We start from the raw sequence: 56,401 nt of genomic DNA on the forward strand, positions 1-56,401 counted from the left end.
GAGCGTCACGGCCGGTACCACCCGAGACGCAGCAACGCTCGTGCCGCCTACGGTCCGCACAAGACCACAGAGCAGCACGCGAAGCCGCCTCAGCCCAGGACGGGGACCGAGGCGCAGCAGCTGCGGGCAGCCGGCGGATGGATCCGCGGCCTGGCCCGCCTGGCCGCAGTCGCGCCGTTGCATGCAGTGGTTGGAGGACGCGGCGCGAAGCCGCAGGGGGCGCGCCTCTAAAGATCAGATAGGAGCAACGCGCTGACCTGCGAAAACGCGGACGATGCATGCACCCAGGGTGCATAGATCCTGGTCGCGGACGGCGAGATGCATGCACGTAGGTGAATAGATCGTTCCTGTCCAGAGACACGCCCGCCGCATGCATGGATCTTGGGGCGCAGCGCGGAGGCGTCACGGCTGGCCCCCGCGCCCCCGCCCTCAGATGCCGTCAACGGCATGGAGTCGGCGCGGGATCTGCTGAAGCGGTTCAAGAAGCTCGCCCAAAAGGGCGGCACCTTCAGCACGAACCCCGAGGTCAAGCCGTACGTCTTCTACGGCACCCAGCACCTGAGCATGGCCCAGATCATCGAGGACAACCTCTGGAAGTTCGACCTCACCACGATGTCCCGCAACGTCCTGGACCACCTGAAGACCCACCACGATGATCAGGCGCTGGTAGAGCTGACCCAGAGCGGCCTCGCCGCCAAGTTCGGGTGCTCGCAGTCGAAGGTGTCGCGCGCGATCGGCCAGCTGCGGGACAAGGGCATCCTCAGCGAGCGGCAGCGCAAGGGCACCGTGCTCATCCACCCGCTCCTGGCCGGCTATGAGTCGTTCTCCCACATGGTCAACCACCTCAAGGACCCCGACACGTTCGTGTGGCCGCTGAACTTCCCCACCGGCGACGTCCGCCCCCCACGAGCCCGAGACGCCCGCACCGGCACCGACTTCGACCCCGACCCGGACGGTGGCGAAGACGCCCCGGCCCCCGAGGCCCGGCCCGCCCTCCGGCTGGCCGGCTGAACTACCGCCCCACTACAGCGCCCTCTGCCAGGAGGGCGCTGTAGTCGTTTCCGTCAGGGAGCAGATGAGTTGGGCAGCAGGCTCATCGGCGGGGCTCGGGCTGGCCACCTGCTGCGAGCGACGCTGCTGTCAGTGAGCGTTTTCGGCGTGGCCATTGATCGGGTGGCGCCGGTAAGGCTGAGGTGGGGGCCCGCAACGGACAAGGCTCCCGTGCCGTTGGTGGAGGTGTCGAAGTCTCACCCCACCGACACAGGAGCCCTGGCTGGCCGCGTACGGCGTCGTGCGCGTCGACGGCACCACCCGCCCGCAGGTTCTGGAGGGGGACGGGGCGCCGGTCGTGGGCGCCGTGCTGGACGGGCTGTCGGCGCCGGTCCGTCCGGCGGTGCTCCTCAACACCTCGTTCAACGGGCGCGGCGAACCGCTCGTGAACACGTCGTACGACGCGCTGCGCGCCTTCCGGGAGATGGACTTGGATTTCCTGGTCCTGGGCGACGTGCTCTACGAGAAGCGGACGATAGCCGGGTGTGTGGCGCAACGAGAACCGGCGGCGGTCTGTGGTTCGCCCCCTTCGGTCAGGGCCCGTCGCCGGTGGGCGCCTCAGCTCTCGGTCGGCTCCGTGGCGTAGGCGGCGAGGAACGTGCGGACGCCGGTGGTGGCGTAGTGGTCGAGCTCGGCCTCGGTGTGCTGGAGACCGCCGTGGAACATGGCCTTGTTCATCGGGACCCACAGCAGCAGGCCGGCGAAGTGGTCCGCTGCCAGGGTGGGGTCGTCCGTCCTGAGCAGTCCGTGGTCGGCGAGCCTCCGGAAGGTGGCCGCCAGAGTGGTGAGGCCCCGCTCGAAGCCTTGCTCGTACCAGGCGGCGCCCAGCGCGGGGAACACGTCGGCGTTGGCGATGATCAGGCGGCGTAGCTGAAGTACCCGGGGCTGGGTGAGCCCGGTCAGGAATCGGCGGGCCAGGCGGGTCAGGTTCTCCTCCAGGGTGGAGGCGTCGGCCGGGAAGTCGGCCACCAGGCCGGCGCTTCCGTCGATCCGGTCGTTGGTGGCCAGGACGATCTCGTGAAACAGCGTCTCCTTGTCGGAGAAGTGCTTGTAGACGGTCTGCTTGGACACCGCGGCCAGTTTCGCGATGTCGTCCATGCTCGCGCCGGCGTAGCCCTTGTCCAGGAACACCTGGGTCGCGGCTTCCATGATCGCGTGGCGCTTCCGTGCCGACCTGCCTTGCTCGTTCGCTTCCATGGCGTCCCCTCTCGATGGCAGTACTGGACAGTCTAGTACCCTCATGGGTACTGTACCGTCCAGTTCCGGACGAGCCGGGACGCTGCAAGGACGGGGACATCATGAGGAAGATCGTCGCGGGTCTGTTCGTCTCACTGGACGGCGTCGTCGAAGCTCCGGAGAAGTGGGGCATGCCCTACAACACCGGCGAGGCGGCCGAGGCCGTGATGAAGCTCTACGACGACGCCGACACCGCCCTGATGGGGCGCAGCACCTACCAGATGTGGAGCTCGTTCTTCCCGAACGTCACCAGCGAGCAGGTGCCCACCGCCGACTGGTTGAACGCCGCCCCCAAGTACGTCGTCTCCACCACGCTCACCACCGCCGAGGAGTGGCACGACAGCCGTCTGATCACCGGCGACGACATCCGCGGCCAGATCCAGGCGCTCAAGCGGCAGCCCGGCGGCAACATCAACGTCGGCGGCAGCATCACCCTCGTCCAGTGGCTCCTGTCCAACGGTCTGCTGGACGACCTCTACCTGCACATCGCGCCCGTCATCGCCGGTGCGGGCCGGACCCTCGCCGGCGGCGAGCGGATTCCCATGGGCCTGGTGTCCACGCGCAGCTTCGCCAACGGCGTCGTCGAGTCCCACTACACGGGACCGACCGTGTGAGGTTGCGAAGTCTGTCCAGGACTGCCAGGAGGGCACGGCAGGAGGTGCGGGTGGGGTGGCGGGGTGGCGAGCATCGGCTCTCGGGTCCACCGGCCCGACGATCGCCACACCTCTGGAGGAGAGGCCATGAAGACCGGACGTCTCGGCATCTACCTGACCGCCGCCGCCACCGTTCTCGGTGTCGCCCTGATCCCGCAGCCCTCGGCCGCCGCCACGACGGACTGCTCGTACACGAAGAGTGGGCAGGTGCCGCTGAACGACCTGGGCACGGGCACGTACAACGGTCTGACCGGCGGTCTGTACCCGGGCGGCAGCAACGTCCGCCCGACGGCGCACACGAACGCCGGCGTGGACATCGCGCAGAACCAGGTGCTGCCACGCAACGCCTCCGGGCAGGTGGACCTGGTGAACGGCAAGGTGGTGCTGATCTCGATCGGCATGTCCAACACCACGCAGGAGTTCCAGAAGTTCATCGCGACGACGCAGGCGTACGCGAACCTCAACGACAAGCTCGTGATCGTCGACGGCGCGCAGGGCGGCAAGGACGCCAGCACCTGGGCGAACCCGGCGGACGCCACCTGGTCCGTGCTCGCCTCCCGGCTGTCGAGCGCCGGGGTGACTCCGGCTCAGGTGCAGGCGATGTGGCTCAAGGAGCAGTACCTCGGGGACAACCTGGGTGCGTTCCCGCAGGGTGCGCAGAACCTGCGTGACTCCCTCGCCGCGATCTCGCGCAACGCGCGCGCGAAGTACCCGAACCTGGCGCTCGGCTATGTCGCGAGCCGCATCTACACCTACGACCCGGCGCGCAGCGCGGGTGCCTACCAGCAGGGCTGGGCGGTGAAGAAGCTGATCCAGGACCAGATCAACGGCGCCTCGGACCTGACGTACGGTGCGGGCGGCGTCGCGCCGTGGCTGTCGTGGGGCCCGTACATGTGGGCCGACGGTCTGGGCGCGGACGGTGTGGCCGGTGGCACGCCGGGACGCAGCGACGGTCTGGAGTGGGCGTGCTCGGACCTGGAGTCCGACAGGGTGCACCCGTCCGCGAGCGGTGAGCAGAAGGTCGCGAACATGGTTCTGAACCAGCTGTCGACGGACCCGACGTCGACTCCCTGGTTCAACAAGTAGGCCGGGGGAACGGGACATGCCGCACATCGCCGTACCCGCGCCGGTGCCGGGGATCCGGGGGCTGATGGCCGCGAAGCCGGCCTCGGGGCGCAGGCTCAGCGAGCTCGCCGAGCAGCTGCTGCGGGCCGCCTCGCCGCTGAGCGTGGCCGAGCGGGAGCTGATCGCCGCGTACGTGTCGTACCGCAATGGCACCCGTTACTGCACGGGGTCGCACACGGCCGCCGCCGCGCACGCGTTCGGTGGTGACTACGCGCTGGTCGAGGCCGTGCAGCGGGATCCGGCGACGGCGCCGGTGAGCGAGCGGATGCGGGCTCTGCTGGCGATCGCGGGAAAGGTGCGGGGCGACGCCCGTGACGTGACGGAGCAGGACGTCGCGGCCGCTCGGGCGGCGGGGGCGGACGACGAGGCCGTGCACGACACGGTGCTGATCGCGGCCGCGTTCTGCATGTTCAACCGGTACGTCGACGGGCTCGCGGCGATCACGCCCGAGGATCCCGAGGTGTACGACGGGATCGGGGCGACGCTGGTGGCCGACGGATACCTGCCGCAGGGTGGCCCCGCGTCCTCTTGACGTGGCTAAGTCGTGGCGAGGGCCGGGTGGAAGCCCGGTCCTCGCCACACTCGCGTGCACTCTTGGTGTAGTCGGCCTCCGGCCGGCGCGGACGATTCGGGAAGCAAGTAGCACATGTCCTTTCAGGCGTACCTGGACAACATCGAGGACAAGACGGGCCTGACGCCGCGGCAGTTCATCGAGCTGGCGAAGGAGCGCGGGTTCGAGGGGCCGACGCTGAAGGCGGGCCCGGTCCTGGAGTGGCTCAAGGAGGACTACGGTCTGGGCCGCGGCCACGGCATGGCACTCGTGCACGTCTTCAAGAACGGCGCGAAGATCTCCGACAAGCACGTCGGCTCGGGCGGTACGCACCAGGACGACTCCGACACGCTGTGGCTCGAGGGGAAGAACAACCGCCCCTGAGCACGGTGTTCGCCCGAAAGACAACGTCGGCTCCCCTCCGTCCCGGAGGGGAGCCGACGTTCTCCTTCGTGTTCAGGCGGCCAGGACCTGCTCGGGTGCGGGGGCTTCGGTGGGCCGCGCGGTCCGGGACAGCAGGGACGCCGGGATCGACATGAGGACGGCGGTCATCACGCCGGCGATGAACCAGCCGGAGGCGTGGCGCTCCGCGGCGAAGGCGGCGAAGGCGGGAGCGACGCCGCCGAGGACGGCGCTGGTGACGGCGTTGGGCATGCCCACGCCCAGGGCCCGGACCTCGGTCGGGAAGATCTCGGTGAGGAGCTTGGGCAGTACGGTCGTCGCGCAGACCAGGTAGACGACGCCGGAGCCGTAGGTGAACAGCAGGCTGGCGAAGGTGCCGGTCATGGTGAGGTACGAGACGGAACCGGCGACGGCGAACAGGGCGCTGGCCGCGACGAGGAGGCGGGCGGCGCCGATCCTGTCGGCGAGCAGGCCGATCGGCACGTTCAGCGTCATCATCAGCGCGGTGGCGGTCACGACGACCCAGAACATCGTTCCGGGAGGCGCGAGGCGGCCTCCGAGTGCGGGAACGACGGCGGTCCAGGTGCCGCCGACGGCGCCGGTTCCGGCGACGAACAGGACGGCCAGCAGGACGTTGCGGCGGTGGGTGCCGAGGACCTGGCGGAGCGAGCCGCGCTCGCGGCGCTCCTGGGACTGGCGCCGGAAGACCTCGGTCTCGGCGAGCCGGGTGCGCAGCACCAGCAGGACCAGGCCGAGGACGCCGCCGACGAGGAACGGCACGCGCCAGCCCCAGTCGGCCATGGCGGCGGGCCCGAGGGCGGCGGTGAGAGCGCCGCCGAGGAGGGAGGCGGTGAACGCGCCGGCGCAGGTGGTGAGGGAGAACAGGCTGCCGTAGGTGGCCTTGCGCTTCTCGGGGGCGACTTCCATCAGGTACGCGGCCGCGGCGGGCCATTCGCCGCCGTGGGAGACGCCCTGGGCCATGCGGGCCAGGAGCAGCAGCACGGGGGCGAGCAGGCCGATGTGCGCGTAGGAGGGGGTGGCGCTGATGAGGAGCGAGCCGCCGGCCATGAGGGAGACGGCCAGCATGAGGGCGGGGCGGCGGCCGCGGCGGTCGGCGTAGCGGCCGAGGAGGATTCCGCCGAGGGGGCGCATGAGGACACCGACGCCGAGGACCGCGAAGGCGCCCAGAATGGAGGTGAGGGAGTTCCCGGAGGGGAAGAACTGGGCGGCGAACAGCGGCGCGAAGAGACCGTAGCCGAGCCAGTCGAAGGATTCGATGAAGTTGCCGACGACGGTGGCGGTGACCGCTCTGCGGTGGGCCTTCTTCGGGGAGTGCGCAGACATGATGGGCCGCTTCCCCTTCAGACGGCGGCGACGTAGCCGTGGGTGGTGATCCGTCGGCCCGCCTCCTCGTAGTAGCCGGGCGCGGTGGGCAGTGCGGTGGCCAGGCCGCTGACGTAGCGGTTGTACATGCAGAAGGCGGCCGCGATGAGCACGGTGTCGTGGATGTGGGTGTCGGTGGCGCCCTCGGCGCGGGCGGCGGCGACGGTCTCGTCGCGGACGGGGGCGGCCTGTGCCTGGACCTCGGCGGCGATCCGCAGGAGGGCCCGCAGCAGCGGGGTGAGCGGGGCGCTGTCCGCGTCGTGCTGGACGGCCTTGACCAGGTCGAGACCGCCGTCGAGCTGGGCGGCGGCGGCCGCGCCGTGGGTGTCGGCGCAGAAGCGGGTGGCGTTGAGCTCCGACACGTACGCGGCGATCAGTTCGCGTTCACCGCGGGTCAGGGGCGACTCGCCGCGCAGCAGGGCGTCGGCGAGGGCGTTGAGCGGGGCTGCCGTGTCGGGACGGTCGGTCATCAGTCCCCTGATGCCCGGGAGATCGTTGGCGATCCTGATGTGCGGCACGGTTCGCGTCCTTCGGTCGGAGGTGTCGGCTCCTCATCGTCGGCACCGGTGGCGCGGTCGGCCAACTTCCGGTGTGCGGACCTGTGTTGTTGTTCAACGGCGGCCGTTGCGGCGGGCCTGCTTGCTGACGGCCTTCCACTGGCGGCGCATGTCCGCCATCTCGGCGGGGTCCTCGCGGCGCCGCCGGTAGGCGATCTCGCCCTGGAGCTTGCGCCAGGTGGCGAGGCGGTCCGGGGACAACGCGCCGGTGAGGAGGCCCTCGGTGACGGCGCATCCGCCGTCGCCGTCGTGACCGCAGTCGGCGTAGCGGCAGTGGTCGGCGAGGGCGGCGATGTCGGTGAAGACGTCGTCGACGGCCTCGCGGCCGGCGGCGACCTCCAGGGAGCGGATGCCGGGGATGTCGAGGAGGACTCCGCCCGAGGCGAGGAGGTGGAGGCGACGGGTGGTGGTGGTGTGCCGGCCGCCGGCGCGGCCGACTTCGGCGACCGCTTCGGTGGTGCCTTCGAGGGCGTTGAGCAGGGAGGTCTTGCCGGCGCCGGAGGGGCCGAGCATGACCGCGGTCGTGCCGGGCCCGAGGTGGGAGCGCAGGGTGTCCAGGCCGTCGCCGGTGCGGACGCTGACGGGGATGACGGGGACGCCGGGGCTGAGGAGTTCGGCGGTGTCGGTGTCCCGGGCCCCCGCGTCGTCGGTGGTGTCGCTCTTGGACAGGACGAGGACGGGCTGGGCGCCGCTGTCCCAGGCCATGACGGACAGGCGCTCGACCATCGCGGCGTTGAGGCCGCCGGCGAGCGGGACGACGACGAGGACGGTGTCGATGTTCGCGGCGAGGATCTGTCGGCCGTGGCCGTGGCCGCCGGAGCGGGTGAGGACGGCGCGGCGGGGGGCGACGGTGTGGATGCGGCCGTCGGCGCCGAGCTCCACCCAGTCGCCGGCGACCGGGGTGACGGGCAGGGCGGGGGTGGTGGGGGCGGTGTGCGCGGTGAGCGTGCCGTCGGCGGAAGGGAGCAGGACGTCACAGACCGTGCCGTGCTGGACGACGACGCGGGCCGGGGTGGTGGTTGCTTCCACGTGCCGGGCGTCGGCGTCGGTCCAGCCGAGGCGGGTGAGGGCGTCCGGGGTGGCGGTGAGCGTGTCGGTCATGGGGTGTCCTCGGTGATGAAGCCGGTCCAGGTGCGGCGCAGACGGTCGCCGGCGGTCGCGTCGACGCGCTGGACGGCGTGCATGGTGTGGGCGCGGAAGACGACCAGGCGGTTGGGGCGCGGCAGGACGAGCGTGGGGTGGGTGGCGCTGTGGACGAGGGCGGTGCCGTCGGCGGCGTCGGCGCGGGACTCCTCGTCGACGAGGGCGAGGCCGCCGCCCCAGTCGGTGCTCCAGGTGCGGTGGGTGAAGTAGACGTACGCGCCGATGCGGCCGGCGCCGGCGTCGTTGTGCCAGGACAGGCGGGAGCCGGCGGGGTAGCCCCAGGCGCTGAGGGTGAGGGAGAGGTTCTCCTCACGGCCGGGGGCGGCCAGCAGGTCGAGGTGGGCGGCGACCTGTTCCTTCACGGCGCGCTGCCAGCGGGGTGCGTCGTCGTCGGTGTGCGTCAGGCGCTGCTTGTCCTCGCCGCCGCGGTGGGCGAAGCCGTCGTAGACCGGGTCGATGGTGCTGAGGACGGGCTTGAGGCGGATCCGGGTGAACGCCTCGGTGGTGTCCTCGAAGTCGGCCCGGGGCAGCAGGTCGTCGATGACGACGTAGCGGTCGCCGCGGGAGTGGACGCGGGCGTCGGGGTTCGTCGCCGGTGTGGCGAGGAGGGCTGCGAGGGTCATGCGGTCGTTTTCCTTCCGTTTCCGGCGAGGCGGGCGGCGGGGAGGCACAGGAGGACGAGCAGGACGCTGATGCCGAGGAAGACGGTGTCGTAGTGGTCGGCGAACAGGCCGCCGAGGAGCATGCCGGCGGGGACGCCCGCGGAGTTGACGAAGTTGTCGACGGAGCCGAGGCGGGACAGGTACCGCTCGGGGATCTCGCTCTGGTAGGCGGTGTCCCACACGATGCCGCAGGCGGCGGTCGTCAGGGCGCACAGGGCGAAGGCGGCGCCGATGACGGCCGTGGGGAGTTCCTCGCGCAGGGCCAGCGCGGTGAACTGCAGGACGGCGCCGAGGGTGACGACGACGGCGGCGGCCTTCCACGGGTGCTGTTTCGTCGTCGTCATGACGGCCAGGGAGCCGAGGAGGGAGCCGACGGCGATGCAGGTCGCGAGGACGGACCAGGCGCCGGTGCCGCCGAGGGACTCGACGGCGACGACGGGTCCGGCGACGGCGGTCAGGCCGATGCCGAGGGAGACGACGAACCACAGGGCCATGCCGAAGGAGAACCACGGGTAGCGGGCCATGATGGCGAATCCGGCACGGAAGCGGTGGTCGGTGTCGGCGGCCGGGGCGGTGCCGTCCGGGGCCGGGGCGGGGGCGGCGGCCGGGGCGGTGCGGCGGAGGGGGGTGTGCAGGCGGACCAGGCGCACCAGGCAGACGAGGTTGACGGCGAAGGACGCCACGTCGAGCCAGAGGACCCAGGAGAAGCCGGCCGTGCTCATGAGGACGCCGGCGAGGACGGGGCCCAGGAGGAAGCTCACGTCGGCGACGAGGGAGAGCAGGCCGTTGGCCCGCTGGAGTCGGTCCTCGTCGACGAGTTCGGGGGTCAGGCCGATCTGTGCGGGGTTGTACAGGGCGGTGCCCGCGCCGTACAGGGCGGCGGACAGGCACAGGTGCCAGCTCTGCACCGGCAGCGGGCTCACCACCACGACGGCGAGAGCGCCCTGGGCGGTCAGGCGCAGCACGTCGGCGCCGATCATCACCTTCACCCGGTCGTACCGGTCGGCGAGCCGGCCGCCGGTGGCGACGAGGAAGAAGCGGGCCCCCCACAGCGACAGCAGGACCCAGGTGAGAGCGGCCGCGGAGTGCGAGATCTGGTACGCGGCGAGGGCGAACGCGACGGGGACGGGAGCGTCACCGAGCTTGGAGACGACGTGGCCCGTGAAGAACGTCGCGAAGCGGCGTTCGCGGAACATCGCGGCCTGGTCCCTGAGGGTGGCGGTGAGCACGGGGCGGGTCATCCTTCGCAGATCAGGAAGTCGTTGCGGGCGCCGAAGGCGACCAGGGCGCGCAGGTCGGCGTCGGGCAGGTCGCTGTCGGCGGCCAGCTCGTCGTAGGTCAGGGCGCCGCCCCGGGTGAGGAGGGTGACGGTGTGCTCCAGGCGGCGGTCGAGGCGGATGCGCCGGCCCATGGTGGTGACCGTCAGGTGTTCGTCGCCGGTGGTGACGTGCGGGGGGAAGCGGCTGGCCCATCGGATCCGGGTGTCGGGGCCGACCTCGCCGGTCAGGACGCTGCGCAGGGAGGCGCCGGCGCGGCGGTCGGGGCGCAGGGCCAGGCGGGTGGTGAGCCACTCGGGGTCGGGGTCCGGTGCGGTGCGGCCGACGAGTTCGTGGGCGGCGCGGGTCTCCTCGCGGACGTCGGCGAACGGCTCGTATCCGACGGTGAGGTGGACGGTGAGTTCGCCGGTGCCGGAGACGCGGTGGGCGGTGTCGCGCGGCACGGACAGGCACGTGCCGGGGGTGAGGACGCGGTCGAGGCTGCCCGGGGCCAGGTCGCGGGAGCGGGCGCCGACGCGGGAGTCGACCTCCCAGTGCTTGCGGCCGAGGAGTTGCAGGATGAGGGCGTCGTGGTCGTCGCTGTGGACGTCGAAGGCGGACGTCTCTCCGGCGGTGACGTAGCAGTTGACCCAGGCGCGGGCGCGCAGCAGGTATTCGAGGGCCTCGCACAGCAGCATGACCCGCTCGTCGAGGGCTTCGAGGTGGCTGATGACGAGGGTCGCGCCGCGTTCGACGGCGCTGTGGAGGTAGGCGGGGACGAGGGCGGTGTGCAGGACCTCTCCGTCGCCGACGCGGGAGCGCATCCAGCGGCTGCGGTCGATCTGGCGGCCGGACTCGACGAGCCGGAAGTTGGTGGCGAGCGCGCCGGGCCGGGCGAGGGCGGACCATACGCCGGCGAGGAGGGCCTCGTGGGCGGCGGTCTCGCCGCCCGGGGCGGGCTCGTGGAGGCGGACGCCGCCGGCGGGTGGCTCCTGGTCGCCGAGGCCGGCGAGGAGCGCCTGGGCGTGGGCGAAGGCGTCGAAGCGGGTCATGGGGCGATCACCGCCCCCACGTGGTAGAGGCTGAGCGCGATCTCCTCGCGGCGTTCCGGCGCGAGGCCCGCGGGCAGGACGGCGGTGAGCTCTTCGAGGGTGAAGGGGGTGTCCGAGGCGGTCGCCTTCTCCAGGCCGGTGAAGTCGGCGGGGGCGGGGCCGGGGACGATGAGGGTGCGGCCGCGGGCGACGAGGGTGGTGCCGCCGCGGTGGAGGGTGGCGGCGACCGCGCCGGGCCGGGACCAGCGCAGCGGGGTGCCGGGGGCGGCGGCCGTGCGGGGCAGGGCGGCCTGGTGGGGACGGCCGAGGTAGCCGTTGGTGCGCAGGCGGAGCTGGCCGAGGGCGATCTCGTGGGCGACGCGGTCGGCGAGCGGGGTGCCGGGGGCGTCGTCGGCGGCGAGGAGCGCGCGGGCGCGGTCGGTGACCTCGTCGGCGGCCGGGTAGGCGGCGAGGGCTTCGGCCGGGCGGGCGGCGCGCCACAGGGCCTCGGTGATCAGGGGCCGGGTCCTGACCGGGTAGAGGGTCAGTCCGAGGAACGCGGAGGGGCCGAGGTTGCGGAACACGTGGTACGTGTCCTGGGGGATGCAGAGGAAGTCGCCGGGCTGGAGCAGGTGGCGCTCGGCGGAGGCGAGGTGTTCCTCGATGTCGAAGGCGATGCGGCCGAACGACGGGCTGGGCGTGATGCCGGAGGCGTCGAACGGGTTGTCCTGCCAGACCCAGACCTCCTTGGGGGACGGTCCGAGGTGGAAGATGAGCGAGGGCTCGGAGTCCTTGTGGATGCCGAACGGGGTCCAGCCGGAGTGGGCGACGAAGGTGTACACGTCGGTGCCGGAGGGCAGTTCGTGGGTGCCGTCGGTGACGAGTTCCCCGACGAGCCGGGCGACTTCCTCGGCCAGGTCGAGGTTCCAGGACCCGATGTCGTTGACGGCCAGGCACTCCTCGTCGCTGTCGGCCGTGCGGGCCAGCCAGTCGACGGCGCTCTCCTCGTCGGCGAGGGGGGTGTCCACGAAGCGTTTGGTCAGCCGGTAGTCGAAGGCGCCCGGGCGGAAGGCGCGCAGGCGCAGGTCGCCGGGTGCGTGGCGGGTCGCCGTGCGCAGGCCGTCGTCGATCAGCCGGGCGAGGTGTCCGGGGTCGGCGACCAGGCCGGGGAGGAACACGGTGCGGGTGAAGTCCGGGGCGTGCTCCGCCGCGAACGACTTCCAGGTCTGCGTGTCGATGCTCATCCAACTCACCACTCGTTCGGGGAAAACGGCCGACGCGGCCGGCTGTCCTCGGGGACGACCGGCCGCGTTACGGTGCGGGCCTCAGTGGCCGACGTCCTGACGCGGGCTGAACTCGGCCTCGAAGTCGTAGTTGTCGTCCTCGAGGATCTCCATGACGAGGTTCTTCTCGTTCTCCATGACGGGTTTTCCTTTCCGATTGATTCATGAATTTCTCCCGCTGGGGCGGCGGGAATGATGCTGGAGCATTCAGTTGGAATCGAGCGGCCCGTCCGGCTGGGTGGGATTCGGTGTGCTTTCCGGTCCGTTCTGGAAATTACTCTGACACGGCTTCACAAGCGGTGTCAGCATTTTTCCGTGGCACAGAATGGCCTTGGCATCGTTGTGTCAGACGAGGCCGCTGCGGGCGGCCTGGAGGCCGAGTTGGAATCGGCTGTGGGCGCCGAAGCGTTCGGAGAGGCCGGAGATCATGCGGCGCTCGCTGCGCAGGGAGATGCCGAGTTTGCGGGCCGCCGCCTCGTCGGTGAGTCCTTCGGCCAGGAATCGCAGCAGTGCGCGTTCCTGCGGCGAGTACGCGGCCGTTTCGCCGGTTTCGCCGTCCACGTCCGCGTCCACGTCCGGGAGGGGTTCCGCCTGGTCCCACAGATGGGTGAACAGGGCGCGCAGGCCGGTCAGGGCTCCGGGTTCGCGCAGGAGGACGGCCCCCTGGTCGGGGTCGTCCGGGTCCAGGGGGAGGGCGGCGCCCGCGCCGTCGACGATCCGCAGCTGGAGGGGGAGGGAGGGCAGGGTGCGGATCTCCGCGCCGGCCTGCGTCAGCCGGCGGACCGCTCTCCGGCGCTCGGGGGTGCCGTCGGTGCTGTCGAGGTGGAGGACGCGGACCCGCACGCCCCGGGCGAGCAGGTCGAGCTGGAGGGGGACGTCGATCTCCCAGGGGCCGCCGCTGGGCACCGCGGTGGGGGCGAGGGCGAGGAGTTCGCCGCGGGCCTGGCCGGTGAGGTCGGTCTGGAGCCGCCGGACGGACTCGGCGCCCGTGAAGCGTTCCACGACGCCGCCCTGGGGGTCCCGGCCGAGCGCCGTGTAGTCGGTGAGGAGGTCGGCGACCGCCGCGCGGCTCGCGTCGATCTCCAGCTGGGTGCGGGCGAGTTCGTTCTGCCGGCGGTCGAGCAGCGCGCCGAGTCCGGCCCGGGGCGGCACGAGCCGCAGGCCGCCGGAGGAGTCGGCGGTGGCCGTCGGGCGCAGCAGCGCGAGGTCGGCCAGTGTGTCCAGTGCCCGGGCGACGGTGGGGCGGTCGGTGTCCAGCTCCTCCGCCAGGCGGTCCACGCCCCAGGAAGGGTGTTCCAGCATCAGCCGGTAGACGGCCTCCGTGCTGAAGTCGAGTCCCAGTACGCGCAGCATCAGCGTCCCCCCGCGGTCGTCTGTGGGCGCCGGGGCACATGCGTGCCACGGCATGTTCGTGGCCTCGCCTGGTCTGGGGCGGGGCCGGTGGCGTGCGGCACACTCGGTGTGTGCACCTCGTCGAGTTCGCCTTCGCCAAGCCACCGGAAGCGCCGGACCTGTCCTCCGACGCTCTGCTGGCCGAACTGTGGGCGGTGTGCGGGCCGGGTGACGGCGTGGAGCACGTACGGGTCCACGCGAGCCGGGCCGGTGCCCGGGGTGTCGCCTTCCTGCTGGCTCCCGACGAGGCGAGCGCCGTACGGCGGTGCCGCGCCGTGTGCCGGCGTGCTCTGGCGCTGTCGCCCGCGCTGGGCGGCTGGCGGCTCGCCGGACCCGTGGAGGCATGACGCCGGGCGGCGGGACGTGCCCGTACCGGCACGACCACCTGCCCAAGTCTCCGCGTACCGCGGGATGCTCCTTGCCACGTCCTCATTCTTGGACTAGCGGGCGGCTCGACGCTTCTCTCTGCGTGCGGAGCCGGTGGCGGCCGTCAGGCCCTAGGTCCGCACGCTGGGAGTTGGCCGGCCGGTCCGCGGGTCCCGACGATGAGCTCGTCCGTACCCCACGCGAAGACGAGGACGCGCCGGTGCCCCACATCGAGATCACCCATGATCTTCCCGGCATCAGCGGGCTGTTCGCCCAGCGCCCGGACACCGCGGGCGTGCTGTCGGAGCTCGCCGAGACCCTGCTGCGCAGTGGTCCGTCGCCGCTGATCCGGGGCGAGCGCGAACTGATCGCCGCCTATGTGTCGCACCTGAACCGCACCGCCTTCTGCGCCGGTTCGCACAGCGCGTTCGCGGCCGCGCAGCTGGAGGGCGGCGCCGAGCTGGTGGCGTCCGTGCTCGCCGACCCCGGCACGGCGGCGATCACCCCGCTGCTCCGGTCGCTGCTGAAGGTGGCCGCCGAGGTGCAGGCGAAGGCGGCTCCCGTCTCCGACGGGGCGATCGCCGCGGCCCGCGCCGAGGGCGCGACGGACGGCCACATCCACGACACGGTCCTGATCGCGGCCTCGTTCGCGATGTTCAACCGGTATGTGAACGGTCTGGCCACGGACGTTCCGTCCGACCCGGCCTTCTACGGCGTGACGGCCGAGCTCATCGTCCAGCACGGCTACGGCGCCGCGCACTGACGTCCGCGCCCGTCGGCGCCGTCTTCCCCAGGAGGGTGACATGACCTGGTCCCATGCACACGTTCCCGACCAGAGCGGCAGGATCGCGCTGGTCACCGGCGCCTCCGGCGGCATCGGGCTGGAGATCGCCCGCGTGCTCGCGGACCGCGGGGCGCACGTCCTCCTCGCGAGCCGCGGCATGGAACGGGGCCGGGCCTCCGCCCTCGTCGGCGGCAGCACCGAGGTCGTCCGGCTGGACCTGACGTCGCTCGACTCGGTGCGGGAGGCGGCGGCGTGGGTGCGCGGCCGGTACGGGCGCCTGGACCTGCTGGTCAACAACGCCGGGGTGATGTTCCCTTCGTACCGGCGTACGCAGGACGGCTTCGAGGCGCACTTCGGCGTCAACCATCTCGGACACTTCGCGCTGACCGGACTGTTGCTCGACCTGATGACCCCGGTGCCCGGCTCCCGGGTCGTGACGGTCGCCAGCCTCGCGCACCGGGCGGGCCTCGGGGCCCTGGACGAGGAAGCGGCCCGGTCGTCGACCGGGCGGCGGTCGCTGACGGCGTACGGGCGTTCCAAGCTCGCCAACCTGCTGTTCGCTCGGGAGCTGGACCGCCGGCTCGCCTCGGCGGGTGCGGCCACGGCCTCGCTCGCCGCGCATCCCGGCCTGTCCCCGACCGGTCTGTGGCAGGGCGACGCGCCCCGGTTGCTGCGGCCGGTGGCCGCGGCGGGACTGCGGTGGCTGGCCCAGCCCGCGGACCGGGCGGCGCTGCCGGCGCTGCGCGCGGCCACCGACCCGCACGTGCCGGGCGGTGCTCACCTCGGCCCCTCGGAGCTCTTCGAGAGCCGGGGCGCGCCCGCTCCGGCCCGCTCCAGCCGGGCCTCCCGGGACGGGGCGGCGCAGGATCGCCTGTGGAAGCTGTCCGAGGTGCTGACGGGCGTGCGCTACACGTTCCCGCCGGCGCTCGCGGTGCCGGAGCCCGCGGAGCGGGAGCTCGCCGAAGCGGTGTGCCCGGTGACGGGCGCGCGGGGGTGAGCGCCGTGCCGGAGGGGAGCATCGCGGCCGGTGTGGGTACGGGGATGGACCGGCAGGGAAGGTTCCGGCCGGTCGCGGCCTGGGCGTGGATGTGGCGGAACTTCGACACGGTGCTGCCGGACGTGACGGGCGCCGCCTGGCAGACGGATGCCGCGGGCCCTCCCGCGCGGGCGGCGGAGGCGGAGGGGTACGCCCGCTTCACGGCCCACGGGCCCTGGTGAGGAGCGACCTCATGAAGTGGACGCGGGGCGTTCTTCCCGCGTGCTGAACACGCCGTCGGCGCCCCCGGTGGAGCGTCGGCGCGCCTAGCGTGTCGCCGCGTGTCCCCCACCCCCACGACAGAAGGCGGCATGCCATGGCGCAGACGGCACAGCGGCCCGCTCCCGTCCGTTCGCGGCCGGAACGGTCCGCGGTCACCGGACGTCCCGTCCCTTCCTTCTTCTTCAACGGTCATGTTCCTCGCCGCCGTGCGCGGGTCATCGCGGTCAGCGCGCTGTTCGGCTTCGCCCTGACGGTGGTGTGGTCGGCGGAGTTCGTCGACCGGACCATCGGTGACACGGTCGCGGACACGCTGCTGGGTCACACCGCCAAGGGCACCCCGATCCCCGGCGCCCTGGCCGGTGTCCTCTTCGCCCTGGTCACGGGCATCGCCGGCACGTTCACCGCGTGCAACATCGCCGTGTTCGGCGCGCTCGCGCCGCTGACCGGCGGACGTTCCGTCTCGCGCCGGGGCCGGATGGCCGCCGCGCTGCGTCCGCTGGGACAGCTCGCGGCCGGAGCGGTCACCGTGTCCGCCGTGTACGGCATGCTGGCCGCGATGTCCGGGACGGGCATGCCCCAGTTCGAGCAGAGCCAGGGCGGCGGCCTCTCGGGGCGGCTGATCCAGGCGATGGTGGTCTACGGGCTGATCGGCCTGGTCATGACGTACCTCGGCCTGGCGGCGCTGGGCGTCGTTCGCGACCCGCTGGCGAAGCTGTCGGAGGAGTACCCGAGCGCGCCGATGCTGTTCATGGGCGGTCTGATCGGGGCGTTCCTCATCGGCCGTCCCTTCCCGCTGTTCCGCCAGCTGTTCCGCGACACGGCCCTGAGTCACAACGTGCTGTACGGGTCGGTGGCCTTCGGCCTGCAGACCCTGGGCAACATCCTCGTGATGTCGGTGCTGTTCCTCCTGGTGACCGGCCTCTTCGGGGACCGGCTGCACCGGTGGCTGACGAAGCGGCCGAGCCGTTCCGCGGCGCTGATGGCGGCGGGGTTCATCGCGGCGGGCGTCTTCCTGGTCCTGTACTGGGACCTGCGGATCCTGGCCCGCCTGGACCTGATCTGGTACCCGATGGCTCCTTGGGTGGCCTGAGCCCGCCCCGTACGCGCGTGCGGCCCGGCCGGAGGTTCTCCGGCCGGGCCGCGCGCGTCGAGAGGGTCAGGCCGCCACGGCGGCAGCGGCGGTGGAGGCCACGGCGCCGACGAGCTCGCCCGCCGCGTCGACGATGTCGAGGTCGGCGAGCTGGGGGTCGTCCAGGACGGGAACGAGGTCGGCGAGGACCTGGGCGAAGCGGCCGTCGTTCTCGTAGGTCATCGCGATGTTCCCCTCCCACAGGGCCGCGCGGACGCGGCCGGGGGTGAGCATGCCGTCTCCGGCGGTCGAGGCGAGGAGCAGCTCGGCGACGCGGCCTTCGAGCCGGGTCGGGTGCCAGGCGCCGCTGAGGAAGTCGGCCATGGTCTCCTCGACGCTGCGGCGGGCCCGCTCGGTGGCGACGGGCTCCGGGAAGAGGCTGGTCTCGGACGGGGCGGTGATCGTGGACACGGTGATTCCTCTCGGAGGTGCGGACGGGACTAGTCGAGGCCGGCCGCGGCGCGCAGGGCGGCGGCGCGGTCGGTGCGTTCCCAGGTGAAGTCCGGGAGTTCGCGGCCGAAGTGGCCGTAGGCGGCGGTCTGGGAGTAGATCGGGCGGAGCAGGTCGAGGTCGCGGATGATGGCGGCCGGGCGGAGGTCGAAGACCTCGCCGATGGCGTTCTCGATGAGGTGGAGGGGGATCTCCTCGGTGCCGAAGGTCTCGACGAAGAGACCGACGGGCTCGGCCTTGCCGATCGCGTAGGCGACCTGGACCTCGCAGCGCGAGGCGAGGCCCGCGGCGACCACGTTCTTCGCGACCCACCGCATGGCGTAGGCGGCCGAACGGTCGACCTTGGACGGGTCCTTGCCGGAGAACGCGCCGCCGCCGTGGCGGGCCATGCCGCCGTACGTGTCGATGATGATCTTGCGGCCGGTCAGGCCGGCGTCGCCCATCGGGCCGCCGATCTCGAAGCGGCCGGTCGGGTTCACCAGCAGGCGGTAGCCCTCGGTGTCGAGCTTGATGCCGTCCTCGACGAGCTGCTTGAGCACGTGCTCGACGACGAACTCGCGGATGTCGGGAGCGAGCAGCGACTCCAGGTCGATGTCCGAGGCGTGCTGCGAGGAGACCACGACCGTGTCGAGGCGGACGGCCTTGTCGCCGTCGTACTCGATGGTGACCTGGGTCTTGCCGTCGGGACGCAGGTACGGGATGGTCCCGTTCTTGCGGACCTCGGTCAGCCGGCGGGAGAGCCGGTGCGCGAGGTGGATCGGCAGCGGCATCAGCTCGGGGGTCTCGTCCGACGCGTAGCCGAACATCAGGCCCTGGTCGCCGGCGCCCTGGGACGCGAGTTCGTCCTCGGCGCCCTCGACGCGGGCCTCGTGCGCGGTGTCCACGCCCTGCGCGATGTCCGGGGACTGGGCGCCGATGGACACCGACACGCCGCAGGAGGCGCCGTCGAAGCCCTTCCTGGAGGAGTCGTAGCCGATCTCCAGGATCTTGTCCCGCACCAGCTGGGCGATGGGGGCGTACGCGGATGTGGTGACCTCGCCCGCGACGTGGACCTGACCGGTGGTGATCAGTGTCTCCACGGCCACGCGGGCCGCCGGGTCCTTGTCCAGCAGCGCGTCGAGGATGGTGTCGCTGATCTGGTCGGCGATCTTGTCGGGGTGGCCCTCGGTCACCGACTCCGAGGTGAACAGCCGTTTCGTCATGGGGCGCATCAGATCCGCGGCCGCTCCCGCCCGGCAAGCGGACTTGGCCGAGTCACGGAAGGTGCCGCGGATCCGGTGCTGCTTGGTCACCTCACGCCACCGGGACGCGGGCCTTCTCGGCCTCGCGGACGGCACGCTCGCCGAGCAGGGACCGGTAGAGGAGGATCGCGGCGAGCCCGGCCGTCCCGTACAGCAGCCCCATGGCGAGGGAGGGGACGAACGCGCCCAGGGTGACGCACAGGGCGGCGACGAGCAGGCCGATCCGGGCGTTGAGCGCGTACGCCGCCATGTACTTGGTGCGGGCCTCGGCGTCGATCAGGTCGGCCAGGAGTGCCTGCCGCACCGGGACACTGGCGATCTCGCCGAAGGTGAGCAGGACCGCGGCGGCGATGAGGATCCAGCCCACGTCGCTCACGGCCCAGACCATGTAGCCGAGGGTGAAGACCGCGATGCCGCCGTACAGCCTGACGCGCTCGGACACGCGCGCCAGCAGCGTCTTGGCGACGAGGATGAGGGCGACGACCAGGGCCGCGTTGACGGCCCGCAGGACTCCGAGGATCGCGACGCCGTCGACGTCGACGGTCCAGTCGCCCACCGCCAGGAGCGTCTGCTCCGGGAACTCACGGGCGAGGCGGACGGCGATGTAGTAGCCGATCTGCATCTCGACGGCCGCGATCAGCGCGGCCGCGACCAGCTGGCGGAGGAAGACCCGGTCCCGGGCGACGGCGAGGTAGCCGCGCAGCATCGCGGCGGGCCCGGTCGCGGCCGCCTTCCCGCCGGTCGGGGCGGTCTCGCTGATCCAGCGCCACATCACCGCCGTGGTCAGCAGGCACAGCGCGGCCGCGCCGGTCAGCAGCTGGAGGAAGTGGCCGTCGTAGAGGAAGCCGCCGATGAGCGCGCCCGCGGTGAAGGCGAGGTTGATCGACCAGTAGTTGATCGTGTAGACGAGCGGCCGGTTCTCGGGGGTGGAGACGTCGACCATCATCGCGTCGGCGGCCGGGGTGGCCAGCTGCGAGCAGCAGGTGTTGAGCAGGAACAGGGCGAAGGTGGCGACGCCGGACGTCCACCAGGGCGAGTTCGCCAGGGCGAGCAGGCCGAAGGTGAGGGTGGCGCCCAGCTCGCCCGCCACCAAGACGGGGCGGCGGCCGTACACGTCGGCGAAGTGTCCGCCGAGGAAGTTGGAGGCGATGCCGGCCGCCGCGACGCAGACGGTCAGGACGCCGGCGACGGCGGGGCCGTACAGGTTCGCCAGGTGGATGACGAGGAGCGGCATGAGCATGACGGACAGCAGTCGCTGGACGAAACCGACGGCGATCCGCAGCCTGATGTTCGGGTGCAGGGAGCCCAGTGTCATCGCAGGCCCCGCGGGGAGCGGGGTTCGTCGACGAGGCGACCGCCCTTGCCCCAGTGGTCCGGGGCCACGTCACGGACGATGACGGTGACGGCGTCGTCCGGGCATCCGGAGACCCGTGTGACGACATCGGTGATGCCCGCCACCAGCTCCTTCCGGGCTTCTCTGTCATTGCCCTGCCACCAGTTGACGGTGATCACCGGCATGTCGGCGGTCCTTTTCTGCAGATGACGGTTCAAGGGCGCGAGCGCGGCTGTCCGAGAATCCCCGGAACGCCGGAGGGCAGGCAAGCCGGGGCTTCGGAAGAAGCGCGACTTGAACAAGTCGAACAGTCTCCGGTTGCTTTTCCTCACGCACCGGGAGCGAGTTGGTGAAGTCGCTTCGCAATTCCGCGTCCTGTTGCCGTCGATTTCCGGCCCGTGATGTGATCGGCGCCGTCCTGCCCGGCCGGTCCCGTCCGACCGCCGGGTTCTACTCCCGTGCCGGGACGGCGTATCGCGCCCGATGCCCGCGCGGCCATCCCAGCACGGGAGCACAGGTCTCCTGACAGGTTCGGAAGGAATGCCGGTGTCCCTCTTCGACATACGCAGGATCGGCGGAAAGATCGGCGCGGAGGTGACGGGCATCGACCTTTCCACCGAGTTGTCGGATTCCGTCTTCGGGCAGATCCACGCCGCGTTCCTGGAGCACAAGGTCCTGTTCTTCCGGGACCAGGACATCAGCGACGAGCACCAGCTCGCCTTCGCCGCGCGGTTCGGCCCGCTCACCCAGACGCACCCGATGATGCGGACGGTCGACGGCGCTCCCCAGGTCATCCCGGTCGACGGCGAGGACCAGCGTGCCGACCACTGGCACACCGACATCAGCTTCACCACCGCCCCGTCGCTGGGCACGACCCTGCGCAGCGTGGTGCTGCCGCCGTACGGCGGGGACACGATGGTCGCGAACGCGGCCGCCGGCTACAAGGACCTGCCGGCCGAGCTGCGCGAGATAGCCGACCGGCTCTGGGCCGTGCACACCAACCACGCGGAGCAGCCGCGGCTGGGGACCGACCGTGGGGACGAGGTCCGCGCGGCGTTCCTGGCCCGCCGGTTCGAGGCCGCCCACCCCGTGGTGCGGGTGCACCCGGAGTCCGGCGAGCCGAGCCTGTTCCTCGGCGGTTTCGCGCAGTGGCTCGTGGGCCTGGAGCCGCGCGAGTCCCGGCCGATCATCGACGTGCTCCAGTCGTACGTGCGGCGGCCGGAGAACACCGCGCGCTGGACCTGGCGGCCCGGCGACGTCCTCATCTTCGACAACCGCAGCACGCAGCACTACGCGGTCAACGACTACGGGCGGCACCAGCGGGTGCTGCACCGGGTGTCCATCACCGGCGACGTGCCCGTGGGCCTCGACGGCAAGCAGAGCTACGCGCTGAAGACGGGCGAGTGAGCATGGAGACCTCCCCGTCCCACGGCCCGGACGCCTTCGCCGCGCGGCTGCGCGGCCGTGAGCGCCTGATCGGCTACTGGATCGCCCTGGACAACCCGGCCGGGACCGAGCGGATCGCCGGACTCGGCTACGACTACATCGGAGTGGACGGTCAGCACGGCGTGCTGCACCAGCCCGGGTGGCAGGCGGCGATGCTGGCGGTGGACGCCCGCGGCCGCTCCGCCGGGGTCATCCGGGTGCCGTCGCCGGACCCGGTCGCGATCGGGATCGCGCTCGACACCGGAGCGCGCGGCGTCGTGGTCCCGATGGTCGAGAGCGCCGAACAGGCGCGGGCCATGGTGCGGGCCTGCCGGCACCACCCGGCGGGAACGCGCAGCCTCGGCGGGCCCGTCCGGGCCGAGATCCGCGTGGGCTCCGTGCCCGCCGAGATCGACGAGCGGGTGGCGTGCATCGTGATGATCGAGACGGCGGCCGCGCTGGACGACCTGGAGGCCATCTGCGCGACGGAGGGCCTCGACGCGGTGTACGTCGGACCCGCCGACCTGTCGGCCGCGCTCGGCGCGCGGTGGTTCGGCGACCCGGCCGCCGCCGACGCCCTGGAGGCCGCGCTGGTCCGGATCACGGAGGCCGCCCGCCGGCACGGCATCGCCTGCGGCATCCACGTCCTGGACGGGGAGAGCGCCGCGAAGCGGCTCGCCGAGGGGTTCACCTTCGCCACCGTCTCCAGCGACATCACCCACCTGCAGCAGGTCGCCGCCGAGCATCTGTCGGCGGCCCGGGGCTCCGGCCCGGCCTGAGCGGGCACCGGACGAGGAGGGGAACCGTGACGACAGACGTGAGCACCCTGCCCGGGGGCGCCGCCGTGGCGCCGCCGGCCCGGTCGCTGGAGGACCTGGTCGGGCGTACGCCGCTGCTGGAGGTCCCGCTGCCGGGGCTGCCCGGCTCGGTGCGGCTGCTCGCCAAGGTGGAGATGGCCAATCCGCTCTCCAGCGTGAAGGACCGGGCCGCGCTGTTCATGGTGCGGGCCGCGGAGGAGGCGGGGCTGCTCCCGCCGACCGGGGGCACGGTCATCGAGTGCTCCTCCGGCAGCACCGGCATCTCGCTGGCCGCGCTGTGCGCCCGCCGCGGTCACCGGTGCGTCATCGTGATGCCGGACAACGCCACCGAGGAACGCCGTCTGATCCTCCGGGAGCTGGGCGCCGAGGTGCATCTCGTACCGGCCCAGGACGGTCTCATGGCCGCGTGGGCGTACGCGGAGGAGCTCCAGCGCACCCTGCCCGGCTCGTGGGTGCCGCACCAGGACCGCAACCCGGCCAACGTACGGGCGCACTACGAGACCACGGGCCCGGAGATCTGGGAGGCCACGCGGGGCCGCGTCGACGTCCTGGTGTGCGGGGTCGGCACCGGCGGCACGCTGACGGGCACGGCCCGCTATCTGAAGGAACGCACCACCCTGCACGTGGTCGCCGTCGAACCGGCCCGCAGCGCCGTGATGTCCGGGGGCGATCCCGGCCCGCACGGCATTCCCGGCATCGGCGCCGGCTATGTCTCGGACATCACCGACCTCTCCCTCGTGGACGAGGTCGTCGCGGTCCCGGACGAGGCCGCGGCCGTCACCTCCCGGGAGATCACCCGGGCCACCGGCCTCACCGTCGGCGTCTCCTCGGGAGCCGCCGCCTGGGCGAGCCGCGCCGTGGTCTCCGACCCGCGTTGGGCGGGCGCCACGGTCGTCACCGTCTTCCCCGACAGCGGGGAGCGCTATCTGTCGACGGCCCGCTGATCCGTCGCCTCCTCACGAAAGACAGGCAGCCATGTGCCGGATCTTCGGCTACTTCAACACGGTGGCGACGCCGCACGAGATGCGGACCGTCGCCGCCCTCCAGCGGCACGGGGGCCCGGACGCCACGGGCATGTCCCAGGCACCCGAATGGGGTCTGGGCAACAACAGGCTCGCGGTCGTCGACCTGGACGGCGGCGAGCAGCCGTACGGCCGGGGCGGGCCGGTGCAGGTCGTGTTCAACGGGGAGATCTACAACCACGAGGAGCTGCGCCGTCGGCTGGAGGCGCGGGGGCACTCGCTTCCCGACCGCTGCGACGGCTCGGTCCTGCCCGCCCTCTACCTGGAGTACGGCGAGGAGTTCACCGAGCACCTCGACGGCATGTACGCGCTGGCGCTCCTCGACACGCGCGGCGAGGTTCCCCGTCTGCTGCTGGCCACCGACCACATCGGGATGAAGCCGCTGTACTACCGGTGGGACGCGGCGGACCGTTCCCTGCGGTTCTCCTCCGAGCTGCCGGCGCTGCTCGGGTTCGGCGGGATCGGCGGCCGGGTGCGGGAGTCCGCCCTGGACGCGTACCTGTCGACCCGTACCCCGTTCGGCACGCGGACCATGTACGAGGACGTGGAGGTGCTGGAGCCGGGCACGACGTGGGTGTGCGAGCTGGGCGGCACCCCGCGCGTGCGGCGGCGGGCGGCGGACGTGTCCGGCGCACCGGCCGGTGACGGATTCTCCGCGGCCCGGCGGGTGCGGCACACGCTGCGGTCCGAGGTGGGCCGGCTGCTCGTGGCGGACGTTCCGGTGGCCCTGATCACCTCCGGCGGCCTGGACTCCAGTCTGGTCACGGCGCTCGCGGCCGAACGCGGGCCGGTGCACACGTTCAACATCGCCTACCGGGGTGCCTGGCCGTTCGACGAACGGCACTTCGCCCGCGAGGTCGCCGAGCGCGCCGGGGCGACGCACCATCAGGTGGAGATCGACCCGGCCGCCTTCCCCGCGCTCCTCGAGGACACGGTGTGGCACCTGGGGCAGCCGAACGCCGACCCGATCGCGCTCAGCACGTTCGCCCTGTTCCGGGCGGTCCGTGACGCGGGCTTCACGGTCGCCCTCACGGGCGACGCCGCCGACGAGGTGTTCGGCGGGTACGAGCGGATGCGGGTCGCGGCCGAGCGGGACGCCGCGGGCGCGGACTGGTCGCAGGGCTACCTGGACGCCCTGTCCGCGGCACCCGCGGCCGTGCGGAACGGGCTGTACACCGAGGCCTACCGGGCCCATGTCGCCACGGATCCGGCGCTGCCCGCGGCGGCCCGGGACGATCTGCTCCACGGCCCCGGTACGGTCCTCGACCGCATCACCCGGTTCGAGCTGGACTACCGTCTGCCCGCCTACCACCTCCGGCGCGTCGACCATCTGAGCATGGCCTCCTCGGTGGAGGCCCGGGTGCCGTTCTGCCAGCGGTCGGTCGTGGCCCTGGGTCGGGCGCTCACCGACCATCAGCGGATCCATGGCGGTCAGGTCAAGCGGACCCTCTACGCCGCGGCGGCCGGACTGCTGCCGGACCGGGTGCTGTCCCGTCCCAAGCAGCCGTTCACCCTGCCGGTGACGGCGATGCTGCGGCCCGGCACCTCCTTGTGGGAGTACGCCCGGGACCTGCTGGCGCCGGGCCGGATCTCGGCCGCCGGGCGGCTGGACGGACGAGCCGTCGACGCCCTGTTCGCCGCGCAGGCCGACCGGCCCGACGACACCGCGTCGCTGGCCCTGTGGGCGCTGCTCGTGCACGAGGTGTGGGAGGAGCAGTTCCGGCGTTCCGTGCGGCGCCTCGGCGCGGCCGGGGTTCCGCCGGGCGCGACGAGGCCGCTGGCGGTGGCGGCGTGATCGGGCACCTCGCGTACGCGTCGGGCAGCCCCTGCCCGACGTTCGTGCTGGACGCCACGCGGCTCCCGCGTGACGAGGAGGCGCTGCTCGCGCACCTCGCGGAGGCCCGCCGCTATCTGGTCGACGCGGGCGGGGCCCATGTACTGAAGATCGCTCTGGTCGAACCGTCCGCGCATCCGATGTTCGACCTCGACTACCGCTTCGTCCAGGCGCTTCCGGGTGCTCCGGACCGGTTCGACCTGCGCGGCTCGTGCGGTCACTCGATCCTGTCGGCGGTGGTGGCCGCCTCGCGTTCGGGGACGCTGCCCCGTCTGGTGCCGGGTGCGCGGATCCGTGTGCAGGTCCTCAACAACGGGGACAGCGTGGTGTGCGAGGTCGACCGGGTCGAGCGGGACGGGGCCGGTTTCACCGTCACCTTCGTCCAGGCGTCCCCGGTTCCCTTCGGCGACCTGCTGCCCGCCGGCCGGCCCCGTACCACGCTGGAGGCCGACGGCGAGCGGGTGGACGTCTCGCTCGTCAACAGCGCCAACGCGTACGCGTTCGTGGACGCGCGCGCCCTCGGAGTGCCCGACCAGGCCGCCCTGTTCGCCGCGGGCGACGAGCTGCTCGGCCGGCTGGAGTCGATCCGGGGCGCCGCCGCCGACCGTCTCGGCTGGCCCCGCGGCGGGGCCTTTCCCAAGATCGCGGCCGTGCTGCCGTCCGAGGACGGCGGGATCGCGGCCCGTGCCGTGACCGTGCCGCGCTGGCATCCGTCGATCGCCCTGACCGGTGTCGTCTGCCTCGGCACCGCGGTGCGGATCCCCGGCACCGTGCCCTGGAGCATCGCCCGCGAGAACGGGGCCGACACCGGCCTGATCGACATCTCCACGCCCGGCGGACGGACGGCCGTCACCGCGGTGACCACGGTCCCCGGGAGCACCGGGGACGAGGGCGCCCTGCTGTGGGCGACCGTCGCGCGCAAGCACGTCACCTTCCAGGGGTCGTTCGTCCTGGCGCCCCTGAGCCATCTGCAATTCGAGGAGGTCGCCCAATGTCTGGCTCTGTCGGGGGCGGCATGAGGCCGCTGCTGACGGCCGGGCTGCGTGCCCGGCTGTCCGATTCCGCCGACAAGACCGATCATGCCGGCGAGCCGGACCGCGAGGTGCTGGCGGCGCTGCGCGCGAGCGGCCTGCTCGGTACGGCCGTTCCGGTCCGCCACGGTGGCTCGGGCGGGGACGCCGTGGCGGTCAACCGCGTCGTCGAGGAGATCGCCCAGGTCAACCCGTCGGTGGCGATCATCGCGTTCCAGCATTTCGCCGTGAGCGCCCGGATCTCCGAGTGGGGCACCGAGGAGCAGCGGGAGCGCTGGCTGCCGCGGCTGGCCGACGGCACGTGGCTCGCCGCCTCCGCGTGGAGCGAGACCGGCGCCGGGGCGGCCAAGCGGAACCTGGCCAGTGGCGGCGAGCGCCTCGCGGACGGCCGCTGGCGGCTGGACGGCTCGAAGACGTTCACGACCGGGGCCGGGGTCGCCGATCTCTATCTGGTCCTGGTGCAGACGGCGCGCCCGACCGACACCGGGACGGGATACGGGGCGGACGGTCAGACGTTCTTCCTGGTCGAGGCCGGCAATCCCGGGCTCGTACCGGATCTCGGTCTGGACCTCGCCGGCATGCGGGGCTCGGCGACCGGGTTGATCGCCCTGGACGGCTGTGTCGTCACGGACGCGGACCGGCTCGGTCCGGCCGGCGGGGCCGCGTCGGTCATCGCGGGGGTCCGGGAGTCGGGTGCCAGCCTCGGCGCGGTGTCCGTCGGCATCGCCCAGGCCGCGTTCGACCTGGCCGTCCGTCACGCGAAGGGGCACGGTCTGCTGGACCTGCCCGGCGTGCGGCACCGGCTGGTGGACCTGGCGACCCGGGTCGAGACGGCGCGGGCCGTCGTGGCCGGGGCCGGTGCGCGGACTTCGGCCGCTCCGGGCCTGACCACGCTGCACAGCAAGCTCCACGCGAGTGTGGCCGCCGAGGAGATCTGCCTCGACGTCGCACGGACGCTCGGCTCGGCCGGGTACCGCGAGGGCGCCCCGATCGGGCGGTTGCTCGCCGACGCGCGCGGCATCGCGTTCATGGGGCCGACCAACGACCTGTGCCGGGATCTGGTGGCGGCGACGTGGACCGGCTGACCCCCGCGCCCGACCTCGTGGTCAGCGGCCGCAGGCTGGTGACGCCGCACGGGGTGCGCCCGGGCCACGTGCTCGTCGCCGACGGGCGGATCACGGCCGTCACCGACACCGACACGGCGCCCGCCTCGGCGGAGCGGATCGATGCCGGCGACCACTACGTGCTGCCCGGGCTCGTCGACTCGCACGTGCACTTCCGCACGCCCGGTCTGACGTACAAGGAGGACTGGGAGCACGGCAGCCGGGCGGCGGTCCGCGGCGGTGTCACCACCGTCCTCGACATGCCGAACACGGTGCCCCCGACGCTGGATCCGGAGGCGGTGCTCGACAAGGCCCGTCTGGTGGAGGGGCGTTCGCTGGTGGACCTGCGGTTCCACATCGGTCTCGACCCGGCACGTCCCGAGCTCCTCGCGGATCTCGACCCCGCGGTGGCGACCAGCGCCAAGGTGTTCATGGCCGGCCACCACACGGCCCCCACCGTCGTCCGCGATCCGGCGGCGCTGGAGAAGGCGTTCGCCGCGGCGGCCGAGGGAGGGGTGCAGCTCGTCCTGCACGCCGAGGACGACGGGCTGTTCGCGCTCCTCGACGCCTGGTGGGGTGAGCCGGGCCACTATCTGGAGTACGAGCAGCGGCGCCCGCGCACCGGTGGCATCGTCGCGGTCGCCAAGGTGATCGAGCTGGTGCGGCGGTACGGCACGCGGGCGCACATCCTGCACCTGTCGAGCGCCGAGGAGGCCGATCTGGTGTGCGCGGCGCAGGCCGCCGGGTATCCGGTCACCTTCGAGGTCACCGGCCACCACCTGTCGTTCACCGACAAGGACACCTCCCGCCTGGGCGCCCGCACGCGGCTGTCGCCGTCGATCCGGGGGCAGGCGGATCAGGACCGGCTGTGGCGGGCCCTGGCGGAGGGTCAGCCCACCACGCTGGGCAGCGATCACGCGCCGCACACCGTCGCCGAGAAGACGCGCTCGGTCGCCGCCTCGCCGCCGGGGCTGCCCGGCGTGCAGGAGCTGGCCGTCGCCGTGTGGACCGGGATGCGCCGCAGGTGGCCCGAGGAGGATCCGGACACCGCCGCGGCCCGTCTGGTGCGGCACCTGTCGCAGGCGCCGGCCGAACTGTTCCGGCTTCCCGGCAAGGGGCGGATCGAGGCGGGCGCCGACGCCGACCTGGTCGTCTTCGCGCCCGACACGCCCTGGATGCTCTCGGCGCACGACGTGGAGAGCAAGTGCGGCTGGTCGGCCTACGAGGGCTGGACGTTCACCGGCCGTGTCGAGCGCACCCTGCGGGCCGGTCGCACGGTGTGGGACGCCGCCACGGGCGCCTTCGGCGCGTACGACGGCCGCCTGCTGAGGGCCGCGGCCGGAACCTCCGGGGACAGGACTTCCGCGGACGGTACACAGACGGCGGCGCTCGCCGCCCGGGAGGGATGACATGGCCAGAAGACGGTCCGTCGTGGTGGCGGGCGGCGGGATCGGCGGGCTCGCGGCTGCCGCGGGCATGGCCGCGCGCGGTCTCGACGTCACCGTCGTCGAACGAGCGAAGCGGATCAGCGCCGGCGGCTCCGGCCTCGTGCTCTATCCGAACGGGGTGCGGGCGGCCGACGCCCTGGGCGCGCGCATCGGCGCCCGGCTGCGGGCCGTCGGGCACGTCACCCGGCGCGACGAGGTGCGGGTGCTGATGGACGCGTCCGGCACCGTGCTCGCGGAGGAGCCGATCGGCGCCGCCGCCGACATCCTGGGCGAGCCCCAGATCCCCGTACTGCGCTCCGCCCTGTCCCGGCTGCTGCTCGACGAGGCGCTCAAGGCCGGGGCGGCCGTCCGCCTGGCGACCGCCGTCACGGACTACACCGGGCACCCCGGGCACGTCGCGGTGACGCTGTCCGACGGAGACGTCGTCGACTGCGACGCGCTGATCGGCGCCGACGGCATCCACTCGGCGGTCCGGGCCCGGATGCTGGGCGGCGAACCGCCGCTCTACCAGGGCTACACCTCGGTCCGCGGGCGGACCACCGGCTCCGTCCTCGGGCAGCACGGGTACGTCGTCAACGGGCGCGGCGTCCAGCTGTTCGTCGCCCCGGTCGGCGGGGACACCCTGTACTGGACCGCCAAGATCACCGCGCCGGCCGGGGAGTGGCCCGCCAAGGGGGCCGCCGGCGCCCGGCTGGCCCTGCTCGACGCCTTGGAGGGCTGGCACCCGCCCGTCGTCGACCTGGTGCGCGACGCGGATCCGGAGGACATCGTCGTCACCGACATCCACGACCGCGAGCCCACCTCGCGCTGGGTGGACGGCCGGGTGGCGCTCCTCGGCGACGCGGCGCACCCGATGGTCCCGGCCCTCGGCCAGGGCGCCAACATCGCGCTGGAGGACGCCGCCGTGCTCGTCGACGCGCTCGCCTCGGCGGCCGAGGTGCCCGACGCCCTCGCCGCCTACGCCCGCGAGCGCGTCGACCGGGCCGCGGCCGTGGTCCTCGCCTCGCGCCGTCAGGGCTCGCTCGACCAGGGGGCCGACCAAGAGGGCGAGGAGCGGCGCAACGCCCGCATCCGGTCCGCCGGGCGCAAGGACGCCGACGTCGTCGACGTCCTCGGCTGGCGCCCCCGGACACGGTCCCGTCACCTGGAGCGGGGCGCCGCGCCAACCCTGATGACCACCGTCCGTACGAAGAAGGAGACCACCACCATGGCACCGCATATCGTCCTGATCAGCGGCTCGCTGCGCATGGGGTCCACCTGCGACCAGGTGGCCGAATGGTGTGCCCAGCGGTGCGCCGAACAGGGCGCGTCCGCGCGTGTCTTCACCGGCGCGGAGATCGACTTCCCCGCGTACCGGCCCGGACTGGCCGGGTCGCACGCGGCCGTGGCCGGCTTCCTCGGCGAACTGCGCGCCGCCGACGGCGTGATCCTCGTGTCGCCGACGTACCACGCCACCGTGTCGGGGCTGCTGAAGAACGCCCTCGACTACGTCAACGACATCGGCGGGCCGGTGCCGTACCTGGAGGGACGCGCCATCGGCACGGTCGCGGTCGGCGCGGGCGCGCAGGGCGCGGTCTCGACGCTGACCACGCTGCGCACCATAGGCCACGCGCTGCGGGGCTGGCCGACGCCCGTGGGCGCCGCCGTCTCCCAGGTGCCGCCGCAGCCCTCCGTCGCCGACGAGCCCGGGCCCGACACGGCGCGGCTGATCGAGATGGTGACCCAGGTGGTCTGGCTGGGCGGTGCCCGCGACAGCGCCGTGGCGAATGCCCTGGGTGCCGTCGCCTGATCCGTCCGACACGGATTTCGTCATCGCAGGCAGAAAGTCGAACACACCGCGCGTGGACGCACGGTGGCAAGGAGTGGCTCTTATGTTCTCGTCCTCTGAATACCGTGTCATGCCCGTCCGGCTCGGGCCCGTGTGGCGTGACGCCAACGTCCGTTCCGGACCGTCCCTGGACAGTCCGGTCATCCGTCTGCTGATGCCGGACGCGTCCGTCACGTACCAGGCCGAGGGGTGGTCGCCGGGTGACGAGGTGGTGGAGGACCAGCACCGTGACGGTGTGATCACCAGCTCGGTGTGGTTCCGGCTGGCCATCGGCGGCTGGTCCAGCGCCGTCAACTTCGAGCCGGAGACGGTCGCCGAGGTCCTGGCCGTCGCCGCACCCGCCCCGCAGGGGGCCGACACCCCCTGAAGGGGGACCGGGTGCGGCGCTGCCGCCCGCCGGGTGACGTCGTCACCCGGCGGGCGGTCGGTCGTAGGACGCCGTCCGTCGACCCGTGGCGGGGCTCAGCCCACCTGACAGGGCCGCCCGTGAGGGCGTCCGCGGCGAGCGTGGGCGGGTCCGGCGGGCGAGGCCGCCGCGACCCACGCCGCCGACAGGACCACGGCGGCGGGCGCCGCGAGCACGGCGGGCGCGGCCAGGGCCATCCAGGCCCCGGAGGCGGCCGCCGGCGCGACAGGCGTGCTCGATTCCCTACGTGTCGTCATGCCGCCGCCGAGTCGGAGGCCCAGGCCCGGAGACGGACCCGGTCGTACTTGCCACTCCTCGTACGGGGGAGGGCGGCGAGGACACGGACGGTACGGGGGCGGGCGTGCGGGGGAAGGCTGCGGCATGCCTCGGCGACGCGGCCGGCCACGGCGGTCCGGTCGTTGTCGGAGCTCTCCACGAAGGCCCAGACGGTGTCGCCCCGGTCGCCGCGGCGGACGCCGACGACCGCGGCGTCGACGACTCCGTCCGCGGCCCGTACGGCGTCTTCCACGACCGTGGGGGCGACGGTCTCGCCGTGGACGACGAGGACCTCCTTGACCCGGCCGCCGACGGTGAGCCAGCCGTCGGCGGTGACCGCGCCGGTGTCACCGGTGCACAGCCAGCCGTCGGCGGTGAACGCCGTGCGGTCGAGGCCGCCGGTGACCGGGTCGAGGTAGCCGAGCATCAGGCTCGGGCTCGCGATCTGGATCTCGCGGCCCGGCCCGGCCGGACGGGCCCGTACGCCGTCCAGGAGGCGCCCGACGGTGCCGCGGCGCAGGTCGTCGGGGGCGTTGAGAGCGACGTTGGGTCCTGCCTCGCTGAGTCCGTAGCCGTCGTGCAGGGGTGTGCCGGTGGCCGCGAGGAAGTCGTCGTACAGGGCGGGGGTGAGGACGTCGCCGCCGCAGCCGCGGATCCGCAGGCCGGCGAGCAGCAGGGCGGTGGCGGGGTCCTTGGCGGCCTCGGCGGTGAGCATCCGGTACATGCTGGGCACGCCGTCGAGGGAGGTGATGCCCTCCGTCGCGATCCGGGCCAGGACACCGCGCAGGTGGAAGCCCGACTCGGCGTACAGGTGGGCGCCGGTCGCCCGCCACACCTGCAGCACGCTGTAGCCGTAGGCGTGGCGCAGCGGCAGCGGGAGCAGCAGCCGGTCATCGGCCGTGACCCGCATCCGGGCGGCGGTGGCGCGGGCCTGGTGGGCGAGGGCGGCGGCGGAGACGGCGACGGCCTTGGGGTCGCCGGAGCTGCCCGAGGTCCAGAAGACGGCGGCGGTCTCCTCGGGGACGCCGAGCGGGCTCGCGGCTGCCGCGGCGACGACGGGCTCTCCGGAACCGGTGGAGTGAACGACGGCCGCCGGGGCGATGTGGCGTGCGGGGGCCGCGCCGTCGAGCAGCAGGGGTGCGTCGGCGGCCTCGGCGGCGAGCGCGGCGACGACGGCGGTCAGCGGGTGGTCGGAGGCGAGGGCCGCGGCGCGTCCGGGTCCGGCGCCCGCCGCGGCGAGTTCCCTGGTGGTGCGGGTGACGAGTCGGGCCAGTCGGCCGGGCGGGACGTGTTCGCCGTCGACCGTCAGCAGCGGCTGTCGGGGGCTCATGCGGCGGCCTCGGCGTGCGGGGCGGTGTCGAAGACGCGGCGCACGCCCACGGGGACGTCGGTGTCGCGGACCGGCACCGTGATGACGGTGGTGCGGCCCTCGGCATGGGCCTTGGCCGCCTCGTCGAGGGCCGCGGCGAGTTCGGCGGCGGTGGTGCACCGCACGGTGTGACCGCCGAGCGCGCGGACGGCTGCGTCGGTGTGCGAGGGCGTGGTGAAGCGGGTGAGGGTATCGGGTGCCTGTTCCTCGGCGCGTACGAAGCGGGGCCAGCCGTAGCCGCGGTTGTCCAGGACCAGGACGGTCAGGCCGAGGTCCAGCTCGGCGGCGGTGGGCAGTGCGGCGAGACCCATCTCGAACGCGCCGTCGCCGCAGACGAGGACGGTGCGCCGGGACCGGTCGGCGAGCCCGGCGCCCACAGCCGCCGGGAGGCCGAAGCCCACCATGGTCTGCTCGCCGGGGGTGATCACCCGGGCCCGGTCACCGACGGACACCACGGGGTGGTGGTAGCCCCACATGTCGTGCAGCCCGTTCTCCTGGACGAGGGTGGCGTCACGGGTCACCGATTCCTGGAGCAGCCGCAGCGCCTCGGACACGGTCAGCTCCGGGCCGTCCGTCACGGCGGCGGTGTGGCGGGCGCGCGTTTCCTCGCGTACGGCGGTGACGGCGGCCCGGCGGATCGCGGCGGCCTCGGTCTTCGCCGGAGGGTCGGTCTCCAAGGCGTCGGCGAGCTGGCCGGCCACCACGGCGGCGTCGCCGAGCAGCGCGACTTCGGGTTCCAGGACGGTGAGGAAGACGGCCGGGTCGACGTCGACGTGGACGAGGGTCTTGTCCTCCAGGCTCTCCCATCCCATGCGGGCGGTCTCCTCCAGGCGGGAGCCGATCACGAGCACCACGTCGGCGTCGGCGAGCAGGCGGTCCGCCGGAGGCGTGGTGTAGAGGCCGACCAGGCCGCAGGCCAGCGGGTGTTCCTCGTCGAGGACGCCCCGGCCGGCGGCGGTGGTGAAGACGGGGGCGCCCAGCAGCTCCGCCAGGTGCCGTACGGCGGGCCCGGCGCCCGCGGGCTTGCAGCCGCCGCCCGCGACGACCACCGGCAGCCGGGCCGCCGCGAGCAGTGCGGCGGCCCGGCGCACCTCCTTGACGTCGGCGGCGAACCTCAGCCGCCGCACCGGTGGGGCGGGCCGCGGCTCGGGGGCGGGGGCCCGCAGCACCTCGTCGGCGATCTCCACCAGCACCACGCCGGGAGCGCCGTTGACCGCGAGGTGGACGGCACGGCGCAGCGCCCAGATCAGCTGGCGCGGGTCCTCCACGAGGAAGCTCCACTTGGTCAGCGGCGCGGCCATGGCTGCCTGGTCGGTGTGCTGGAAGCCGCCCCGGCCGATACCGAGGGCGGGGACACGGGTGGTGACGACGACGACCGGGGCACCCAGCGAGGAGGCCTCCAGGAGGCCGGTGAGGGCGTTGGCGAAGCTCGGTCCGGAGTTGACGGCGAGGACGGCGGGCCGCCCGGAGACGGCGGCGTGCCCGATCGCCGCGCATGCTCCCGCCCGCTGGTCCCGCACGCCGATGACGCGCAGGCCGGGCACGGTCTCCGCGGCGTCCATCAGACCGGGCTCGTCGGAGGGCAGCCCGATGACGACGTCGCATCCGGCGTCCGCAAGGGTCCCGGCGGCGACGTGCCAGGGATGGTTCTCGGTGGTCACGCTCACGACTGGTGCTCCTCGACGGGATCGTGGGAACGGGAAGGGGCGGATGCGCGCAGGACGGCGCTGTGGCGAGAGGTGACCGGGCCGAGGACGGCCTTCACGGCCGTGCCCGCATACCGGCCTCGGCGGACAGCAGCAGGGGGCGGCCGGCGACGGTACCGCCGCGGCGCACGCTGCCCGCCCGGGGCCCGTAGCCGCCGAACGGCCGGTTGCCGTCCTCCACGTCGAACGTGATGCGCTCCTCGCAGACCACGCTGGTCGCGATGCGCGTCGTGCCGACGAGGGCCGGCTCGCCGAAGACCGAGACGTACATGCCACGGGCGGTCTCCTCGGCGGAGTGCAGCCAGCGGACGACCTGTCGGGGGTCGTCGTACTCCATGGTGAGGACGACCGGGGAGAAGAACTCCGGGGGGTGGAACGCGTCCTGCCACGGCAGGTGGAGCAACGTGGGCTCGACGACGTGCCGCGCCACGTCCACCCGGCCGCCGCGGACCGTGAACTCGCGGTGCGCCGAGAGGAATCCGGCCGCGTCCTCCACCGCGTCGGGATAGACGAGCGGCGCGACCCGGGTGGCGGGGTCGCGGCGGTCGCCGACGCGGACCTCGGCGAGCGAGTCGGCGAGCCGGGGCACGATCTCGCGGACGAGCGAGCGGTGGACGAAGACGATGTCGGTGCACAGGCAGTCCTGGCCCGAGTTGTACAGCCGGGCGTCGAGCACGGTGCGGCAGACGGCGTCGGGGTCGGCCTCGGGGCCGACCACCACCGGGTTGGGCCCGGACCCGAAGGTGAGCAGCAGGGCGTCGCCGGGCAGGCGGGCGGCGACCGCTTCGCCGTTGTCCGGCCGGCCGGTGAAGACGACGGCGTCGGAGCGGACGCAGTCGGCGAGGAAATCGCGCTGCGAGACAGGAGCCATGACGATCCGTCCGCCGCCCAGATCGCGCAGGTGCGGCCCGAGGATCTCGTGCACGGCCATGGCGGCGGGCGCGACCCGGGCCGACGGCCGGATGCGGACCTCGTCGCTGTAGAGCGACGGGATCACACCGAACAGGATGTAGGAGTACAGCAGATTGTTGGACGGCAGGAAGGTCGCGAGCCGGCCGAGCCGTCGCGGGATGTTCCGCAGCAGTTCCCAGGGGGCTCCGGAGAGGGCGCGCAGGGAACGGAACTGTTCGTCGGTGGCGGCCTGCGCGGTGGCGACACGGGTGAGTACGGAATGCAATTCCCGCCGGTGTCGCTGGAGCACGTCGACAATCCCGGGAACAAGAGCGTCCGCCGCCACGGGAAACGATCTTGGAAGGGGTGCCGGCCAGTCCGTGGAACCGTCCGGGAACGCCGACCCCAGCCCTGTCCCGATGACGTCGCTGCGCATGTGCGTACCCCCTTGCACCTGCCCGTGTACCTCGGGCGCGGGGGTCAGCGTCTCTTGCGCCGAAGCCGTCACGCATCTCGGTCCGTGCTCTCTTCCGAACCGGTCGAATCCACTGCGCATTCTCGGAGAACGACGCCGGATGGACGGCCAGTAGCATCCAGGACTACGTCGGGACACCCCCGTACCGGCGCCGGAATCCAGACGGCCGGTGAGAGAGGAGGAGCGCTGTGAAGAGAAGCGAATTCTGTTTCGGCGCATTCCCTTCCGCGGTCGTTCTGGATTCCGGATTTCTGCTTCCGGCGCTCCGCGGGGATGTCCTGCCCGCGCTCGTCTGAACTCGGCCACGACCGACGCCGCCGACCCGGCGTCGGCACGAGAACCGCTCCGGCCCGACCGCCGGACCCGACTCCCCCAGGAAAGGGGGGCACGAGACATGACCCCGCACGGACAGCTCGCCATCCGGCGACCGGCCGACCTCCCGCTGGACAGCCTGGTCCGGCTGGTGCGCTCCTACGAGGAGAACATCACGGGAGTGGCCACCTGCACCCGGGAGGACGTCCTTCTGGAGACCAGCCGTCCCGCTTGCGCAGAGAACAGCTGGTGTCTGACCGGCCCCGGCGACGAGGTGCTCGCCTGGGCGGCGATGACTCCCTGCGGCGACATCCTCGACGCCGCGCTGACCGCCCTTCCGGGTCGGCACAGCGAGAGCGCGGCACGCACCCTGCTGTGCCTGATGCTCGACCGCGCCGACGAGCTCTCCGTCGAGCGCGGCAAGCCGTACGCCGTCACCGTCGGCGGCGTGCTGCACGGCGACTCGGTGATCCCGTCCGTCCTGAAGGAGGCGGGGTTCATCCGCAGTGCCGCCCTGGGGCGGTACGACATCGATCTGACGGTCCCGCTGTTGCCGCCGTTGCTTCCCGATGGCGGAGTCATCCGGCAGGCCGGCGCGGAGGACGAGGGCACCCTGCACGCCCTGCACCTGCGCAGCCTGTCCAAGGGCCCCAAGGCCGAGGAGCCGGCCGCCTTCCGCGCGGGCCTGCGGCGACTGCGCGAGTCCGGCGGCGTGACGCTGCTGCTCGAGGTGTCCGGCCGCCCGGTCGGCTACGCACTGGCCCGGACCGTCGCCGGAGAAGGCCGCGTCCTGGACCTCGGTGTCGCACCCGCCTTCCGCGGGCTCGGCATCGGCCTCGCCCTGCTCACCGCCGTCCTCGCCGAACTGCGCGGTCTGGGCGCCACCCGGGCACTGGTCACCCTGGACTCGGGCGACCTGAACGACCACGAGGGGCTCGGACACGTGCTCCGTGTTCAGGGCGCACGCGTCGTCACCCGCTTCCGCAGAGCCGACACGGACTGACCGACCGACGCCCGCTCCCGTACGGACGCCGACCTGACACGGGCAGCACTCCCGACCGAGTCCCGCCCCCGACATCTGACGCAACGATACCGACCCGCCCCCGTGCCGGAAGCGGTCGGCGCCCCGTCGGCCCTTCTTCGTGAAGTCGCCGCCGCGCGCGGACCTTTCACCCGCCCGTCCAGACCGGTCGGTACCAGAACGGAGCCCTTCATGACCCCCACCGGCGCACCCAGGCGACTGCTGATGGTGATGCCCTACAGCCAGTTCGTCCGCAAGGCCGCCGAGGCGGGCTTCGAGGTCTGGGCGATCTGGGACCCGGCGCTGCGCGAGCGGGAGTACCTCGACGAGGTCGCCGAGCACGCCCAGGAGCTGCTGCTGACGGACTTCTCCGACGAGGCCGGCCTGCGTGCGCTCATCGCGAGGACGGTGCGCGCCCACGGCATCGGCACGGTCCTCCACCTGGGGGCCGAGGAGTCGATGCCGCCGGCCGTCGCCGAGGCCGAGGCGCTCGGCGTCTCCCCGAACCCGGCCTCCGCCGTCACCGTCCTCAACGACAAGGCCGCGATGCGCGCGCTCCTCGCCGAGCACGGGCTCTCGGTCGTCCGCGCGGAGTCCGCCGGGACCGTGGAGGAGGTCTCGGCCGCCCTGGACCGGCTGCCGCCGCCCGTCGTCGTCAAGCCCGCCCGGGCCTCCGGCAGCCGCGGCGTCGCCCTGATCCGCGACGCGGCGGACCTGGAGGAATGGACGGACCGCGTCACGGAGGCCGGTCTCGCGGGGCCGTACCTGGTCGAGGAGTACCTCCAGGGCCCCGAGTTCAGCGTGGAGACCCTCTCCGCCGACGGCGTGCACCACGTCATCGGCATCACGGCCAAGCACACCACCGGCGCCCCCTTCTTCGTCGAGACCTCGCACGTCCACCCGGCCCCGCTCGGGCAGGACGAGCGGACCGCGATCCACGCGGTGGTGACCGGGCTGCTCGACCTGGCCGGCTACCGCTTCGGCCCCGCGCACACCGAGGTCATCCTCACGCCGCGCGGCCCGCGCATCGTCGAGTCCCAGACCCGGCTGGGCGGGGACCGGATCCCGCTGCTCATCGAGACCGCCTCCGACTACGACATCGAGGCGGCGATCTTCCGCACCCTCGCCGGGGAGCCGGTCGAGCCGCCCACCCCCCGGCACACCGCGTCCGTCGGATTCTTCTTCCTCTCCGCAGGCCGGCTGGAGTCCGTCGAGGGCCTCGACGCCGTCCGCGCGCTGCCCTACGTCCAGGCGGTGCACTTCCCCTTCTCCCCCGGGGACGAACTGCCGCCCACCACCAGCTCGTTCACCCGCCACGGCTACGCCGTCGTCGACGCCGAGTCCCCCGCCGAGGCCGCCGACCGCATCGCCCGCGTCCGCGGACTGCTGCGCGCGGACGTCCGCGACGCCGTGCTCGCCGCCCCGAAGGGATCCCTCTCATGAGCAACGCCAAGACCGTCCTGCTGATCGGCGGCGTCGACGCCCATGTGGAGCGCTTCACCGCGCTCGGCGTCAAGATCGTCCTGATTCAGCACCCCGACAAGGTCACCGAGTACCAGACGCGCGCCGCCGACGTGCTGCTCGTCGTCGACTACACCGAATGGGACGTCGTACGGCCCTTCGCCGAGGCGGCCCGCGCGGTCTACGGCGTGGACGCCGTGGTCTCGCTCACCGAACCCGGTCTGAACCCGGCGAGCCGGCTGGGCGACCTGTTCGAACTGACCGACGGCCGCCGCTACGAGGTGAGCCGTCGCATGCGCGACAAGTGGCTGATGCGCCGCCACCTCGCCGAGCGGGGTCTTCCGGTGCCCCACGCCGCCCTGGTGGAGGACCGGGCCTCGCTCGACGCCTTCGGCGAGCGGGCCGGCTTCCCGTTCATCCTCAAGCCCGTCTCGACGACCGCCGGCTTCGGTCTGCTGCGCGCCGAGGGCCCGGAGGACCTGGACCGGGTGTGGGCGCGCGTCCAGGAGCTGGACGGCGGCCGGACCGACCGGGGCTCGACCATGTTCACCGTCGACGGCTTCCTGATGGAGTCCTACATCGACGGACCGGAGTTCAGCGTCGAGGCCCTGAGCTTCGCCGGCCGCCACGTCGTCGTCGCCGTCACCGAGAAGCTGACGTCGGAGGAGCACTTCGTCGAGCTCGGGCACGCCGTGCCCGCCCGGCTGTCCGATCCCGACCGGGAGCGGCTGACCGGCGCCGTCGAGGACTTCCTGACCGCCATGGGCGTCACCGACGGTCCCAGCCACACCGAGATCCGGCTCTCCTCGCGCGGCCCGGTCGTCATCGAGTCCCACAACCGGCTGGGCGGCGACAACATCGTGGAGCTCGTCGAGGCCGCGTACGGCGTCGACATGATCGCCTACGGGGCCGCCTGGCCGCTCGGGCTCACCGAGCCGCTCGCCGAGGCGCCGGCACCGAAGGGGGCCGCCGTGATGCGGGTCGTGCTGCGCGAGCCGGGCACCGTCACCGCCGTGTCGGGAGTGGAGGCCGTCCGGGCCCGGCCGGACGTGCTGGCCGCCCAGGTCTCCGTCCGCGCGGGGGACACCGTACGTCCCCTGAACGACAACTGGGACCGCCTCGGCAGCGTCGTGGCCACGGCCGCCGACACCGACAGCGCGGTGGAGCTGTGCGAACGCCTGGTGCGCGAGGAGATCCGCATCGACGTCGAGCCGGCGGCCGCGGACGCGCCGGCCCTGGCCGCCTGACCGATGACCCCGCCGAAAGGAGCCGACGGCATGACCCGACAACCCGGTCTGCTGCGCACCCTGATCGAGGACCTGAACGTCGTCGTCGCCCGTGACCCGTCCCTCGGCGGCCGCTGGGAGGCCCTCGGCCACACCGGTCTGTCCGCCGTGTGGGCGCACCGCGTGGCGCACCGGCTGTACCGCCGGCGGCTGCGCGTGGCCGCGCGGACCGTCGCCCGGGTCGCCCGCCGCCGTACCGGCGTCGAGATCCACCCCGGCACGGTGCTCGGCCGCCGCGTCTTCATCGACCACGGCGCGTCCGTGGTGATCGGCCAGACCGCCGTCGTCGGCGACGACGTGACGATCTACCAGCAGGTGACGCTCGGGGCGGTGGGCTGGTGGACCGACAACCACCGCCCGCCCGGTGCCCGGCGGCATCCGGTCGTCGGCGACGGTGTGATCCTCGGCGCGAACGCGACCGTCCTCGGGCCGGTCACCATCGGCGACCGCGCCCTGATCGGCGCCATGGCCACCGTCACCGAGGACCTGCCGCCCGGCGCCCGGGTGTACGCGGCGCGTTCCGTCGTCCGGCCCGCGCCCGCGCTGCGGCCGGTCCCCGACGCCACTGCCGGTGCCGGGCGGACCGCCGGCCCGACGCCCGTCTCCGCGCCCGTGCCCGACGCCGTGCGGGTGCTCGCCTCGGCGGGTTCCTGGTGACCCGCTCCCCCGCCTCCCCCGACCTCTTCCCTACCCCTGGAGTCCTCTGGTGACCACCGACCTCCTCACCGCACCCGCCCGGCGGCGCGTCGCCGCCGGCCTCGAAGAACTCATCGGCAACACCCCCCTGGTCCGCCTCGCCCTCCCGGACGGCGCGCCCGGAACCGAGGTCCTCGCCAAGATCGAGGCCGCCAATCCCTTCGCCAGCAGCAAGGACCGGGCCGCCCTGGCCATGCTCCGCGGCGCCGAGCGGCGCGGTGAACTCGCCCCCGGCGGCACCGTGGTGGAGTCCACCTCCGGCAACACCGGCATCGCCCTCGCCGCGCTGTGCGCCCTGCGCGGCTACCGCTGCGTGGTCGTCCTGCCCGACAGTGCGACGCCCGAGCGGATCGGGCTGCTGACCGCGCTCGGCGCGGAGATCGTGCAGACGCCCAGCGCCGACCGGTTCGCCGGCGCCATCGCCAAGGCCGAGGAGATCCAGGCCGCCACGCCCGATTCGTGGTACGTGTGCCAGCACGAGAACCCCGACAACGTCCAGGCCCACTACGAGACCACGGGACCCGAGATCTGGGCGGACACGGGCGGCCGGGTCGACGTCCTCGTCGCCGGTGTCGGCACCGGGGGCACCCTGACCGGCGCCGGCCGCTTCCTCCGGGAGCGCAACCCGGAGCTGGAGGTCGTGGCGGTCGAGCCGGAGGGCTCGCCGGTCCTCTCCCGCGGCTACGCCGGGACCCACCGCATCCCCGGCCTGAACGGCGGTTTCGTCTCTCCCACCACGGACGTCGCGCTCATCGACCGGGTGATCACCTGCTCCGACGAGGCGGCCCTGGAGACGGCCCGCGCGCTCACCCGGGAGCAGGCCCTCTTCACCGGGCTCTCCTCCGGTGCCGCGGTGTACGGCGCGACGCTGCTCGCCCGGGATCCCGCGTACGCGGGCAGGACGATCGTGACGATCCTCCCGGACACCGGGGAACGCTACGTCAGCATCTGGAACGAAGGGACCTCCGCATGACCACGCTCGTCCTGCACCGCGGCTCGCTGCGCGCCAACCCCTACGAGCGGTGGCTGGCCGACAGCGGTGAGAAGATCGTCCTGCTGGGCTCGGCCGAGCAGCTCGCCCTGTTCGGCGAGGAGCTGCCCACGGAGGCGCCCTATCTGCACGCCGAGGTGCTGACGGACTACGACACCGGCCCGCACGTGGCCGAGCGGGCCGCCGCCCTCGTCGAGGAGTTCGGCGTCACCGACATCGTCGCCTGCCAGGAGTTCGACATCGAGCGGGCGGCGGTGCTGCGCGAGCGCTACGGCCTGCCGGGGCAGCGGCCCGAGTCCGCCCGGGTGTACCGCGACAAGTGGGAGATGAAGCAGGTCGCGAAGGCGGCCGGGATCCCCGTCGCCGACCACGTGCTGCTCCGGGAACGGGAGGACCTCGACCGTTTCGCCGAGCGCCACGGGCTGCCGGTCGTGGTCAAGCCGCGCAAGGGGCTGCTTTCCGTCGGCGTGTCCGTCCTGCGCACCCGCGAGGAGCTCGACGCGTGGGCGCGGGACGCGGAGCTGCTCTCCCCGGACGGGGAGCCGGAGTGGCTGGCCGAGGCGTTCGTCACGGGCTCGATGTGCCACGTCGACGGCAACGTCCTGGACGGCCGGATCGCGACCCTGTGGCCCTCGCAGTACCAGTACGCGCTGGCCGACTTCCGGGACCGCAAGGGCCGGGTCGACATCGCGCTCGACACCGCCGACCCGCTGGCGCGGCGGCTCGTCGACTTCGGCGAGCGGGTCCTCGACGCGTTCGGGGGGCCCGAGCACTTCGCCTTCCACATCGAGGTGTTCCACACCGCCGACGGCGAGCTCGTCCTGTGCGAGGCCGCCTCCCGGGCCGGCGGTGCGGGGGTGCGGGACGTGCAGCGGGTGCTGTTCGGCTTCGACCCGATGGAGTACCCGGTCCGCCGGCAGCTCGGGCTGCCCGCCGACGCCGGGGAGCGCAGGGACCCCGACCGGCTCGCCGGTCAGCTGCTCTTCACCAAGCGTCCCGGCGTGCTGCGGTCCCTGCCGGACCCGTCGGCGCTGCCGCCGGGGGTCGTGAAGTACACGACGTACGCGGAGGTCGGCCAGACCGTCCAGGACGCCTCGCACTCCGGGGACTTCCTCGCCGCGTTCGTGATCACCGGTGCCGACCGGGCCGAGACCGAGGCCCGGATCCGGGTGGCCGAGGACTGGTTCCGGGCAGGGCTGCGCATCGAGTCACGTGGCTGACTCCGCGTGTCCCGGTGTCCTGGCGCTTCAGACGAGATGCGCCGCTGCCAGGCGGGTCGTCAGGGCGGTCGCCGCCCTCATCGAGGCCCAGGAGGTGAGTTCGACGAGGTGACGGTCGCCGGGGTGGTGGACGCGGAAGGCCGTGATGTCGGCGGGGGCGACCTGGTGCGGGGCGACGGCGGTGAGCAGGGCGAGGCGGGCCACGGGGTGCTGGGCGGCCGGAAGACCGAGGACCTCGGGGTACAGCCAGCTGCGGCTGATGCCGGGCGGGGTGCCGTCCCAGCCGTCCAGGTGGCCGGTCAGCAGGTCGCGGACCGATGTGGGCACCCAGTGGGCGGCGGCGTCGACGGCGGCGTGGGCACGGGCCAGGGCCTGGGCGACGGCCGGGTTGGGGGACGCCCAGGACAGCTCCGGCGGCAGGGGAGCGGCCGGCAGCAGGTCGAGGCAGGCTCCGGGCGTGAGGGGCCCGTCGACCGGGCGCATGGCGCGGGCGACGGTGCGCAGGATCGGGCCGCGTAGGCCGGCGGGGGCCCGCTCGGGTACGGGCGAGTCGTCGAGGAAGACGCCGACCATGCGGTTGAGATAGTGGAAGGTGAGCACCACCCCGAGGAGCTCGGGCGCCTCGTCGGCGGTGAAGGGCGCCGGGCCGCGGTCGGCCGGGGTGGCGGCGAGCCAGGCGGCGGCCCGCTCACCCGGGGTGCCGGGCGCGGCGGGTGGCAGGGTCTCGACGGTGGCCTGGTGGACGTCGACGCAGTACGAGCAGGAGTTCACGCGGGACACCTCGGTCGCCACGGCCTCCTTGACCGCCCGGTCGACACGCCCGTCGACCAGCAGGGACTCGCGCAGCAGCAGCCAGCTCGCCGCGAGCGGCCCGGGGGAGGCGGAGTGCAGCGCCAGCGGTGGCGCGATCACCCCGAACTCCCGCTCGGCCCGCTCGTACACGGCGGCGGCCAAGCCCCCGGCACGGCTCCGGGAGACGGCCTTCACATGGTGGATGTCGCGCAGCGAACCCCGCAGCACGGCCCGTACCAGCGTCCTCGTCGTCATCGTTGCGCCTCTCGTCTGGTTCGCCTGGCCGGCGGGCTAGGGGACGATCTCGAGCTGGGCCATCATTCCGGCGACGTTGTGCTCCTGCATGTGGCAGTGGTACACGTACCGGCCCGGCCAGCCCGTGAAGGTGGCCTGGAGGCGGATGCGCTCGCCCGGGCGGACGAGCACGGTGTCCTTCCACCCGGACTCGCCGGGCAGCGGGGGCCTGCCGTCGCGGTCGAGGACCCGGAACTGCACGAGGTGCAGATGGAAGGTGTGGTCGATGCCGCCGAACTCGGAGTCGACGGTGTCGGCGTTGTAGATCTCCCAGATCTCGCTGGTGCCGTTCGGGATCCGGGCGTCGACGCGGTTCTCGTCCCAGGTCAGGTCGTTGATGGCGTAGGCCGTCTTGGAGGGGGCGACGCCGAGCTTGATGCGGCGGGTGGTCGCCGGGGTGGGCAGCGCCGCCGTCGGGCGGAGCGTGTCGGGGACCCGGGCGGTGTCGAGGACGCGGCGGGTGACGTCGAAACGCATCACGGGGCCGTTGGTGTCGGACAGGACCAGCTTGCTGCCGACGGGATGGCGGGCGAAGTCGACGACGATCTCGACGCGTTCGGCCGGGGCGAGGGTGAGGGAGGTACGGGAGACGGGCTCCGGCAGCAGGCCGCCGTCGGAGGCGATCTGGAGCATCTCCACACCGCCGAGGTCGAGCTGGAAGATCTTGTGGATGGAGGAGTTGAGCAGCCGCAGGCGGTACTTCGCGGCGTCGACCGGGAAGTAGGGCAGCGGCCGTCCGTTGGCGAGCAGCGTGGAGCGGGCCTCGGGGTGCTCGACGTCGAGGATCAGACCTCCGGCGGCGTCGAAGTGGGCGTCGCGCAGCATGATCGGCACGTCGTGGCGGCCGGTGGGCAGCCCCAGCGTGCGCTCCTCGGATCCCTCGATCAGGTAGAAGCCGTGCATGCCGCGGTAGACGTGCTCGGCCTCCTGGTGGTGCGTGTGGTCGTGGTACCAGAGCGTGGCGCCGGCCTGTCGGTTGGGGTAGTCGACCGTGTGCGCGGACCCGACGCCGATGAGGTCCATGGGATAGCCGTCGCTCTCCGGCGGGACGTGGCCGCCGTGCAGGTGCACGTTGGCCGGCTTGTCCAGCCGGTTGACGTACGTGACCTGGACCTTCCGGTTCTCCTTGGCCTTGATGGTGGGGCCGACGAAGGTCCCGTCGTAGGTGAGGGCCGCGGTCGTGGTGCCGGGCAGGATCTCCACCTGTGCGGGCCGCAGGTCGAGTTCGTAGACGTCGGTGTCGGAGGTGCGGCGCACGGGACGGGCGACCTGCGGCACGGGCATGCGCACGGTGAACGGCTCGGCGGCCTGGCGGGGCGAGGCCATCGCCGCCTTGCCCATGCGCAGGATCTCCTCGGACCCACTGTGGGCGTGCCCGCCGGCGGCGGCCGACACCTCCGGCCGGGTCGCCATCCGTATGGGCCAGGCCAGGGCTGCGGCGGTCGCCACCGCGCCGCCGGCCCCCAGCAGCACACGTCGGTTGAGCATCTCGTCCCCTCGTCGGTTCGTCGGCGTGCCCGGGGCCCGTGCGGGTCCGGGAATCCGGTCCGATCGTGGCACCGGGCGCCTCCGGGCCACTTCTTCGATCGTGCTGCGTGTCCTGCTCACGACGACTTCGGCATACCCGCATGCGTGGAGATGCGGGACCGGGCGGGCGGGCCCGAGGATGGGCAGCCGTGCCGCTCGAAGGCCGTGTGGCGCCGTGAGGGAGAGGACGGGCCATGGCCGAGACGACGGCGAACCCGACGGACATCGGGAAGCACTACGACGAGCGGGCGCCCATCGGCGACGAGCTCCGCGGCGGCCAGCTGCACATGTGGTACTGGTACGACCGCGACGACGACGCCCCGCTGCCGGAGGCCGTCCACCGGGTCACCCGCAAGGTGACCGACGTGCTGGGGCTGCGGGCCGGGGAACACGTGCTGGACGCCGGCTGCGGATCCGGCGAGGCCTCCCTGTTCCTGGCCCGCCGCCACGGTGTGCGGGTGACGGGTGTGACGGTGAGCGACTACGAGCTCGACACCGCGCGCGGGCGGGCGGCCACGGCGGGTCTGACCGACGTGGCCGACTTCCGGTACGGCGACTACATGCGGCTGCCGTTCGAGGACGGCACCTTCGACGCGGTGCTGGCCCTGGAGTCGCTGCAGAACGCGCCCGACCTGCCGACGGTGCTCGGGGAGCTGTTCCGGGTGCTCCGTCCGGGCGGGCGGATCGCGTTCTCCGACTTCAGCCTGGAGAACCCGGGCGGCGAACCCGAGCGCGTGGAGCGGTTCATGACCACGCTGAAGCTGCCCGCGCTGCCGACCCTGCACGAGTGGCTGGAGCATGTGCGCGCGGCAGGATTCGAGGTGGAGGAGTACACGAGCTGCGGCCCGCGGGTGTTCGGGATGAAGGGCAAGTACCTGCAGGCCGCGATGGCGCGCCGCGAGGAGGTCGCCGGCAAGTTCGGCGAGGCGGACATCGCGGAGTTCTCCCGGCTGCACCGCGGCTTCTTCGCACCGCGCAAGGACCAGATCGGCTACGTGGTGGTCTGTGCCCGCAGACCGCGCTGAGGCCGTCCCGGGCGGACGCCGCCCGGCGGGCCGTCGTTCGAACGGACGGACAGCAATCTGGAAGATGCGGCTCCGAACGGGGGCGCGCCAGGATGCCCGTGGACATCCCTGACCACGCGAGGAACGCCTGCGGCCCGCTCCGGCCCGACGTGTGCGACCCGCCGTGGCGCAGCACGACACGAGGAGACCTTTCATGGCGGACACCCCCACGGTCATCGAGCGGGACACCGTCCCGGTGGCGCAGGTGCGCGCGCTGGTCAGCGGCCGGGTCCTCGCGCCCGGTGACGCCGACTACGAGCAGGCCCGCACCGTCTACCTGGGCGGGATGGACCAGCGCCCTGCCGCGATCGTGCGGCCGGCGGACGCCGACGATGTCGCGCGGGTCGTCGTGTTCGCCCGGGACAACGGCCTGGCACTGACCGTCAAGGGCGGCGGGCACAGCGTCTTCTGCCTCAGCGACGGTCTGGTCCTCGACACCTCCTCGCTGCGCGGTCTGGAGATCGACGTCGAGGCGCGGACGGCGTGGGCGGGTGCCGGTCTGAACGCCGGCGAGTACACCCTGGCGGCCGCCGAGCACGGCCTGGTCACCGGCTTCGGCGACACCGGCAGCGTCGGCCTCGGCGGCATCACCGTCGGCGGCGGCATCGGCTACCTGGTCCGCAAGTACGGACTCACCATCGACGACCTGCTGGCCGCCGAGATCGTCACCGCCGACGGTGCGCTGCGCCGGGTCGACGCCGACAACGAGCCCGAGCTGTTCTGGGCGATCCGCGGCGGCGGCGGCAACTTCGGCGTGGTCACCCGGCTGAAGTTCCGGCTGCACGAGCTGCCGACCGTCACCGGTGGTCTGCTGCTGCTGCCGGCCACGCCGGAGGTCGTCGCCGGCTTCGTCGAGGCGGCGGAGGCCGCCCCGGAGGAGCTGTCCACCATCGCGAACGTGATGCCGTCGCCGCCGATGCCGTTCGTCCCCGAGGAGCTGCACGGCACGCCGATCGTCCTGGCGATCCTGGTGTACGCGGGCGAGGGCGAGGAGGCCGAGAAGGCGCTGGCGCCGTTCCGGGGCCTCGCGACGCCGATCGCGGACATGATGCAGGCGATGCCCTACCCGGGGGTCTACCCGCCGGAGGAGGAAGGCTTCCACCCGGTCGCCGCCGCCCGCAGCCTGCTCACCGACACGTTCGGTCTCGACGACGCCGAGCTGGTCCTGGAGAGGGTGGCGGCCTCCTCGGCGGCCATGCCGGCCGTGCAGATCCGTGTGCTCGGCGGCGCGATGGCCCGCGTGCCCGCGGACGCCACCGCGTTCGCGCACCGCGACCGTCGGATCCTGGTGAACGTCGCCGCCATGTACAGCGACCCGGCCGAGGCGGAGCTGCACACCCGCTGGGCCGACGAGCTGACCGCGGCGCTGCAGAAGGGCGTGCCGGGCGTGTACGTCAACTTCCTCGCCGACGACGCCGAGGCCCGGATCCGCGAGGCGTACCCGGAGGCCACCTGGGAGCGGCTGCGGGCCGTCAAGCGCACGTACGACCCGACCAACGTGTTCCGCGTGAACAGCAACATCCCTCCGGCCGACCAGGCGAACTGACCTCCTTTCGGCTTCCCCACGATGTGCACGACGAACGGGCGACGGCAGCCCGAAGACGAAAGGACCGGTTCGTGACTTCAGAAGCCGCCCCCCGCGCGGGGCGCCGGGAGTGGATGGGACTCGCGATCCTCGCCCTCCCGGCCACGCTCGTCTCCTTCGACATGTTCGTACTGCTGCTGGCCCTGCCGCAGCTCAGTTCGGACCTGGGCGCGAGCAGCACCCAGCAGTTGTGGATCATGGACATGTACGGGTTCATGGTCGGCGGCTTCCTCGTCACCATGGGCACCCTCGGCGACCGCATCGGCCGCCGCAAGCTCCTGCTGATCGGCGCCACCGTCTTCGGACTCGCCAGCCTGCTGGCCGCCTTCGCCACCACACCCGAAATGCTGATCGCCGCCCGAGCGCTCCTCGGCATCGCCGGCGCCACCCTCGCCCCGAGCACACTCGCCCTGATCAGCAACATGTTCCGCGACCCCAAGCAGATGGGTTCCGCGATCGGCATCTGGGCCGGCAGCTTCTCCATCGGCGCGATCGTCGGCCCCATCGCCGGTGGCGCCCTGCTCAACCACTTCTGGTGGGGTTCGGTCTTCCTGATCGGCGTACCGGTGATGGTGCTGCTGCTCGTGCTCGGCCCGGTGCTGCTGCCGGAGTACAAGGCACCGCAGGCCGGCCGGCTCGACCTGCCGAGCGTGGTCCTCTCCCTCGCCGCCGTACTGCCCTTCATCTACGGCCTGAAGGAGACCGCCCGCCAGGGCCTGCACCCGCTGCCCGTCGCCGCCCTCCTGGCCGGCCTCGCCCTCGGCTTCGTCTTCCTGCGTCGCCAGCGCGCCCTCGCCGACCCGCTGCTCGACCTCGGTCTGTTCTCCAGCAAGGCGCTCAGTGGCGCCCTCGTCAGCCTGCTGGCGTTCAGCATGACGGGCGGCGCGAGCCTGCTGTTCCTCGGTCAGTTCTTCCAGCTGGTCGCCGAGCTGACGCCGCTGCAGGCCGGCCTGGCGCTGGTGCCGGGTCTGGTGGTGTCCATCGCGGGCATGTCCTTCGCGCCCGCTCTGGCGCGCACCGTGCGGCCCGCGTACCTCATCGCGGGTGGTCTGGTGCTGTCGCTCGTCGGCTACCTGCTGTACTTCCTGGCGGACGCGGACTCCAGCCCGGCACTGCTGATCGCCGGTTTCGCCCTGGCGAGCCTGGGCGGCGGCCCGCTGGTGGCGCTCGGCACCAACCTGGTCGTCGGCTCCGCCCCGCCGGAGAAGGCCGGTTCGGCGGCGTCGCTCTCGCAGACCAGCAACGAGTTCGGGGCGGGCCTCGGCATCGCCGTGGTCGGTTCCCTCGGCATGGCCGTCTACCGCGACGAGATCGCCGGCGCGGTGCCGTCCGGCCTGCCGGCCGGTGCCGTCGGCGCGGTCAAGGAAAGCCTCGCGGGCGCGGTGTCGGAGGCCGGGCGCCTGTCCGGCGACGCGGGAGACGCGCTGCTGTCCGCCGCGCGTGACGCGTTCACCGACGGGGTCAACGCCGTCGGCGCGACGGGCATCGTCCTGATGAGCATCATCGCCCTCACCGTCCTCACCCTGCTGCGGCACGTTCCCCCGTTCGGCGCCCCGCAGGGCGGCGGGCAGGAGGAGGGCGGGGCGGACTCCCCGTCGGCCGAGCAGAGCGCCGAGCCGGGCGCGGAGCAGGCCGCCGAGCGAAAGGCGCCCGTCGCCGCGGGCTGACCCCCGCCGGCGACGACACAGCAGGGAGGCCGTGGCCGGACGCCGCGGCCTCCCTCGTTTTTTCCGTACCCGTCCGAGCCTTCCCCCGTCTTCCGAGAGGAACAGACCGTGACTTCAGAAACCGCCCCCCGCGCGGGGCGCCGGGAGTGGATGGGACTCGCGATCCTCGCGCTGCCCACCCTGCTGGTGTCCTTCGACGTGTTCGCGATGCTGCTGGCCCTGCCGCAGCTGAGTTCGGATCTGGGCGCGAGCAGCACCCAGCAGTTGTGGATCATGGATATGTACGGGTTCATGGTCGGCGGCTTCCTCGTCACCATGGGCACCCTCGGCGACCGCATCGGCCGCCGCAAGCTCCTGCTGATCGGCGCCACCGTCTTCGGACTCGCCAGCCTGCTGGCCGCCTTCGCCACCACACCCGAAATGCTGATCGCCGCCCGAGCGCTCCTCGGCATCGCCGGCGCCACCCTCGCCCCGAGCACACTCGCCCTGATCAGCAACATGTTCCGCGACCCCAAGCAGATGGGAATGGCCATCGGCGTGTGGGCGGGCTGCTTCTCGGTGGGGGCGATCGTCGGACCGATCGTGGGCGGTGCGCTCCTCGACCATTTCTGGTGGGGTTCGGTCTTCCTGATCGGCGCACCGGTGATGGTGCTGCTGCTCGTGCTCGGCCCGGTGCTGCTGCCGGAGTACAAGGCACCGCAGGCCGGCCGGCTCGACCTGCCGAGCGTGGCCCTGTCCCTCGCCGCCGTACTGCCCTTCATCTACGGCCTGAAGGAGACCGCCCGCCAGGGCCTGCACCCGCTGCCCGTCGCCGCCCTCCTGGCCGGCCTCGCCCTCGGTGTGCTGTTCGTCCGCCGCCAGCGGTCCCTCGCCGACCCGCTGCTCGACCTGCGCCTGTTCGGCGCCGCCCCGTTCCGCACGGCGCTGGTGGGCATGCTCTTCTACAGCATGCTGACGGGCACGGCGATGCTGTTCCTCACCCAGTACTTCCAGGCGGTGGAGGGCATGTCGCCGCTCGCCGCGGGCCTGGGGCTGCTGCCCGGCATGGCCGGGTCGATCACGGGCATCACCGTCTCCCCCGTGCTGGCCCGCAGGGTCCGCCCCGCCTATCTCATCGCGGGCGGCCTCGCCCTGGTGATCTGCGGTTTCCTCCTGATGCTCCAGGCGGGCCCGGACGGCGGCACCGCGTGGCTGGTGGCGGGCTGGACGCTGAACGGGCTCGGCGGCGGGCCGCTCGTGTCGCTCGGCACGAACCTGGTGGTCGGGTCCGTCCCGCCGGAGAAGGCGGGCGCCGCCGCCTCGCTCTCGCAGACCGGCAACGAGTTCGGCTACGGCCTGGGCATCGCCGTCGTCGGTACCCTCGGCACCGCCGTCTACCGGTACGGCGTCTCCGACGGCCTTCCCGCCGGCCTGTCGGCCGCGGCGGCGGACCGTGCCCGGGAGAGCGTCGCGGGCGCCGTGTCCGCGAGCCGCGCCCTGCCCGAGGAGCTCGCGGCCCGGCTGCTGGACTCGGCGTCGCAGGCGTACACCGACGGCCTGCACACGGTCGTCGGACTCACCGCCGTCGTTCTCGCCGGGGTGGCCGTGCTCGTCGCCCGCGTACTGCGCCATGTGCCGCCGCTCGGCGCACCGGACACCGTGCCTTCCCCGGAGGAGACCCCCGTGGAAGGCACTCCGGAGGGCCGCCCCGAACCCGCGTCGGTGGGCTGAGGCGGCTCCGGCGACGGGCGGCGCGGCGCACCGTGGTCCCGTCTCGCTGCCCGCCCGCCGACCGCTTCCCGCTCTAGCGGAGGGAGAGCTGCCGCTCGTCGGCCTGGGCGGCCGACGGGGCCGGGCGGGATGCCTCGGCAGGCGGTGCGGTGCGGGCGGCCGCCTGGGCGGCGCGGCGGGCGCGGGAGGTGCCGAAGCGGCGCATCACCGGGCGCTCGACGAACGTGAACAGCAGCCAGGACACCAGCAGGGTGGAGGCGAGGAACAGCGCGATCAGGCCGATCGCCTGCCCGGTGCCCCACAGCACGGTGTAGCCGCCGAAGATCTGGTGCCCGTAGCCGAGAACGAGCTGGTGGCTGATGTACATGGCGAAGGACACCTCGCCGAGCCAGACCATGGCACGGCTGGAGAGCCAGCTGCGCTTGCCGCGCGTGTCGCCCTGGGCGGCGGCGGCGATGAGCAGACCGAGCGGCACCAGCATGATCGCCGTCAGGTGGTACGAGGCCGGGAGGAACGGGGCGACGACGTACGCGGCGAGGGTGAGCAGCAGCGCGCCACCGAAGCCGAGCGGCAGGCGGCGGCCCTCGGCGACCACACGCGCCAGAATCATGCCGAAGACGAAGTCGAGGACGCGGGTCGCCGGGAACTGGTAGACGAGCCACATCTCGGAGGCCTTGATGTTCACCATCGGAATCAGCGACTGGTCCTGCAGCAGCGGGGCGAACAGCGGCACGGCGAACACGGCGGCCACGACGGCGGCGGCCGCGGCCCACAGGCGCTCCGGGCGGATGCGACCGACCACGCGGAACAGCACCGGGAAGAGGGCGTAGAACAGCAGCTCGCAGGAGAGCGACCAGGCGACGCCGTTGAAGCTGCCGCGGACGAAGAGGTCCGGGGACCAGGACTGCAGCAGGAACAGCTGGAGCAGCGCGGTGCCGCCGTCGAAGGGCATGCCGGCGACGGTGACCAGCAGCACGGCGGCGACGACGAAGGTCAGCAGGTGCAGCGGGTAGATCTTGAAGAACCGGCGGCGGAAGAAGGCCCCCGCGGTGTCGTCGGCCCGCGCGGACCAGGCGAGGACGAATCCGCTCAGGATGAAGAAGAAGCCGACCCCGGTCCAGCCGCCCTGGTAGGAAAGCGACTTCATGACCGAGGCACTGCCGGCGTCGGCGAAGAACCCTTCGAAGTTGGCGTGGAAGAAGAAGACCAGGGCTGCGGCGATGAACCGCATTCCGGTCAGCGCGGGAAGCCGGGAGGACCTGGCGGCGGCGGTCCCGGATCTCGTCGGTCGGTCTGTCATGGGGGCTCGCTCTCCCGTGCGTTCTGGCCGGATTCAGTTCCCCACGACTTTGCCAAGTCCCTTTCCCCATAGGCATCTTCGAGGTTGCCTCGCTCACGGTGAGACGCCGGTCCCGGGGTTTTCGCGTCATGACCGCACACCAGGAGATGCAGCCCCGCCGGCCCCGCCCCGACCATGGCCCGGGCGAGCCGAACCGTGGCCGCCGCGGCGACGAACATGGGAGGCGGACGTGCCTGATCCGGACACCTGGGATCTACTGGTCGAGCGGGACGATCTCACGGCGGTCGAGGTACGGCAGGCGTCCCTCACCCCGCTGCGTCCGGGCGAGGTGCGGCTGGCCGCGGAGAAGTTCGCGCTGACGGCGATCACCGCCACCTACGCCCGGCTCGGGGAGTCCGAGCTCCCGTTCTTCGACGCCTTCGCCGGCCCGGAGGGCCATGGCCGGGTCCCGACCTGGGGCTGGGCCCGGGTCGAGGAGTCGGCCCACCCCGGCGTCGAGGTCGGCACCCGTTACTTCGGCTTCCTGCCGATGTCCACGCACGTCACCCTCACCGCGGAGCCGACGGAGCGGGGCTTCGACGACACCGCGCCCGAGCGGGACTTCCTGCACCCCTGGTACCGCGCGTATCTGCGGGCCGGGGACGGCGACGAGCTCGACGACCACCGGCTGCTGCTCAAGCCGCTGTACCCGGCCTCGTTCAACCTGGCCGAGTTCCTGATCCGTGAGCACCCTTCGGCCACCGTTCTCGTCACCAGTGCCTCCAGCAAGACCGCCGTGGGGCTCGCCGCCCTGCTGGCCGGTCACGAGGGCATCACCACGGTCGGAGCAACGGCCCCCGGCCACCTCGGTTTCGTCCGGGGCCTCGGCCACTACGACACGGTCCTCGGCTACGAGGAGCTCGGCACGGCCGAGGTTCCCGAGTCCGTCGTCCTCGTCGACTTCACCGGGCAGGCCGATCGCCTGTTCGCCGTGTACGAGCGGTTCGGCTCCGCCCTGAAGGACGCGCTGCTCGTCGGCTACACCCACCCCGGCGCCGAGATCGAGCCCCCCGAGGGGCTGACCGATCCCGAGCCGTGGATCTTCTTCACTCCCTCCGAGGAGCAGCGGCTCATCGAGAAGGAGGGCGAGGAGCCGTACCGGGCCCGCTACCAGCAGGCCGAGGACGCCTTCGTCGCGGGCGCGCCGCAGTGGCTCACGGTCACCCGGGCAACCGGTCCCGAGGCCCTGGTCCGCGTCTACCGGTCCCTGATCGACGGCGGGCTGCCCGCCGAGACGGGCACCGTGCTCTCCCTCCGCTGAACCGCCCCGTCGTCCTTCCCCCTTCCCCCGAACGGGAGCTGCGCACCGTGACTCAGACCCAGAGCGTCGAAAGACCGCTGTCGCCGGCCCGCGACCCCCGGCCGTCCGGGCCGTCGGGCCGCCCCGCACCGGCCCGCCGCGGCTGGTTCGGACGCAACTACATCGTCCCGATGGCCGTCGCCGCGGCCGCCTACCTGCTCTACCAGCTCCCGCCGTACCTCACCTTCGACCCGACGAAGACGCACATCCCGCTGCAGTTCCCGCTGCACTACGCGATCCTCGTCGGCCATGTGATGACCGGCGCGGTGACGCTGGTGACGCTGGTCCTCCAGCTGTGGCCGTGGCTGCGCCGCAACCACCCGGCGGTGCACCGCTGGAGCGGTCACCTGTACGTGTTCGGCGGGGCGCTGCCGTCGTCGCTGCTGGCGCTCGCGATGTTCCCCGTGGCCTTCAAGCCCGGCAGCGTGGCCGTGCTGATGTCGGGGATCCTGTGGGCGGTCACCTCGATCGTCGGCTGGGTGAGGGCCCGCCAGGGCCGCTACGCCGAACACCGCCGTTGGATGCTGTACAGCTTCGCGATCGTGTGGGGCCAGACGGTGTGGGGCTTCGTCATCGGCATGAGCCTGTTCAGCCTGCCGGTCGCCGTCGACATCACGTACATCTCCGAGGCGGCCCGCTGGGTCGGCTGGGTCGGCAATCTGCTGCTCGTGCACTGGTGGATCGAGCGCACCGCGCGGCGCGGCCAGAACCCCGCGTACGCCGGCCGCCGTTCGTAGGGGCGTACCGGACGGAAAGGGGGCCGGCGGGTGTCACACCCGCCGGCCCCCTTCGTCGTGTCCGCCGTGCCGTCAGACGGCCGAGCAACCGGGGGCGATGTCGCCGCGGAACAGGCCGTCGGGGTCGACGCGGGCGCGGACCCGGTCGGCGGCGAGGACGGCCTCGGGCGTCAGGTGGCCCTGGGGCTGGGTGAGGCTCGCGACGAACGTGGGCGTGGTGCGGCCGGTGTCCCAGGGGCCCAGGGCGGCGCGGACCTCGGCGCAGTGGGCGAGGATCTCCTCCTCCGTGCCGCCGAATCCGGGGACGCCCGCGCCGGAGTAGGCGAAGCGCGCGTCGAGGTGGCCGAGTGCGCCGGAGCCGTCGGGGGCCTCGGCGAGGGCGCCGCCGAGCTGGCGCAGTTCGGCGACGGTGAGGGCGGAGTGCGGCCGGTCGACGGTGGCGCGCAGGAAGGCGGCGATGCCGTCGTCGCCGATCTCGCCGAGCAGCAGGTGGTCGCCGAGGACGGGTACGGGCTCCGGCGGATCCATGTGGGTCTCGGGCACGGCCGTCGGGCCCGCCTCGTGCCAGGTGTCCATCAGCGGGTCGGCGACGGCGCGCAGCGGGGCGAGCAGGTCGTCGGCCTGCCGGCGGGCGGTGCCGAGGTCGTCCGCGCCGGTCGCGACGACGACGCCGTCGAGGCACAGCACGGGTCCGGCGCTGAGGACCTCGGGGACCTCGGGGAGCTTCGGCAGGTTCATCACCCGGATCGAGGTGGTGGCCTCTCGGGGGGCCCGCTCGGTCCATGCCCGCCAGACCGGCAGCAGTTCGGCGGCGTGCGCGGCGGACCAGAAGGCCGCTCCGGTGACCACACCGGCCACGGGGAAGAGGGCCACCTCGACGGCGGTGACGACGCCGAGGCCGCCGCCGCCGGCGCGCAGTGCCCAGAACAGTTCGGGGTCGTCGTCGGCGGCGACGCGGCGGAGATCGCCGTCCGCGGTGACGAGTTCGATCGCGCGCACGCTGTTGACGGCGAGGCCGGTGTGGCGCGCGTACATGCTCAGCCCGCCGCCCAGCAGGTAGCCGACGGCGCCGACGGTCGGCGAGGAGCCGTGCGGCGCGGCGAGCCCGTGGCGGGCGGCCTCGGCGACGACGGCGCCCCAGCGGGTGCCGGCGGGTATCCGGGCGGTGCGGCGGTGCGGATCGACGGTGACGGGCTCGTCGAGTTCGGTACGGATGAGGAGCGCTTCGTCCATGGGACGGGCGGTCGCGGCGGCGTGGCCGGTCGCGTGGACCCGTACGCCCAGGCCTGCGGCGCGGGCGCGGGCGATCGCGGTGCGGATCTCCTCGACGGTGCGGGCGGTGACGGCGGCGGCGGGAGCGACGGGGGCGAACAGGTTGAACACCCGGGTGGCCGCTTCGTAGGCCGCCTCGCCGGGCCTCGCGAGGGCCGCGGGGTTCTCGTCGACCGTGGTCATGGGTGGTTCCTCCGGCATGGGTCGGGGC

Annotated in this window: 52 protein-coding genes; 32 read left to right on the forward strand and 20 right to left on the reverse strand. The window is 73.0% G+C overall.

All coding sequences use genetic code 11. The features are described 5' to 3' along the window. Window positions 1-447: 447 nt before the first annotated feature. Both AC07AW_RS38305 and AC07AW_RS38310 read left to right on the forward strand, forming a co-directional pair. Window positions 448-1,011, forward strand: a complete 564-nt coding sequence (locus tag AC07AW_RS38305) for a helix-turn-helix transcriptional regulator (protein ID WP_478820073.1) — start codon at window positions 448-450, stop codon at window positions 1,009-1,011. A 280-nt stretch (window positions 1,012-1,291) separates the two neighbouring features. Beyond that, the gene (locus AC07AW_RS38310) at window positions 1,292-1,636 is read left to right on the forward strand and encodes a carbamoyltransferase C-terminal domain-containing protein (protein WP_478820074.1); all 345 of its coding nucleotides are present in this window, start codon (window positions 1,292-1,294) and stop codon (window positions 1,634-1,636) included. On the opposite strand, the gene AC07AW_RS38315 is transcribed toward AC07AW_RS38310, so the two are convergent. Further along, on the reverse strand, window positions 1,609-2,247 hold the full coding sequence (locus AC07AW_RS38315) for a TetR/AcrR family transcriptional regulator C-terminal domain-containing protein (protein WP_478820075.1): 639 nt from the start codon (window positions 2,245-2,247) through the stop codon (window positions 1,609-1,611). The genes AC07AW_RS38310 and AC07AW_RS38315 overlap by 28 nt on opposite strands. 101 nt (window positions 2,248-2,348) lie before the next feature. Between AC07AW_RS38315 and AC07AW_RS38320 the strand changes: the two genes are divergently transcribed. From AC07AW_RS38320 to AC07AW_RS38335, 4 genes are all read left to right on the forward strand, one after another. Continuing rightward, window positions 2,349-2,900, forward strand: coding sequence for a dihydrofolate reductase family protein (locus tag AC07AW_RS38320; protein ID WP_478820076.1), 552 nt, complete (start codon window positions 2,349-2,351; stop codon window positions 2,898-2,900). Between the two features lie 126 nt (window positions 2,901-3,026). Continuing rightward, window positions 3,027-4,025, forward strand: coding sequence for a hypothetical protein (locus AC07AW_RS38325; RefSeq protein WP_478820077.1), 999 nt, complete (start codon window positions 3,027-3,029; stop codon window positions 4,023-4,025). A 16-nt stretch (window positions 4,026-4,041) separates the two neighbouring features. Then, complete coding sequence (locus tag AC07AW_RS38330) at window positions 4,042-4,596, forward strand: carboxymuconolactone decarboxylase family protein (protein ID WP_478820078.1); 555 nt, start codon at window positions 4,042-4,044, stop codon at window positions 4,594-4,596. A gap of 114 nt (window positions 4,597-4,710) precedes the next feature. Next, a complete protein-coding gene (locus tag AC07AW_RS38335; RefSeq protein ID WP_359514075.1) occupies window positions 4,711-4,998 on the forward strand; it encodes a DUF4287 domain-containing protein in 288 nt (95 codons plus the stop codon). A gap of 72 nt (window positions 4,999-5,070) precedes the next feature. Here the strand turns inward: AC07AW_RS38335 and AC07AW_RS38340 are convergent, their stop codons facing one another. The 8 genes from AC07AW_RS38340 to AC07AW_RS38375 form a co-directional block, all read right to left on the reverse strand. Beyond that, window positions 5,071-6,360 (reverse strand): MFS transporter, encoded by a 1,290-nt coding sequence (locus AC07AW_RS38340; protein WP_478820079.1) that lies wholly within the window; start codon window positions 6,358-6,360, stop codon window positions 5,071-5,073. Between the two features lie 17 nt (window positions 6,361-6,377). Further along, complete coding sequence (locus AC07AW_RS38345) at window positions 6,378-6,917, reverse strand: carboxymuconolactone decarboxylase family protein (RefSeq protein WP_478820080.1); 540 nt, start codon at window positions 6,915-6,917, stop codon at window positions 6,378-6,380. 93 nt (window positions 6,918-7,010) lie between these two features. After that, window positions 7,011-8,057, reverse strand: coding sequence for a ribosome small subunit-dependent GTPase A (rsgA, locus tag AC07AW_RS38350; protein WP_478820081.1), 1,047 nt, complete (start codon window positions 8,055-8,057; stop codon window positions 7,011-7,013). Beyond that, the gene (locus AC07AW_RS38355; RefSeq protein WP_478820082.1) at window positions 8,054-8,722 is read right to left on the reverse strand and encodes a 2OG-Fe(II) oxygenase; all 669 of its coding nucleotides are present in this window, start codon (window positions 8,720-8,722) and stop codon (window positions 8,054-8,056) included. The genes rsgA and AC07AW_RS38355 overlap by 4 nt, the downstream gene beginning before the upstream one ends. After that, the gene (locus AC07AW_RS38360; protein ID WP_478820083.1) at window positions 8,719-9,990 is read right to left on the reverse strand and encodes an MFS transporter; all 1,272 of its coding nucleotides are present in this window, start codon (window positions 9,988-9,990) and stop codon (window positions 8,719-8,721) included. The genes AC07AW_RS38355 and AC07AW_RS38360 overlap by 4 nt, the downstream gene beginning before the upstream one ends. An 8-nt stretch (window positions 9,991-9,998) precedes the next feature. After that, window positions 9,999-11,069, reverse strand: a complete 1,071-nt coding sequence (locus AC07AW_RS38365) for a JmjC domain-containing protein (protein ID WP_478820084.1) — start codon at window positions 11,067-11,069, stop codon at window positions 9,999-10,001. Beyond that, window positions 11,066-12,292, reverse strand: a complete 1,227-nt coding sequence (locus tag AC07AW_RS38370; protein WP_478820085.1) for a hypothetical protein — start codon at window positions 12,290-12,292, stop codon at window positions 11,066-11,068. Before AC07AW_RS38370 ends, AC07AW_RS38365 begins: the two co-directional genes overlap by 4 nt. A 384-nt stretch (window positions 12,293-12,676) precedes the next feature. Then, window positions 12,677-13,684: a hypothetical protein gene (locus AC07AW_RS38375; RefSeq protein ID WP_478820086.1), complete on the reverse strand. Its 1,008-nt coding sequence runs from the start codon at window positions 13,682-13,684 to the stop codon at window positions 12,677-12,679. 110 nt (window positions 13,685-13,794) lie between these two features. Here AC07AW_RS38375 and AC07AW_RS38380 point away from each other — a divergent pair, with 110 nt between their 5' ends. The 5 genes from AC07AW_RS38380 (at window position 13,795) to AC07AW_RS38400 (ending at window position 17,221) form a co-directional block, all read left to right on the forward strand. Then, window positions 13,795-14,070: a hypothetical protein gene (locus AC07AW_RS38380; protein WP_478820087.1), complete on the forward strand. Its 276-nt coding sequence runs from the start codon at window positions 13,795-13,797 to the stop codon at window positions 14,068-14,070. A gap of 239 nt (window positions 14,071-14,309) precedes the next feature. Beyond that, on the forward strand, window positions 14,310-14,852 hold the full coding sequence (locus AC07AW_RS38385; protein WP_478820088.1) for a carboxymuconolactone decarboxylase family protein: 543 nt from the start codon (window positions 14,310-14,312) through the stop codon (window positions 14,850-14,852). A 40-nt stretch (window positions 14,853-14,892) separates the two neighbouring features. Continuing rightward, the gene (locus tag AC07AW_RS38390; protein WP_478820089.1) at window positions 14,893-15,870 is read left to right on the forward strand and encodes an oxidoreductase; all 978 of its coding nucleotides are present in this window, start codon (window positions 14,893-14,895) and stop codon (window positions 15,868-15,870) included. A gap of 5 nt (window positions 15,871-15,875) precedes the next feature. Then, window positions 15,876-16,091 carry a hypothetical protein gene (locus AC07AW_RS38395; protein ID WP_478820090.1) on the forward strand — a complete coding sequence of 72 codons (216 nt, stop codon included), beginning with the start codon at window positions 15,876-15,878 and terminating at the stop codon, window positions 16,089-16,091. A gap of 134 nt (window positions 16,092-16,225) precedes the next feature. Then, on the forward strand, window positions 16,226-17,221 hold the full coding sequence (locus tag AC07AW_RS38400) for a hypothetical protein (RefSeq protein ID WP_478820091.1): 996 nt from the start codon (window positions 16,226-16,228) through the stop codon (window positions 17,219-17,221). A 66-nt stretch (window positions 17,222-17,287) separates the two neighbouring features. Here the strand turns inward: AC07AW_RS38400 and AC07AW_RS38405 are convergent, their stop codons facing one another. The 4 genes from AC07AW_RS38405 to AC07AW_RS38420 all read right to left on the reverse strand — a co-directional run bounded on the left by AC07AW_RS38405 (window position 17,288) and on the right by AC07AW_RS38420 (window position 20,469). After that, window positions 17,288-17,671, reverse strand: coding sequence for a hypothetical protein (locus tag AC07AW_RS38405; protein WP_478820092.1), 384 nt, complete (start codon window positions 17,669-17,671; stop codon window positions 17,288-17,290). A gap of 29 nt (window positions 17,672-17,700) precedes the next feature. Then, window positions 17,701-18,912, reverse strand: coding sequence for a methionine adenosyltransferase (gene metK / locus AC07AW_RS38410; RefSeq protein ID WP_478820093.1), 1,212 nt, complete (start codon window positions 18,910-18,912; stop codon window positions 17,701-17,703). Between the two features lie 91 nt (window positions 18,913-19,003). Then, a complete protein-coding gene (locus tag AC07AW_RS38415) occupies window positions 19,004-20,266 on the reverse strand; it encodes an MFS transporter (RefSeq protein ID WP_478820094.1) in 1,263 nt (420 codons plus the stop codon). Next, complete coding sequence (locus tag AC07AW_RS38420; protein ID WP_478820095.1) at window positions 20,263-20,469, reverse strand: tautomerase family protein; 207 nt, start codon at window positions 20,467-20,469, stop codon at window positions 20,263-20,265. The genes AC07AW_RS38415 and AC07AW_RS38420 overlap by 4 nt, the downstream gene beginning before the upstream one ends. Before the next feature lie 361 nt (window positions 20,470-20,830). Between AC07AW_RS38420 and AC07AW_RS38425 the strand changes: the two genes are divergently transcribed. The 9 genes from AC07AW_RS38425 (at window position 20,831) to AC07AW_RS38465 (ending at window position 31,160) form a co-directional block, all read left to right on the forward strand. Next, entirely contained in the window at window positions 20,831-21,691 is an 861-nt protein-coding gene (locus AC07AW_RS38425) for a TauD/TfdA dioxygenase family protein (RefSeq protein ID WP_478820096.1), read from the forward strand. Between the two features lie 2 nt (window positions 21,692-21,693). Then, window positions 21,694-22,488 (forward strand): HpcH/HpaI aldolase family protein, encoded by a 795-nt coding sequence (locus AC07AW_RS38430; protein WP_478820097.1) that lies wholly within the window; start codon window positions 21,694-21,696, stop codon window positions 22,486-22,488. A 38-nt stretch (window positions 22,489-22,526) separates the two neighbouring features. Further along, window positions 22,527-23,471: a PLP-dependent cysteine synthase family protein gene (locus tag AC07AW_RS38435; RefSeq protein WP_478820173.1), complete on the forward strand. Its 945-nt coding sequence runs from the start codon at window positions 22,527-22,529 to the stop codon at window positions 23,469-23,471. Window positions 23,472-23,502: 31 nt separating this feature from the next. Then, a complete protein-coding gene (asnB, locus tag AC07AW_RS38440; RefSeq protein WP_478820098.1) occupies window positions 23,503-25,344 on the forward strand; it encodes an asparagine synthase (glutamine-hydrolyzing) in 1,842 nt (613 codons plus the stop codon). Then, window positions 25,341-26,402 carry a PrpF domain-containing protein gene (locus AC07AW_RS38445; protein WP_478820099.1) on the forward strand — a complete coding sequence of 354 codons (1,062 nt, stop codon included), beginning with the start codon at window positions 25,341-25,343 and terminating at the stop codon, window positions 26,400-26,402. Before asnB ends, AC07AW_RS38445 begins: the two co-directional genes overlap by 4 nt. Then, window positions 26,399-27,499: an acyl-CoA dehydrogenase family protein gene (locus AC07AW_RS38450; protein ID WP_478820174.1), complete on the forward strand. Its 1,101-nt coding sequence runs from the start codon at window positions 26,399-26,401 to the stop codon at window positions 27,497-27,499. Before AC07AW_RS38445 ends, AC07AW_RS38450 begins: the two co-directional genes overlap by 4 nt. After that, window positions 27,487-28,926, forward strand: coding sequence for a dihydroorotase (locus AC07AW_RS38455; protein ID WP_478820100.1), 1,440 nt, complete (start codon window positions 27,487-27,489; stop codon window positions 28,924-28,926). Before AC07AW_RS38450 ends, AC07AW_RS38455 begins: the two co-directional genes overlap by 13 nt. Before the next feature lies 1 nt (window position 28,927). Beyond that, window positions 28,928-30,754 (forward strand): NAD(P)H-dependent oxidoreductase, encoded by a 1,827-nt coding sequence (locus AC07AW_RS38460; protein ID WP_478820101.1) that lies wholly within the window; start codon window positions 28,928-28,930, stop codon window positions 30,752-30,754. An 82-nt stretch (window positions 30,755-30,836) separates the two neighbouring features. Beyond that, window positions 30,837-31,160, forward strand: a complete 324-nt coding sequence (locus AC07AW_RS38465) for a hypothetical protein (protein WP_478820102.1) — start codon at window positions 30,837-30,839, stop codon at window positions 31,158-31,160. A 292-nt stretch (window positions 31,161-31,452) separates the two neighbouring features. Here AC07AW_RS38465 and AC07AW_RS38470 read toward each other — a convergent pair whose 3' ends face one another. The 3 genes from AC07AW_RS38470 to AC07AW_RS38480 all read right to left on the reverse strand — a co-directional run bounded on the left by AC07AW_RS38470 (window position 31,453) and on the right by AC07AW_RS38480 (window position 35,727). Continuing rightward, complete coding sequence (locus tag AC07AW_RS38470; protein ID WP_478820103.1) at window positions 31,453-32,805, reverse strand: class I adenylate-forming enzyme family protein; 1,353 nt, start codon at window positions 32,803-32,805, stop codon at window positions 31,453-31,455. Beyond that, window positions 32,802-34,511 (reverse strand): thiamine pyrophosphate-binding protein, encoded by a 1,710-nt coding sequence (locus tag AC07AW_RS38475; protein ID WP_478820104.1) that lies wholly within the window; start codon window positions 34,509-34,511, stop codon window positions 32,802-32,804. Before AC07AW_RS38475 ends, AC07AW_RS38470 begins: the two co-directional genes overlap by 4 nt. Window positions 34,512-34,605: 94 nt before the next feature. Further along, the gene (locus AC07AW_RS38480) at window positions 34,606-35,727 is read right to left on the reverse strand and encodes an aldehyde dehydrogenase family protein (protein WP_478820105.1); all 1,122 of its coding nucleotides are present in this window, start codon (window positions 35,725-35,727) and stop codon (window positions 34,606-34,608) included. A gap of 583 nt (window positions 35,728-36,310) precedes the next feature. On the opposite strand from AC07AW_RS38480, the gene AC07AW_RS38485 reads away from it, so the two are divergent. The 6 genes from AC07AW_RS38485 to AC07AW_RS38510 all read left to right on the forward strand — a co-directional run bounded on the left by AC07AW_RS38485 (window position 36,311) and on the right by AC07AW_RS38510 (window position 42,903). Next, window positions 36,311-37,231, forward strand: a complete 921-nt coding sequence (locus AC07AW_RS38485; RefSeq protein WP_478820106.1) for a GNAT family N-acetyltransferase — start codon at window positions 36,311-36,313, stop codon at window positions 37,229-37,231. A 210-nt stretch (window positions 37,232-37,441) separates the two neighbouring features. Next, window positions 37,442-38,692, forward strand: a complete 1,251-nt coding sequence (locus tag AC07AW_RS38490) for an ATP-grasp domain-containing protein (RefSeq protein ID WP_478820107.1) — start codon at window positions 37,442-37,444, stop codon at window positions 38,690-38,692. Beyond that, the gene (locus AC07AW_RS38495) at window positions 38,689-39,957 is read left to right on the forward strand and encodes an ATP-grasp domain-containing protein (protein ID WP_478820108.1); all 1,269 of its coding nucleotides are present in this window, start codon (window positions 38,689-38,691) and stop codon (window positions 39,955-39,957) included. The genes AC07AW_RS38490 and AC07AW_RS38495 overlap by 4 nt, the downstream gene beginning before the upstream one ends. A gap of 30 nt (window positions 39,958-39,987) precedes the next feature. Then, window positions 39,988-40,653 carry a serine O-acetyltransferase EpsC gene (epsC, locus tag AC07AW_RS38500; RefSeq protein ID WP_478820109.1) on the forward strand — a complete coding sequence of 222 codons (666 nt, stop codon included), beginning with the start codon at window positions 39,988-39,990 and terminating at the stop codon, window positions 40,651-40,653. 49 nt (window positions 40,654-40,702) lie between these two features. Next, the gene (locus AC07AW_RS38505; protein ID WP_478820110.1) at window positions 40,703-41,665 is read left to right on the forward strand and encodes a PLP-dependent cysteine synthase family protein; all 963 of its coding nucleotides are present in this window, start codon (window positions 40,703-40,705) and stop codon (window positions 41,663-41,665) included. Next, window positions 41,662-42,903 carry an ATP-binding protein gene (locus AC07AW_RS38510; RefSeq protein WP_478820111.1) on the forward strand — a complete coding sequence of 414 codons (1,242 nt, stop codon included), beginning with the start codon at window positions 41,662-41,664 and terminating at the stop codon, window positions 42,901-42,903. The genes AC07AW_RS38505 and AC07AW_RS38510 overlap by 4 nt, the downstream gene beginning before the upstream one ends. Window positions 42,904-42,930: 27 nt before the next feature. On the opposite strand, the gene AC07AW_RS38515 is transcribed toward AC07AW_RS38510, so the two are convergent. Beyond that, window positions 42,931-43,950 (reverse strand): carboxymuconolactone decarboxylase family protein, encoded by a 1,020-nt coding sequence (locus tag AC07AW_RS38515; protein WP_478820112.1) that lies wholly within the window; start codon window positions 43,948-43,950, stop codon window positions 42,931-42,933. A 36-nt stretch (window positions 43,951-43,986) separates the two neighbouring features. Then, window positions 43,987-45,477 (reverse strand): multicopper oxidase family protein, encoded by a 1,491-nt coding sequence (locus AC07AW_RS38520; RefSeq protein ID WP_478820113.1) that lies wholly within the window; start codon window positions 45,475-45,477, stop codon window positions 43,987-43,989. Between the two features lie 233 nt (window positions 45,478-45,710). Here AC07AW_RS38520 and AC07AW_RS38525 point away from each other — a divergent pair, with 233 nt between their 5' ends. From AC07AW_RS38525 to AC07AW_RS38540, 4 genes are all read left to right on the forward strand, one after another. Beyond that, a complete protein-coding gene (locus AC07AW_RS38525) occupies window positions 45,711-46,541 on the forward strand; it encodes an SAM-dependent methyltransferase (protein ID WP_478820114.1) in 831 nt (276 codons plus the stop codon). Window positions 46,542-46,734: 193 nt separating this feature from the next. Beyond that, window positions 46,735-48,126: an FAD-binding oxidoreductase gene (locus AC07AW_RS38530; protein WP_478820115.1), complete on the forward strand. Its 1,392-nt coding sequence runs from the start codon at window positions 46,735-46,737 to the stop codon at window positions 48,124-48,126. A gap of 113 nt (window positions 48,127-48,239) precedes the next feature. Beyond that, window positions 48,240-49,832 (forward strand): MFS transporter, encoded by a 1,593-nt coding sequence (locus AC07AW_RS38535; RefSeq protein ID WP_478820175.1) that lies wholly within the window; start codon window positions 48,240-48,242, stop codon window positions 49,830-49,832. A gap of 150 nt (window positions 49,833-49,982) precedes the next feature. Then, window positions 49,983-51,542 carry an MFS transporter gene (locus tag AC07AW_RS38540; protein ID WP_478820176.1) on the forward strand — a complete coding sequence of 520 codons (1,560 nt, stop codon included), beginning with the start codon at window positions 49,983-49,985 and terminating at the stop codon, window positions 51,540-51,542. 73 nt (window positions 51,543-51,615) lie between these two features. On the opposite strand, the gene AC07AW_RS38545 is transcribed toward AC07AW_RS38540, so the two are convergent. Next, window positions 51,616-52,842, reverse strand: coding sequence for an acyltransferase family protein (locus tag AC07AW_RS38545; RefSeq protein ID WP_478820116.1), 1,227 nt, complete (start codon window positions 52,840-52,842; stop codon window positions 51,616-51,618). 229 nt (window positions 52,843-53,071) lie between these two features. Here AC07AW_RS38545 and AC07AW_RS38550 point away from each other — a divergent pair, with 229 nt between their 5' ends. Together AC07AW_RS38550 and AC07AW_RS38555 are read left to right on the forward strand one after the other, a co-directional pair. Beyond that, complete coding sequence (locus AC07AW_RS38550; RefSeq protein ID WP_478820117.1) at window positions 53,072-54,142, forward strand: DUF2855 family protein; 1,071 nt, start codon at window positions 53,072-53,074, stop codon at window positions 54,140-54,142. Window positions 54,143-54,189: 47 nt separating this feature from the next. Further along, the gene (locus tag AC07AW_RS38555; protein ID WP_478820118.1) at window positions 54,190-54,918 is read left to right on the forward strand and encodes a DUF2306 domain-containing protein; all 729 of its coding nucleotides are present in this window, start codon (window positions 54,190-54,192) and stop codon (window positions 54,916-54,918) included. 72 nt (window positions 54,919-54,990) lie between these two features. On the opposite strand, the gene AC07AW_RS38560 is transcribed toward AC07AW_RS38555, so the two are convergent. Further along, complete coding sequence (locus AC07AW_RS38560) at window positions 54,991-56,373, reverse strand: FAD-binding protein (protein ID WP_478820119.1); 1,383 nt, start codon at window positions 56,371-56,373, stop codon at window positions 54,991-54,993. Window positions 56,374-56,401: the final 28 nt, after the last annotated feature.

Source organism: Streptomyces sp. NPDC044003 (genome assembly GCF_056435185.1).

Bases quoted from the DNA above. Each gene is read 5' to 3' on its own strand.
- AC07AW_RS38305 (WP_478820073.1), top strand. From the start codon at position 448: ATGGAGTCGGCGCGGGATCTGCTGAAGCGGTTCAAGAAGCTCGCCCAA.
- AC07AW_RS38315 (WP_478820075.1), bottom strand. From the start codon at position 2,247: ATGGAAGCGAACGAGCAAGGCAGGTCGGCACGGAAGCGCCACGCGATC.
- AC07AW_RS38320 (WP_478820076.1), top strand. From the start codon at position 2,349: ATGAGGAAGATCGTCGCGGGTCTGTTCGTCTCACTGGACGGCGTCGTC.
- AC07AW_RS38325 (WP_478820077.1), top strand. From the start codon at position 3,027: ATGAAGACCGGACGTCTCGGCATCTACCTGACCGCCGCCGCCACCGTT.
- AC07AW_RS38330 (WP_478820078.1), top strand. From the start codon at position 4,042: ATGCCGCACATCGCCGTACCCGCGCCGGTGCCGGGGATCCGGGGGCTG.
- AC07AW_RS38335 (WP_359514075.1), top strand. From the start codon at position 4,711: ATGTCCTTTCAGGCGTACCTGGACAACATCGAGGACAAGACGGGCCTG.
- AC07AW_RS38340 (WP_478820079.1), bottom strand. From the start codon at position 6,360: ATGTCTGCGCACTCCCCGAAGAAGGCCCACCGCAGAGCGGTCACCGCC.
- rsgA (WP_478820081.1), bottom strand. From the start codon at position 8,057: ATGACCGACACGCTCACCGCCACCCCGGACGCCCTCACCCGCCTCGGC.
- AC07AW_RS38355 (WP_478820082.1), bottom strand. From the start codon at position 8,722: ATGACCCTCGCAGCCCTCCTCGCCACACCGGCGACGAACCCCGACGCC.
- AC07AW_RS38365 (WP_478820084.1), bottom strand. From the start codon at position 11,069: ATGACCCGCTTCGACGCCTTCGCCCACGCCCAGGCGCTCCTCGCCGGC.
- AC07AW_RS38370 (WP_478820085.1), bottom strand. From the start codon at position 12,292: ATGAGCATCGACACGCAGACCTGGAAGTCGTTCGCGGCGGAGCACGCC.
- AC07AW_RS38375 (WP_478820086.1), bottom strand. From the start codon at position 13,684: ATGCTGCGCGTACTGGGACTCGACTTCAGCACGGAGGCCGTCTACCGG.
- AC07AW_RS38390 (WP_478820089.1), top strand. From the start codon at position 14,893: ATGACCTGGTCCCATGCACACGTTCCCGACCAGAGCGGCAGGATCGCG.
- AC07AW_RS38400 (WP_478820091.1), top strand. From the start codon at position 16,226: ATGGCGCAGACGGCACAGCGGCCCGCTCCCGTCCGTTCGCGGCCGGAA.
- metK (WP_478820093.1), bottom strand. From the start codon at position 18,912: ATGACGAAACGGCTGTTCACCTCGGAGTCGGTGACCGAGGGCCACCCC.
- AC07AW_RS38415 (WP_478820094.1), bottom strand. From the start codon at position 20,266: ATGACACTGGGCTCCCTGCACCCGAACATCAGGCTGCGGATCGCCGTC.
- AC07AW_RS38420 (WP_478820095.1), bottom strand. From the start codon at position 20,469: ATGCCGGTGATCACCGTCAACTGGTGGCAGGGCAATGACAGAGAAGCC.
- AC07AW_RS38430 (WP_478820097.1), top strand. From the start codon at position 21,694: ATGGAGACCTCCCCGTCCCACGGCCCGGACGCCTTCGCCGCGCGGCTG.
- asnB (WP_478820098.1), top strand. From the start codon at position 23,503: ATGTGCCGGATCTTCGGCTACTTCAACACGGTGGCGACGCCGCACGAG.
- AC07AW_RS38450 (WP_478820174.1), top strand. From the start codon at position 26,399: ATGAGGCCGCTGCTGACGGCCGGGCTGCGTGCCCGGCTGTCCGATTCC.
- AC07AW_RS38460 (WP_478820101.1), top strand. From the start codon at position 28,928: ATGGCCAGAAGACGGTCCGTCGTGGTGGCGGGCGGCGGGATCGGCGGG.
- AC07AW_RS38465 (WP_478820102.1), top strand. From the start codon at position 30,837: ATGTTCTCGTCCTCTGAATACCGTGTCATGCCCGTCCGGCTCGGGCCC.
- AC07AW_RS38470 (WP_478820103.1), bottom strand. From the start codon at position 32,805: ATGAGCCCCCGACAGCCGCTGCTGACGGTCGACGGCGAACACGTCCCG.
- AC07AW_RS38485 (WP_478820106.1), top strand. From the start codon at position 36,311: ATGACCCCGCACGGACAGCTCGCCATCCGGCGACCGGCCGACCTCCCG.
- AC07AW_RS38490 (WP_478820107.1), top strand. From the start codon at position 37,442: ATGACCCCCACCGGCGCACCCAGGCGACTGCTGATGGTGATGCCCTAC.
- AC07AW_RS38495 (WP_478820108.1), top strand. From the start codon at position 38,689: ATGAGCAACGCCAAGACCGTCCTGCTGATCGGCGGCGTCGACGCCCAT.
- epsC (WP_478820109.1), top strand. From the start codon at position 39,988: ATGACCCGACAACCCGGTCTGCTGCGCACCCTGATCGAGGACCTGAAC.
- AC07AW_RS38510 (WP_478820111.1), top strand. From the start codon at position 41,662: ATGACCACGCTCGTCCTGCACCGCGGCTCGCTGCGCGCCAACCCCTAC.
- AC07AW_RS38515 (WP_478820112.1), bottom strand. From the start codon at position 43,950: ATGACGACGAGGACGCTGGTACGGGCCGTGCTGCGGGGTTCGCTGCGC.
- AC07AW_RS38520 (WP_478820113.1), bottom strand. From the start codon at position 45,477: ATGCTCAACCGACGTGTGCTGCTGGGGGCCGGCGGCGCGGTGGCGACC.
- AC07AW_RS38525 (WP_478820114.1), top strand. From the start codon at position 45,711: ATGGCCGAGACGACGGCGAACCCGACGGACATCGGGAAGCACTACGAC.
- AC07AW_RS38530 (WP_478820115.1), top strand. From the start codon at position 46,735: ATGGCGGACACCCCCACGGTCATCGAGCGGGACACCGTCCCGGTGGCG.
- AC07AW_RS38535 (WP_478820175.1), top strand. From the start codon at position 48,240: ATGGGACTCGCGATCCTCGCCCTCCCGGCCACGCTCGTCTCCTTCGAC.
- AC07AW_RS38540 (WP_478820176.1), top strand. From the start codon at position 49,983: ATGGGACTCGCGATCCTCGCGCTGCCCACCCTGCTGGTGTCCTTCGAC.
- AC07AW_RS38545 (WP_478820116.1), bottom strand. From the start codon at position 52,842: ATGACAGACCGACCGACGAGATCCGGGACCGCCGCCGCCAGGTCCTCC.
- AC07AW_RS38560 (WP_478820119.1), bottom strand. From the start codon at position 56,373: ATGACCACGGTCGACGAGAACCCCGCGGCCCTCGCGAGGCCCGGCGAG.